The sequence below is a fragment of the Pseudomonas sp. Lb2C2 genome (assembly GCF_052112205.1).
GTDB lineage: Bacteria > Pseudomonadota > Gammaproteobacteria > Pseudomonadales > Pseudomonadaceae > Aquipseudomonas > Aquipseudomonas kilonensis.
The window spans coordinates 517,174-574,844 of the sequence record NZ_JAUTYW010000001.1 but is presented as its reverse complement, the minus strand read 5'-3'; the positions used below and the strand labels follow the sequence as shown (position 1 = coordinate 574,844).

Genomic DNA, 57,671 nt, shown 5'->3' with positions numbered 1-57,671 from the left:
GGGCCAGCCACATCGACCTCAAGACCGGTCGTCCGGTGGAGAACCCCGGCCAGCGTCCGGCCAAGCCATTGCCCGGTGAAACCAAGGGCAAACCGGTGGAAGTCTCGCCACCCTTCCTCGGCGGCAAGAACTGGAACCCCATGGCCTACAGCCAGGACACCGGCCTGTTCTACGTCCCCGGCAACCAGTGGAAAGAGGAATACTGGACCGAGGAAGTGAACTACAAGAAAGGCTCGGCCTACCTGGGCATGGGCTTTCGCATCAAGCGCATGTACGACGATCACGTCGGCAGCCTGCGGGCGATGAACCCCACCACCGGCAAGGTGGTCTGGGAGCACAAGGAACCGCTGCCACTGTGGGCCGGTGTGCTGGCGACCAAGGGCAACCTGGTGTTCACCGGCACCGGCGACGGTTTCTTCAAGGCGTTCGATGCGAAAACCGGCAAGGAGCTGTGGAAATTCCAGACCGGCAGCGGCATCGTCTCCCCACCCATCACGTGGGAGCAGGACGGCGAGCAATTCATCGGCGTGACCGTCGGCTACGGCGGCGCCGTACCGTTATGGGGTGGCGACATGGCCGAACTGACCAAGCCGGTGGCCCAGGGTGGGTCGTTCTGGGTGTTCAAGATTCCGAGTTGGGATAAGGCAACGGCGCAGAAATAACCCCTGACCTGTACCCCATCCCCTGTGGGAGCGAGCTTGCTCGCGATAGCGCAGTATCAGTCAACATGAATGCCGGCTGAACCACCGCCATCGCGAGCAAGCTCGCTCCCACACTTGCCTGAGTTCATGTCATGAAATCATTGCCATTGCTGCTTCTGTTCATCGGCGCCTTTGCCCATGCCGATGACCCCGACACCCCACTGACAATCAACGGCTGCCTCATCGCCGAATCCAGCCAATGCCCCGGCGCCAACCTGCGCGGTGCAAAACTGGCGAACCAGGACTTGCGCAAGATGAACCTCAGCGGCGCCGATCTGCGCGATGCCGACCTGCGGCACGCGCGGCTGGACCTGGCCAACCTTGAGAAGGCCCAGCTACAGGGCGCCAACCTGACCCGTGCCAGCCTGCAACAAAGCAACCTGCGCCTGGCGGACTTCAGCGGCGCCACGCTCAAGGCAATCCAGGGTTGGGGCCTGTTCGCCCAGGGCGCGCAATTCCAGCGCGCCGACCTGACGGCGGCCTACCTGCAATTCGCCCGTTTGTCCGGCGCCCGTCTGCACGAGGCGAACCTGCAGGCGGCGGACCTGGAAATGGCCTGGCTGAGCAAGGCAGACCTCAAGGGCGCCGACCTGCGCGACGCCAACCTGCAGGAAGCCAAGCTCGGCGAAAGCAACCTGGAACAGGCCAACCTGAGCGGTTCTCGCCAGCATTACGGGAATTTCCAGGATGCGAACATGCAGGGCTGTACCGGGTGCCCGATGTCCTGGGATCAGTGAAGACTCTGGATCACACAAAACCCTGTGGCGAGGGAGCTTGCTCCCGCTGGGATGCGGAGCAGCCCAATAGGGCCAACTCAATGAGCCTGACACACCGAGGTGCTGGGTTTTGGGGGCGCTTCGCCCCCCAGCGGGAGCAAGCTCCCTCGCCACAAGTGGTCGGCATTTCAAATCAGATCTTCACCCCGCCACCCGCACCACCCCCATATCGATCCCCAGGTGCACCAGCTCAGCATGGGGGCTGACCTGCAACTTGCTCTTGAGCAGCGTCAGGTGGTTGGACACGGTCTTGGCGCTGATGCACAGCTGTTCGGCAATGGTCCGGGCCGGGGTGCCCTTGGCGAGCATGACGAAGATCTCCAACTCCCGTTGGGTCATGCATTGCAGGCGCGGGTCGACATCCTGGCGCGAGCTGGCGCAGGCCAGTTGCGTGGCCAGGGATTGCTCGATGTAGACATGCCCGGCCAACACTCGCCGCACCGCCTCCACAAGCACCTGGGGTGCCGAATTCTTGGTCAGGTAGCCCGCAGCGCCGGCGTCCAATGCCTGGCGCACCAAGGGCAATTCATCGTGCATGCTGAAGAACAACACCCGCAGTTGTGGCAGGCGCTGGCGTAGCCGGCGGGTGGTTTCCAAGCCACTGATACCGGGCAGGCCGAAGTCCATGATCACCAGATGAGGCACCTGCTCCTGCACCTGGCTCAGCGCCTCCTCACCGGTGGCTGCTTCGCGGACCTGCAGGTCCGGCATCAACACCCGCAAAAGGCTGGCATAGCCCTGCCGAACCACCGCATGGTCGTCTACCAACAAAATGTTCATCACGCCTCCAGGGCAATATTCAAGGCCAGCGCCCAACCGGCGCCAGGCTGGCTGATGATGCGCAGCTCACCGCCCAGGCTGCGCGCCCGCTCGGACATCGAGTGCAAGCCAACACCGGCGCGCGATGGTTGCCTCGCTCCGCAACCGTTGTCGCGCACCAGCAACCGCAGGTGCCCGGCGCGGTGTTGCAGGCGAATCCGCACCTGCGTGGCGCCGGCATGCCGGGCAACGTTGGTCAACGCTTCCTGCAACAAGCGATACAAGTGGGTCTTGTCCGGACCGGACAAGGGCGGCAGTGTTTTGTCGATCCACACCTGACAGGTGATGCCCTGGTTGGCCTGCCATTGCCCGGCCAACAGCCTGATGGCCTCGCACAACGGCAGGTGTTGCAACACCACTGGGTACAAGTCATGCACCAGTGCCCGGAAACCCAATTGCAAATGCTCGCAATGCTCTTCGAGTTGGCTGACGGTCTGCTCCAGCGCCGGCGGTTGATCCATCACCAACCGCAGCAGGCAGGCGCGGGCACGAATGCCGGCCACGTATTGGCCCAGATCGTCGTGCAGGGTCTGGGCCAGCCGGGTGCGCTCTTGTTCCTGCACGGCCAGCAAGGCCTGGGTAAGCCGGGCGTTATCGGCCTGGGCCTCGGCCAGGGCGGCGGTCATGCGATTGAAATGTCCCGCCAGATACTGCGCCTCCGGGACACCCTCAGTGCCCAGGCGCACCTGCAGGTTCCCGGCTGACACCTGACGCAATGCATGCAGCAACTCATCGAGCAAACGCATGCCCCGGCGTACTCCCCAGCGAATCACCAACAGGCTGAGCGACAGCGCCAAGGCGCAGACGTACAACAGTTGCACCAAGGAATCGAGAATCTCATCGATTTCATCGCGAGGGTCAACGGCAATCCAGGCCCGCCCACCGTCCGGCAAATCCACTACCTGGGCCGCAGGGCCGTCATCCAGTAACCGGCGACCGAGCCAGGCCTTCATCCCGTCTTCATCCGCCGGGAACAGTTCCCCAGGGGCCAGCCAACGGACCCGCACATGCCGCAGGCTGCCGGTCAATCGCGGCTGAAGGCTGGCCGGATCGCGCTCGGCAGTTTCACGCAGGTAATGCACCACCGACTCGGCCGATTGCAGCTCTCGTCTCACATCGGCCGTGGCCTGGTGCAACAACAGGACTGCACAGGCCAGGTTGACCAGGGCGAAAAAGGCACAAACCCAGAGGTTGATGCGCCAGAGGGCTGACATGGTTAGCGCTCCAACCTTGAATTGACATTGACACCCACCCCCTGTGGGAGCGAGCTTGCTCGCGATGACGGCGGCACATCCGGTACTGAAGTTGACTGAACCACCGCTATCGCGAGCAAGCTCGCTCCCACAGAGGGGCTTGGAGGTTTCCAGGTTTTGGGACGATCAACCCCGATCAAACTCAGAATCAGCAGAAACGGCAGCAGCAGCGCTTTGAGAATCCGCATGGTCTGTCCCCTCCTGGTCAATGACGATGCCTTGCATGCTAAAACCCCGGCCGCCAAGGTGAGTTACTACCTTGGTACTGCACCGGCGGTACTTTCTGCATATTTCCCCATGGCCGCAGGCTTCCTATGCTGGCGCTACCTGCAATGGAGGACGTCATGCGCCGGCTCGTCAGTTACGCCCTGGTTTCTCTGCTGGCAGCGGCAACCGCTCACGCGGACGATGCCACGCCGCTGCAAGTGCGCATCGGCTACCTGGGTTATCGTCCCGATCCGGGCCCGTTGCTGTCCAACGTCATTGCCGAACCGGCCGATGCCGGGTTGCGCGGCGCTGAACTGGCTATCGTCGACAGCAACAGCACCGGGCGTTTTCTCAAGCACGACTACCGCCTGGAAAGCGCCAGCGTCGACACGCCCGAAGCGCTGCTCCAGGCCGCCCGGGCCCAACATGACCAGGGCCTGCGGTTGTTCGTGGTCAACGCACCGGCCGCCAGCCTGCGCCAGCTCAGCGCCGCCCTGCCCGACAGCCTGCTGTTCAACGCCGGTAGCGCCGACGACAGCCTGCGCACCACCGACTGCCTGGGCAACGTGCTGCACAGCCTGCCCGACCGCGCCATGCTCGCCGATGCCCTGGTGCAGTTCAGCGTGGTGCGCAAATGGCAACGGGCCTTGTTGATCGTCGGCCAGACGCCCGAGGACCAGGCCTATGCCGCCGCATTGCGCCGGGCCATGAAACGCTTCGGCATGAAGATCGTCGCCGAGAAGGCCTGGCAGTTCGACAACGACCAGCGCCGCAGCGCCCAGGCCGACATGCCGCTGTTTACCCAGACCGCCGAGTACGACGTGGTGCTGGTGGCCGACGAGCGCGGTGATTTCGGTGAATACCTGCCCTACCAGACCTGGTACCCACGCCCGGTAGCCGGCACCCAAGGGCTGACCCCCACCGGTTGGCACAAGACCGTGGAAACCTACGGCGCGGCGCAACTGCAAAAACGCTTCGAAGCCCTGGCCGGACGCTGGATGAACGACCGCGACTTCGCCGCCTGGATCGCCGTGCGCAGCATCGCCAGCGCCGTGAGCAAGTTGCGTCAGGACGACCCACTCGCCATCCACCAACTGGCCCTCAGCGACCAGTTGCCCCTGGACGGGTTCAAGGGTCGCAAGCTCAGCTACCGGCCCTGGAACGGCCAGTTGCGCCAACCGATTCCCCTGGTCCAACCCCGGGCGCTGGTGAGCACCTCGCCCCAGGACGGTTTTCTGCACCCTTCCAATGAAATGGACAGCCTGGGCTATGACCAGCCCGAAGTGAGCTGCCGTTACCCCTGATCGATAACAACAATAAGGAAAACCGCCATGCGCCGCTCCCTGATTTACCCGGCCCGGCTCTGCCCGACCCGGTTATGCAAAGCCCTCGCCCTGGGCGCGGCGTTGCTCGCCGCTGGCCCCTGCGCCGCCGCCAGCATCGCCTGGGTCTCCAACGAGAAAGACAACAGCCTGAGCCTGATCGACATGCAGAGCCTGGAAGTCATCGAGACCCTGCCGGTGGGCCAACGCCCCCGAGGCCTGCTGCTGTCCCACGACAATCGCCTGCTGTACATCTGCGCCAGCGACTCGGACCGGGTCCAGGTGATGGACGTCGCCACCCGCAAGATCATCAAGGAACTGCCCTCCGGCAAGGACCCCGAGCAGTTCGCCCTGCACCCCAACGACCGCTGGCTGTATGTCTCCAACGAAGACGATGCCCTGGTCACAGTGATCGACACCCAGACCTCCGAAGTACTGGGCCAGATCGGCGTGGGTGTCGAGCCCGAAGGCATGGCCGTCAGCCCCGACGGCAAGTGGGCGGTCAACACCAGTGAAACCACGAACATGCTGCACTGGATCGACACCAGCACCCAGACCCTGGCCGACAACACCCTGGTGGACCAGCGGCCACGTTTCGTCGAGTTCAATCGCGACGGTACACAGCTCTGGGCCTCGGCGGAGATCGGCGGCACGTTGACCGTACTCGACGTGGCGACGCGCAAGATCCTCAAGACCCTGACGTTCCAGATCAAGGGCGTGCACCCGGACAAGGTCCAACCGGTGGGCATCAAGCTCAGTGCCGACGGCAAGCTGGCGTTCGTCGCCCTGGGCCCGGCCAACCATGTGGCGGTGATCGACGCCAAGACATTCGAAGTGCTGGATTACCTGCTGGTGGGCCGACGGGTCTGGCAACTGGCGTTCACCCCGGACCAGAAGCAGCTGCTGGCGACCAACGGTGTCAGCGGCGATGTCTCAGTGATCGATGTAGACAGCCATAAGGTCCTGAAGTCGGTGAAAGTCGGACGCTACCCTTGGGGCGTGGTGGTCACGCCATGAACGCCCTGGAGGTCAGCGACCTGAGCTTTGCCTATGGCGCGCGCGAAGCCCTCAAGCAGATGAGTTTCAGCTTGCCGGCCGGACGTTTCGCCGCGCTGCTGGGACCCAACGGCGCCGGCAAGTCGACGCTGATCGCCCTGCTCACACGCCTGTACGACCTGCAACGTGGCGAGATCCGCATCGGTGGTCATTCCCTGCAGAAATCACCAAGACCGGCCTTGCGCCAATTGGGCGTGGTGTTCCAACAGAGCACCCTGGACCTGGACCTGAGCATTGAACAGAACCTGCGCTATCACCTGGCGTTGCACGGATTTTCGCGGCGCCAGGGCAGCGCCCGCATCGACGCCGAACTGACCCGCCAGCACCTGACCGAGCGGCGCCATGAACGGGTGCGCGACCTCAACGGTGGCCATCGACGCCGGGTTGAGATCGCCCGCGCGCTGCTCCACGAACCACGCCTATTGCTGCTCGACGAACCCAGCGTCGGCCTTGATCCGGCCAGCCGCCTCGCCCTGGGCCTGCACATCCGGCAACTGTGCAGCGAGCAAGGCATCAGCGTGCTCTGGACCACTCACCTGCTGGACGAAGTGCAGCCCAGCGACGACCTGTTGATCGTGCATCAGGGCCGCCTGGTTGCCAGCGGACAGGCCGACGCGGTGAGCCTGGAACACGGCGGCAGCCTCGGCTCGGCCTTCACCCGCTTGACCACCTCGGGAGCCCGGCCATGAACGCGTACTGGCATTGTTTCAGCGGTATCGTAACGCGCGAATGGCTGCGCTTCGTGCTGCAACGCACACGGTTGCTCAGCGCACTGGTCCGGCCCCTGCTGTGGCTGCTGGTGTTCGCCGCCGGTTTTCGCGCGGCACTGGGCATCGCCATCATCGCGCCCTACGACACCTACATCCCCTATGAGGTGTACATCGTGCCCGGGCTGGCCTGCATGATCCTGTTGTTCAACGGCATGCAGGGCTCGCTGTCGATGGTCTACGACCGGGAAATGGGCAGCATGCGCGTATTGCTCACCAGCCCCCTGCCCCGGGCGTTCCTGCTGGCGAGCAAGTTGCTGGCGACCTCGCTGATCTCGCTGTTGCAGGTCTATGCCTTTCTCGCCATCGCCTGGCTGTACGGCATCCAGCCACCGACTCTTGGTCTGCTGCTGGCCCTGCCGGCCTTGCTGCTGGTGGCCCTGATGCTCAGCGCCCTGGGCCTGTTGTTGTCCAATGCCATCCGGCAACTGGAGAACTTCGCCGGCGTAATGAATTTCGTGATCTTCCCGATGTTCTTCCTGTCTTCGGCGCTGTACCCACTGTGGAAAATGCAGGAAGCCAGCCCTTGGCTGTACTGGCTCTGCGCGGTCAGCCCGTTCACCCATGGTGTGGAGTTGGTGCGTTTTGCGCTGTACGAGCAGTTCAACCTGCTGGCGATGACGGTGTGCGCGGGGTTGACCCTGGTGTTCGCGCTGTTGGCGGTGTGGACGTTCAATCCGCAGCATGCGGCGTTGCGCAAGGCAGGTAGCTAACGCCTCATTGCACAGACAATCTGTGGGAGCAAAGCTTGCTCGCGATGGCGGCGGTTTATCCAGAATTGATGCTGCCTGGCACACCGTTATCGCGAGCAAGCTTTGCTCCCACAGGGTTCGGTGCATGTTCTCCATGTCACGCGGGTCTTTAGCACTCAAATTACTACTTTAGTACTGGTTTTCCTGTCTATGGTCGCATTCACAAGACCTCGACCCTGGCATGTAATGGGCGCATAACAAAAAGGATAAATCCTATGCCCCGTTTACTGGCAATCCTATTGCTGGGCCTGGCGCTGAATGTCGCGCAGGCCGATACCACGCTGTTTTCAGCACAGGGCTATCGCATCGCCCAATACCGCAGCCCGACGCCCGCCACCGTCGACGGCGCCCAGACCCTCGACACCCAGGCCCTGCAACGTCTGCTCGGTCAAGCCCAGCCTCCGGTGCTGATCGACGTTTATCGTCGGCCGTGGCTCCAGGGGCGTTTCATCGACAACGAACCCCATGCCAACCTCCCCGGCAGCCTGTGGCTGGCCAATACCGGTGACGGCGATCTCGACCCAAGCTGGCAGGACTATTTCAGCCGTCACCTGCACGCTGCCACCGGCGGCCGGCTGGATCTACCGCTGGTCTTTTATTGCCGCGCCGATTGCTGGCTGAGCTGGAACGCGGTAAAACGCGCCGCCGCCATGGGCTATAACCATGTGTACTGGTATCGCGATGGCCTCGATGCCTGGGAGGCGGCCAACCTGCCCCTGCAAGCGGCCCGGCCCGAACCCTTTCCCTGATCTTGCAAGAAGTGCGTGCAACTGCCCTGCCCTACACGACAATAACGAGGTGAATGGCCATGTACAAAATCCTGATAGCCGACGATCACCCACTGTTTCGCGAAGCCATCCACAACGTCATCAGCGACGGTTTTCCTGGCAGCGAGGTCATGGAGACCGCCGACCTGGACAGTGCCCTGGCCTTGACCGCCGAGCATGACGACCTGGACCTGATCCTGCTGGACCTGAACATGCCCGGCATGCACGGGCTCAATGGCCTGATCAACCTGCGCAACGAGGCACCGACCATCCCCGTGGTGATTGTCTCCGCCGAGCAGGACAAGCAAGTGGTGCTGCAGGCGATCACCTATGGCGCGGTGGGTTTCATCACCAAATCCTCGCCACGCTCGCAGATGACCGACGCCATCGAGCAGATCCTCAACGGCAACGTGTATCTGCCGCCCGACATCATTCGCACGCAAAAAAGCCCGATGGGCCGGCGCCTGAACGAAAACCCGAGCTTCCCGCCGGAGCTGCTCCAGGCCTTGACCCGCAAGCAACTGCTGGTGCTCGAACGCATGACCAAGGGCGAGTCGAACAAGCAGATCGCCTACACCCTGGACATCGCCGAAACCACGGTCAAGGCCCACGTCTCGGCGATCCTGCGCAAACTCAATGTGCACAACCGGGTGCAGGCGATTCTCAGTGCCGGGGATATTGATTTCGGGGCTTACCTGCGGCGTTGAACGGCTGAACGCTACAGGGACAGGGTGAACAACTCTGTGGCGAGGGAGCTTGCTCCCGCTGGGCTGCGAAGCAGCCCCATCCTGCTAACTGAGTAAACCGGATACACCGAGGTGCCTGGGTTTGGGGTCGCTTCGCGCCCCAGCGGGAGCAAGCTCCCTCGCCACAAAATGGGTCGGGGTCAATGGCTCTTGGTCTGGCCCAACAAATGACTCATCGCAATCTTGAGCTTCATCGGCCGCACCGGCTTGTGCATCAGGGTGTGCCCGCGTTCGCGGATCTGCTGCTTGAGCTCGTTGCTGTAGTTGGCGGTGATCATCATGGCCGGGATCGGTGAGGCCCGGCGGGCGTTGATCCGGGCCACCGCATCGACGCCGTTCTGATCGTTGTCCAGGTGATAATCGGCGATCAGCAGGTCGGCCTCGGCGTGGTAGTTGTCCACCTGGCGGGCCAGGTCCTGCTCCGACAACGCCGTCACCACCTGGCAACCCCAGCCCTCCAGCAAAGTACGCATGCCAGCGCAGATCGCCGCATCGTTATCCAGCACCCAGACCCGCGCCCCACGCAGGCGTTCGAGCATCGGTTCGCTCATGTCCAGGCACGGCAGCGGTTTGGGCGCGGTGGCGCTCAGCGGCACGTCGATAGAGAACATCGAGCCCTTGCCCGGCCAGGAGCGCACCTGGATCCGATGCCCGAGGATCCCGGCGATTTTTTCGACAATCGCCAGGCCCAGGCCCAACCCACGGTCCTGGTTCGGGCGTTGCACGTCGCCGCGTTTGAACTCCTGGAATATTTCCTCCAGGCGGTTCTCGGCAATGCCGATGCCGCTGTCCCAGACCTGGATCGACACGCGCTGACGGTGTCGCCGGCAGCCCAGCACCACCCGGCCGCTGGGGGTGTAGCGAATAGCGTTGCTCAGCAGATTGCGCAGGATTCGCGCGAGCAATTGCATGTCGCTGCGCACCAGCACCGAACAACCGACAAAGTGCAGCGCCAGCCCTTCGCTGCGGGCGATCTGGGCGTATTCGGCGGCCAGGTTGTCGAGCAGCTCGCTGAGGCCGAACGGCGCGACATCGGCCTTGATCACCCCGGCGTCCAACTTGGAGATGTCCACCAGGGTGCCCAGCAGGTTCTCCACGTCCTGCAGCGAATTGCTGACGTTGCGCACCAGTTGCGCGTTGGCGACCGGCTCGCGGCGCTCAAGCAAGGCACTGGTGAACAGCCGGGCGGCGTTGAGTGGTTGCAGCAGGTCATGGCTGACCGCTGCGAGAAATTTGGTCTTCGACAGGTTGGCCTGCTCGGCCTCGCGCTTGGCCTCCCGCAGACGCAACTCCACCCGGCTGCGCTCGTCGATCTCGCGCAGCAACTGCTCGTTGAGGGTGGTCAGTTCGGCCGTGCGCTCCTGGACCCGCTGTTCCAGGTTCTGGTAGGCCTGGTGCAGCGCTTCAGCGGTGCGTCGGCGTTCGGTGATGTCGCGGATCAGCACGAAAATCCCCACCACTTCGCCGTTGGCCAGGCGGTTGGGTACATAGGAGCGCAGCATGTAGCGTTCCTGGTTGTTGATGTTGGTCTCGGCGAATTCGAAGGTGACGCTCTCACCCGCCAACGCCCGCGCCACGTAGGCTTCCAGGCGCTGGTAATGCTGCTCGCTATGGGCTTCGCGCAGGCTCTGGCCGAGCATCACGCCACGGGGCCAGCAATACCATTGCTCGTAGACCTTGTTGGTGAATTCGTAGACCAGGTCGGCGTTGAGGTAGGCGATCAGCGCCGGAACATGGTCGGTGATCAGGCGAATCCAGCGTTCGCTTTCGCTCAGCGCCTCGGCGTGCTGGTAGCGTTCGGTGATGTCGGTGAAGGTGTTGACGTAGCCGCCAGTGGGCAATGGATGTGTACGGATCTCCAGGACCCGGCCATCGGACAGGCGCTGCTCGGATTCGTGGATCAGCCGGCCGTTGCTGTCGCGACTGGCCGGGGTCAGCAGTTGCAGTTCACTGTCGGCAATCACTTCATTGAACGGCCGGTGGGCCGCTACCGGTGCCAGGCCACTGAGTTCGAGGAAACGTCGGTTCCACAGCTCCAGCACGCCTTGGGCGTTGACCATCGCCACACCCTGGGACAGGTTGTCCACCGCCCGCTGCAACAGGTGGGATTTCTGCGCGATGGCCTGCTCGCGGCGTACGGTTTCGCTGAGTTTGACGTCGGTGATGTCGGTAAACAGAATTACCCGGCCGCCCTCCTGGGTCGGCCGCTCGCTGACTTGCAACCAGCGCCCGTTCTGCAACCGATACAGCACGTGCTCGTCGGCCTGGCCCCGGGGTTCTTCGCTGAACAGCCCGTTGGCGGTCATCAAGCGTTTGACCTCGGAAAGACGCATGCCGGCGATGATGCGCACCCGGCTGTTGGCCCAGAAGGCCTTGAAGCGGCTGTTGAACAGAACAATGCGCTGCTGCTCGTCGAACAGCACAAACGCATCGGAGATGCTTTCGATGGCGTCGATCAGGTGCCGGTGGGCGGTTTCCGCCCGCAGCCGCGCCTCGCCCAGCAAGTGATTGCCGGCCTTGAGTTCAGCCATGGCCTGGTTCAACGCATCGGTGCGCTCGCGAACCTGCTCGGCCAGCACCACCGAGTGCTGGAACGCCGCATACGGGTCGTTGCCCCGGGTTACGCCGGACTCCACCCGTTCGATCAGCGCCTCGTTGATGCGCCGCAACTTGCGATTTTCATGCTGCAGGGCAGCGAGCTGGGCCTGCAGCTCAACGATGGCCGGGGACGCGATGGCGGGCAATGGCAACTCCGGTGAACGTCTGGTTGATGTGCATGCCATTGAACTGTTCTCCATAGGTGTTGAACCCCATCACCCGTTGTTCGCGCAGGAACTGGCCGATCTGCTCCAGGCCGCCGCGATCTTCCAGCTCCAGGCGTCGGAGAAAGCAATCGCAGCCGATGGTCAGCAGCAAATCGCCGAGGCGTGCCTGCAAACCGTCGAACAGCGTTTGCAGGTTGTGCAGCAAGGGCCCGGGGGTCATCGCAGTGAGAACGATGCCGTTCTCCACCGCACAGTAGAAACTCAGGCTCAGGTCCGAGTGCACCTGCTGAATGGCCCGCACGTAGTACTGGTCGTTGATGCGCACCGCCAGTGGATGAGCGGCGAATACTCGATAGTCGAGGGCGCTCACCGGCACGCCGATGTGCCGGGCGTATTCTTCGGCGGCGGGTTCGGCGTTGAGTTCGTAGACCCGTCGCGAGGCGCTGTCGGCGCCGGTCACCACCAGTTTCTCCTCCCGGGGCAGGATGTGATGGGTGGTGAAGACTTCGAATTCCAGCCAGGTATTGATCAACACCACCACCGCCGCGCCACTGTGGAACTGGCCTTCGAAATACACGTGGGTGTGGGTCAGGTAGTTGTCATCGCCGGCCGACCCGCCGAAATGGGGGATGTCCCCCAGCGCGGCGCTCAAGGCCGCCAGCACCATTTCCTCGCGGCTGGACAAGCCATCGAGCAGGGTCAAGGCGAAACTGTGGCCCTTGATCGGCGCCAGGGCGTTGCTGCGACAGCCGCTGGCCAGGCGCTCGACCATTTGCTGGGCGTCGATCAGGCTGAAGTGCTCCATTTCGCCGATCAGTTCGGCGGCGATGGAAAAGTGCCGGTGATCGAACCCCACCGCCGTCACACAGTTGCGGCCGTAGCCCTGGGAGGTGATTTCACCGGCGCTGGTACAGCCCACCAGGCGAATCCCGCCGAAACTCTGGGACAACGCCTGGCCCAAGGCCGGCAGGTCGTATTCGGCGGAACAGAAAAACAGCACGAAGCCCAGGTGCGGGTGCAACAACTGCCGCGCCAACTCCTGGGCTACCTGCTGGACGTCCGTCGCCTGGGACATGGCGCTCACCACACCTTCGCTCTGGGCCTGCTGCATCTTCGCCTCCGACGGGTGCGTGATAGGAGCCCTGAGTGTACGAAGCCGCGGCGGGTCGACGAATGCTACTTGGGTAGCGGGTGGACGCTTCCATGGGATGAGAAGGTGATGCGCATGGCCCTCCCTGACATGAAATACCTTTGTGGCGAGGGGATTTATCCCCGCTGGGCTGCGAAGCAGCCCCAGAACGGCCCGCGCGGTGTGCCAGGTTGATCCAGTCAGCTTGGTTTAGGGGCGCTTCGCACCCCAGCGGGGATAAATCCCCTCGCCACAAAAAGCGGTTCGGTGCTGGCAATAGAGCGGTTCGGTACGCGGGCAATATCAGTGGTTCATCGGCGCCATCGCGCTCACCTGCCCCAACAGTTTCTGGTCGATGTCTTCCAGGCGCAGCACCCGGCCGCCGCTATCGCTCGCCAGTTTTTCTGCCGCCTGGGGATCGGAGAACGAAGCCAATACCACGCCCATGGCGCCTTTAAGCCCGCTGCCGATGACGAAGTAGGCGGTCCGGGCGTCGATCAGGTGGGCGTCATCCGGTGTGTCCCAATGGCTGCGGCCCATGTCGTGGACATATAGCTTGACATCGGCTCGATGGTTTTCCGGCTGCAACCACCAGCCCAGCATCTCCGCCGGCGAGCAGAATTTCTTCACGCCCCCTGCCCCGACCGCCGCGCCCTTGGGCCCGGGGAAGTCAGTGATGACCATGCCGCACACATGGCACTCGTCACTGGGATGAAACGCCAGCGCCGCCTCGCTGGCCGCAGGTGGTTCGACCTTGCCGCACGCCGCCAGCGCCAGCGCCAGGCACACCAACACCCCGGCCAAGAGGCGGCCCCCCTTGAGGTACACCTTGTTCATCGTTGCATGCTCCCTTATCAAGATTGAAATTCACGGGCACCGGCGATTGAACAGCCGATAGGCCAGCCACAACGGCACCGCCATCCACAGGCCCAGGCACAGCCAGAGCAAAGGCGCCGACACCGGCAGGTCGCTGCCCAAGGTCAGCACCGCGGCGCCGCTGGACGCCGCATCGAATCCGGACAGGTTGATCAGCCGATACACGTCAGTAGGGTTGAACAGCAGCAGCCAGGGCAACAGTTCCGGGCTGAAGCGCCCCTCGCTCAGCACCAGCAACGCCAGCAAGGCCAGGTCGAACACCAACACGAAGAAAAACCACCCCCCCAGCGCCAATCCGGCCGCGGTGGATTTCTCTGCCGACAAGCTGCTCAGCACATAGGCCAGCCCGAGGAACACCCAGCCCAGCAGCGTGCTCGATACCATGAACCGACCGAAGGCCCAGAGCAGCAGGCTCAACTGGACATCGTCCACCCACAGAGCGATGGCAAGCATCGCGCAGCCAAAACCGATGAAAGTGGCCAGGGCCAGGATCAAGCCGTGCCCGACAAACTTGCCCAGCAGCAATTGGCCGCGGCCCAACGGGTAGGTCAGCAACAGCAACAAGGTGCCGCTCTCGTCCTCGCCGACAATCGCGTCATAGGCCAGCAGCAAGGCAATCAGCGGCATCAGGAAGGTCGCCAGGCTGGACAGGCTCGCCACCGTGGCTGGCACCGAGGTGAACCCCAGTTGACCGGACGCCGCCGCGCCGAGCCAGGCGATGCCGATCGCCAGCACCGCGAACAACAGGCTGATCGCCAACAACCAGCGATTGCGCAGGCCATCGCTGAATTCCTTGCGGGCCATGTTCCAGACCGGATTCATAGGCTGGTCTCCTCGGCCGCGGCACGGACCATGTAATGACGGTACAAATCCTCCAGCGACGGCGGCTTGATCTCGACATCCGACGGGTCATCCTGGGCCAGTAACTGGCGCAGCAATTTAAGCTTGCTGCCATCCGGCGCGGACACTTGCACCCCCTCGGCGCCCCAACCTTGGGTGGCGTGCCCTTCACTGCGCCAATGCTGGCGAAGCCAGTCGGCCCGCGACAGGCCCGAGGCGCGGATCAGCGTCGGCAACCCGGCGTCCTCGCGCAGCCGGGCCAGGCTGCCCAGGGCCAACAGGCGCCCCCGGGTGAGAATCGCGGCGCGGTTGATGTGAGCTTCCACGCCAGGCAAGACGTGAGAACAGAGAATGATGCTGGTGCCCTGCCAACGCAGGCGGTCGAGCAACTGATAGAGGTCCTGGGTGGCGATGGGGTCCAGGCCCACGGTCGGCTCATCCAGCAATAACAGGCGCGGTTGGCCGAGCAGCGCCTGGGCCAGACCGAGACGCTGGCGCATGCCCTTGGAATACGTCTTCACGCGCCGTGTCGCGGCACCCGCCAGCCCGACCTCTTCCAGCAAACGCTGCACTTGCTCCGGTGCAGCACCTTTGAGCCGGGCAAAATGGCGCAAGGTTTCCAGTCCGCTCAGCTGCGGATAGAACATCACGTTCTCGGGCAGATAACCGAGCATCTGCCGCACGCTCGGGTCACTGGGCGCGCGGCCGAAGACACGCACCTGCCCCTCGCTGGCCCGCAGCAAACCGAGGATCAGCTTCATCGTGGTGGTCTTGCCCGCACCGTTATGCCCGAACAGGCCGAGCACTTCGCCCTGGGCCAGATTCAAGTCCAGCCCGCGCAGCACAGCGACATCGCCATAGTACTGGCTGACGCCTTCGATCTCGACGACGTTCAAGACGCGTCCTCCTGGGCACTGTTGCGTGGCGGGGGTTGGACAGGCGTTTCCATCAGCGGATGACTGTCCATCACCCCGGGGGATTTCATCACCGGGAAGGCTCGCTGCACCCAACGCAGCAGTTCGATCCCCGGGCTGTTCATCAACAAGCGCACCTGGGGATACAGCCACAGCAGGCGATCGACGTTGTCGTTGGGTTCATAGGCGACATCGCCCAAGCCGTTGCCGTTGCGATCCCAGCCCAGGTAGTCGCTCCAGTAATTGCCGCGCCCGTCCACCGACCATTCCTGCAACCGCGTGGCAACGTATTTGACCTGGCGCTGGTTATGGACGAAGGCATTGCCGGCGATGCGGTTATCCTCCGAGCCAGCCGTCAGGTGAATACCCACGGCGCTGCGCTCGAAATGGTTGCCTTCGATGCGGTTGAACAATGAGTTGTAGATGAACAGGGCCTTGCCCTCGGCGCCGGTGATCATGGTGTCGCCGGTGGACCCGTCGCGCACATCGGTGACGAAGTTGTCGCGCAGGGTCGAATAGGTGATGTAGTTCATCAGGATCCCGTAGTTCTGATCCTGTTCGGAGCGATTGCCGATGACCGTCAACTGGCGGCTTTGCATCAAGGCATAACCGGTGCGGGTACGCCGGGTGACGTTATCCAGCAGGCGGTTATCGTTGGCGAACATGTAATGCACGCCGTAGCGCAGGTCCTCCAGGACATTGCCCTGGAGCAGGTTGCCGCTGGAGGTGTCGATGTAGATGCCGTCGCGGGTTTCGCGCACCTGGTTACCGATGACCCGGGCGCCGTGTACGGCATACAAATGGATGCCATTGCCACGGTCCTGGGAGCGCAGGCTGGGGTCGCCCTGGATACGGTTGTCGATCAGGCTGACGTCCCGTGTGCCATCGACCCAGATACCGAAGCCCTGGCCCTGCATCCGGTTGCCACGCACCACAGCCCCTTGGGCGACCGGTTGGATGAACACGGCGGCATTCATGGCCGTCAGGTCGTGGCCCCAATCCAGGAACGTACAGCCCTGGATCCGCACGTTCGGGGCGCGAATGATCACGCCATTGCCCTCGCCCTGGCCCTGGAATACCGCATCCGGCGCACAGGTAAGGGTCATGGGCTGGTCGATGCTGAACGAGCCCCGGTACTGGCCCGCAGGCAGGCGCCATTGCTGGTCGCCCTCGGCCTGCAAAGGCAAATCGGTGATCGGCTGCGGCGCGCCGAGCGCGCCGCCCGACAGCAGGCAGAACACCAGGGCAATGACCGATCGACGAACGTTTGGATGCTGCATATTCCCGGTCATTGCGCCTGTCTCCCTAATGAATGACTCAGGCCTTTTCAACCAGCATGCGTCCGACCATTTCCATGTGCAGGGCGTGGCAGAACCAGCTGCAGTAGTACCAGTGCAAACCGGCCTTATCAGCGATGAAGGTGATCGATGAGGTCTGTTGCGGGCTGATCTCCATGCTCGCGCCGTGGTTGGTCATGACAAAGCCGTGGGACACGTCTTCGATCTGGTCGATGTTGGTGATGGTCACCGTCACCTCGTTGCCTTGCTTGACGGTGAACTCCGTCAGGCCATAGGCCGGCGCCATCGACGTCATGTACACCCGCACCTTGTTGCCGTCGCGGATGACCTTGTTGTCGGTTTCCAGGTTGATGCCGTCCTTCTTCGCCAGCTCCACGGTGCCGGCGAAGAACGGATCGTTGCGGTTCCAGATTTTCTGGGTCTTGATCTGGTCGCGCCGGGCGAGAATGCAGTCATGGGGTTCGGCGAACGCCGGGCCGTCGTGCACCAGCTTCATTTCTTCACCGGAAATGTCGATCAACTGATCGTTCTCCGGGTGCAATGGGCCGGTGGGCAGGAAGCGGTCCTTGGAGAATTTGCACAACACCACCAGCCACTTGCCGTCCGCCTCGCTGGTTTCGGTGAGGGACGCATGGTTGTGGCCGGGCTGGTACTGGACGTCGAGCTTCTGCTTGATGTAGTTGACCTTCTCACCCTTGTAGGCACGGATGGCCTCGTCCATGTTCCACTTCACCACCTGGCTGTCGATGAACAAGGTCGTATAGGCATTGCCGCGCCCGTCGAACGTGGTGTGCAGCGGCCCAAGCCCCAGTTCCGGCTCGGCGACGATCACTTCGCGTGGGTCCTTGAAGCGGTCGGCGAACAAATCGTCCAGGCGATCGATGGCGATCATCGAGACCGTGGGCGACAGCTTGCCGTTGGCGATGAAGTATTTGCCGTCCGACGAAGTATTGAGCCCGTGGGGGTTCTTCGGCACGGGAATGTAGCGGGTGAATTCGGAGTCCTTGCCATCGGTCTTGCGGCCATCGACCACCGGCACCTTGGAGCCGTCCAGGTTGATGAACTTGCCGGCCTTGATCGCCGCCTCGATACGCGGGATGTTGAACACCACCACCCAGTCGCGCTCGTTGCGCATCATGCCGCCCAGGTCGTAGGCCTTCTCGGAGTTGTAGCAGGTGCTGGCGGCGTATTTGCCGGTGTAGTCAGCGTCGGAGTTGTCCAGGTTGCCGTCGACGATCACCTGGAACGCCATTTCCATTTTCTCGGCATCGATGGCGTTGAACATCGTGAAGCTGTTTTTGTCCTGCAGGTCGAAGGTATGGCCGTCGTTGGGGTGCGGGATCACGAACTCAGCGTTGGCGAACACGTACTTGGTGTACGGCACCTTTTGCAGGCGCAAGCCGTGGATGGCTTGCACGTTGGGCACGGTGAGGATCTTGTCGCACTTCATGATGTCCAGGCGAATGCGCGCGACCCGAGAGTTGGCCTTGTCGTTGATGAACAGGTATTTGCCGTCGTACTTGCCGTCGGTCATGGAGATGTGCGGGTGGTGGCAATCGCCGTTCTGGTACTTGGCGCTGTCGCCCAGAATGCGCTTGCTTTCGTTGGTCAGGCCCCAACCGGTGGCCGAGTCGACGTTGAACACCGGGATGCGCATCAGCTCACGCATCGACGGCACCCCCAGCACCCGCACCTCGCCCTGATGGCCGCCGCTCCAGAAACCGTAGTATTCGTCCAGCTCCCCAGGCCCGACGTGGACCTTGGACTTGGCCTCCTTGGCCGCCGCCGCCCAGGACTCACGGGTGAACGTCCCGGCCCCCAGCGCCGTCGCGCCGGCCAGTACCGCACCCGTTACCGCGCCGGTGCCGAGAAAGCTGCGCCGGCTGACACCCCTGGGTTCTTCCACCGAGCCTGGGGTTTGGTTTTCTTTATCGCTCATGCTGTGTGCTCCATGAAGAATGAAACGGTCAAGGGACAGGCCATTGGGGTGCCTCAAGGCGCCGGGTTCACCTGCACCACGGGAATCAGTTGCGGATCGGTCGCGGTCGCCTTGCCGCGCTTCTTGCGCTTGTTGATCAGCGGCGGGCATTTGTTTTCGTTGTGCCAGGTCATCTGGCAGTCGAGGCAGTAATGGCATTCGTTGGCATTGATCCGGCCATCGGGATGAATCGCCTGGATCTCGCATTCCTTGGCGCACAGTTGGCAGGGGTTGCCACATTCCTTGCGGCGCTTGAGCCAATCGAACAGCCGCAGCCGGGTCGGCATCGCCAGGGCCGCGCCCAGCGGGCAGACGTAGCGGCAATAGACCTTGCGGGTAAACAGGTTGATCACCAGCAGGCCCACGGCGTAGGCCACGAACCACCACTGGCGGTCGAACCTGAGGGTGATGGCGGTCTTGAAGGGTTCCACTTCGGCCAGCCGTTCGGCGGTGGCCATCGACTCCAGCGAGACGCCGAACAGCACCAGCAAAATGATGTATTTGATCGCCCAGAGCCGCTCATGCACGGCGAACGGCAACTCGTATTGGGGCACCTTGAGCTTGCGCGCCAGTTCGTTGATCAACTCCTGCAACGCGCCGAACGGACACAGCCAGCCGCAGAACACCCCGCGCCCCCACAGCAGGATGCTGCCAGCGGTGAACACCCAGAGGATGAAGATCAGTGGATCGGTGAGGAACAGCTCCCAGCGAAAGCCTTCGAACAAGGCGTGGACGAAGGTCAGCACGTTGACCACCGACAACTGGGCCAAGGCGTAGCCGCCGAGAAACACCACGGTGAAGACCAGGTAACCGCGGCGCAGCCAATGCAACAGCGTCGGCCGCCGGGCCAGTGAGTCCTGGAAAAACAGGATCGCCGTCAGCACCAGCAACGCGGCCCCAAGCACGCTGATTTCGACACTCTTCTGATACCAGAGCGTCAGCCACATCGGCCGGCTGGCTTCTTCGGCCGCCGCCAGTTGCTCGGCGGTCGGCAATGGCCGCTCCAGGTAGGGCTCCGGCAACTGATAGGCCAGCTCGAAGCTGCTGAAGGTGCCGCTGACCGGTCCGGTCTGACGGCGCACCAGCAGCTCCAGGTTCCAGGGCGAACCGGGGTCGAAACGGTGGGAGGCGCGGATGATGAAAATCGCCATTTCATCGAAGTCCGGCATGTCGTCGAGGGCCACATCATTCAGGCGCTGAAAATCCAGGTCGCGAAAGCTGATGGTGTCGCCGGACTGACGCAACTGCACCCGGTCGAAGATGCCGCCACGCACGTATCCCGAGCCCTTGAAGGAATAACGACCGCTGCCCATCACCGCGATGGCCTGCTCGCCCGGCTTGAGCTCGGCCATCAGTGTGTGGTATTGCGCCTCACCCAGCAGGTTGCGGCCGATGGTGGGCGGATTAAGGTGGGTGGCATAGAGGTCGATGAAGGTGTCGTTCACCTGCTCGCCGCTGGCGGTTTCGACCTGTTCGGCCTCGGTGCCCTTGAAGGACGCGTCGACCTGGCCACGGGTCAGGAGCAGACGGCGGATAGCGCCGTTGCCGGTCAGAGTCTTCCAGTCGGCGGGCTGGTAGATGTCCTCACGCACACGCGCTGGCGCCACGGCCAACCCCGCATCGCCCTTGACCAGGCCCAGGGACACCGCGACATCGTGGGCGGCACGCATGATGACCTCGTTGACCACCATCGCCGTCACGGTAGCCCCGGCGATGGCATCCACGGTCACGGCATTCGGGTCGCTGGAATGCCCCACCACCACTCGCTGATTGACCTTGATGCCGCTGTAGCGTGCGCTGAACGCGTGGAGTTTTTCTTCGGCGATGCCGATCAGCAGAATCGGCTCATGGTGTTCGAGCACATAGGCATCGAGGATCACCCCGGCAGGATCGAGAATGACCTGGACGTTGATCGGCTTGCCTGAATAAGCGGGAATGTCCACCACGTCCAGGCTCTGGAACACATAGCCGACGACCTTGCCTGCGATGGACAGCTTGCGAACCTTGAAGGGCCCATCGGGCTCGGAGATCGCGTCGGTCTGGTTCAGGACGTGATGGATGCGCTGTTGTTGGATGTCACCGTAGTCCCTGGCCTGGGCCAAGCCCGTGAACAACAGCAGGAGAACGAACAGCCCAAGGGGCCAGAAGCGGGATAGGTGCAGCATCACAAAGGGAGGGGTCATGGACGCCAGGGCTTAAAGACAGGATCTTGGCGCTCATGGTAGGGGCCGGCACTCTGCTGGGCCCTTGATTGAAATCAACTTGGAAAAACTTAAGCCCGTATCCGTGAACAGGTGCTCTTTTACCCAGAGTAAATTTTTATCGCACGCGAACGGTTGAACCCGGTCGCATAATTGTCAGCGCTGTGATCCAGTCCATTCTCCATTGCCATAATGCCCCGATGCATTACACCAACGTCCACAAGGAATGCCCGATGCCGCCACGCTCCGCCCCTGCTTCAACCGCCGACCTGCCGCAAGGCACCGGTTTCGTCCGGGTGCGTGGTGCCCGCGAACACAACCTCAAGAACGTCGACGTGGACATCCCCCGCGATGCGCTGGTGGTGTTTACCGGTGTGTCAGGCTCCGGCAAGTCGTCGCTGGCCTTCTCCACGCTCTACGCCGAAGCCCAGCGTCGCTACTTCGAGTCCGTCGCACCCTATGCGCGGCGCCTGATCGACCAGGTCGGCGTGCCGGACGTGGACAGCATCGAGGGCCTGCCGCCGGCAGTCGCCTTGCAGCAACAGCGCGGCACACCCAGCGCACGCTCATCGGTGGGCAGCGTCACCACCCTGTCGAGCTTGATTCGCATGCTCTACTCCCGCGCCGGCAGCTACCCGGCCGACCAACCGATGCTCTATGCCGAAGACTTCTCGCCCAACACGCCACAGGGTGCCTGCCAGCAATGCCATGGCCTGGGCCGGGTCTATGAGGTGACCGAAGCGTCCATGGTGCCGGACCCGTCGCTGACCATCCGCGAGCGCGCCCTAGCCGCCTGGCCCATGGCTTGGCAGGGCCAGAACCTGCGGGACATCCTGGTGACCCTGGGCTATGACGTCGACATCCCCTGGCGCGACCTGCCGAAAAAGCAAAGGGACTGGATTCTCTTCACCGAAGAAACCCCGACCGTTCCCGTCTACGCGGGACTGACGCCGGCCCAGACCCGCGCCGCTCTCAAACGCAAGCTCGAACCGAGTTACCAGGGCACGTTCAGCGGCGCCCGACGCTACCTGCTGCACACATTCATGCATTCGCAAAGCGCGCAGATGCGCAAACGCGTGGCGCAATACATGCGCGCCAGCCCCTGCCCGGTGTGCGAGGGCAAGCGCCTCAAACGCCAGGCGCTGACCGTGACCTTTGCCGGCCTGGACATCGCCGAGCTGTCGCACCTGCCGTTGCTTGAACTGGCCGAGGTGCTCAAGCGTGTCCTGGCGCCCAACTACCTTGCACAGGCCGAAGAAACAGGGGATGTCCTCAGCCACCAGCAAACCCGAGAGGCCCGTGAGCAACGCGCCGCCAGGGGCGATAATCCCCATGCGGGCGGGCCCGACGCCCGCCACACGCCCAACCTCTCCCTGGAGAAACGCCTGGCCGCCCAGCGCATCGCCGCCGAGCTGCTGGAACGAATCACCACCCTCATCGACCTGGGCCTCGGCTACCTCGCCCTGGAGCGCAGCACACCGACGCTTTCGTCCGGCGAACTGCAACGCCTGCGCCTGGCGACACAGCTCAATTCCCAGTTGTTCGGCGTGATCTACGTGCTGGACGAACCCTCCGCCGGCCTACACCCGGCCGACAGCGAAGCGCTGTTTGGCGCCCTGCAACGCCTCAAGGCAGCGGGCAACTCGGTGTTTGTGGTCGAACATGACCTCGATACCATGCGCCGCGCCGACTGGCTCATCGACGTCGGCCCGGACGCCGGCGAACAAGGTGGAAAAGTCCTCTACAGCGGGCCGCCGGCAGGCCTTGGCCAAGTGCCTGAATCACGCACCCGTGGCTACCTCTTTGGTGAAGAACACATTGCGGCACGCAGTTCCCGAGTGCCCGGGGATTGGCTGCGCCTGGAAGGCATCACCCGCAACAACCTCGACAACCTGAGCGCGGCCTTCCCCTTGGGCTGCTTCACCGCCGTGACCGGCATCTCCGGCTCGGGCAAATCCAGCCTCGTCAGCCAGGCCCTGCTGGATCTGGTCGGCGCCCACCTGGGCCAGGCCAGCCCCAACGCCGAACCCGATGAGCAAAACCTGGAAGACGAACCCGTGCAAACCAGCGGCGGGCGCGTTACCGCTGGGCTTGAAGCGGTCAAGCGGCTGGTGCAGGTGGACCAGAAACCCATCGGTCGCACCCCGCGCTCCAACCTCGCCACCTACACCGGGTTGTTCGACCACGTGCGCAAGCTGTTCGCCGCGACAGAGCAGGCGCAAGCACTGGGATTCGATGCCGGACGGTTTTCCTTCAACGTCGCCAAGGGACGTTGCGAAACCTGCGAAGGTGAAGGTTTCGTCAGCGTGGAGTTGTTGTTCATGCCCAGCGTGTACGCGCCCTGCCCCACCTGCCATGGCGCGCGCTACAACCCGCAGACCCTGGCGGTGAGCTGGCAAGGCCTGGACATTTCCCAGGTGCTGCAACTGACCGTGAATCAGGCACTCGAGGTGTTTGCCGAGCAAGCGGCGGCCCGGCGCTCATTGCAAGTGCTACAGGATATCGGACTGGGCTACCTGCGCCTGGGCCAACCGGCCACGGAACTGTCCGGCGGCGAAGCCCAGCGGATCAAGCTGGCGACAGAACTGCAGCGCAAAGCCCGGGGGGCGACGTTGTATGTGTTGGATGAACCCACCAACGGGCTGCACCCCCAGGACGTCGACCGCTTGTTGGTACAGCTGAATCGCCTGGTGGAGGAAGGTCACACGGTGGTTGTGGTGGAACATGACATGCGCGTCGTGGCACAGAGTGACTGGGTCATCGATATCGGCCCGGGCGCGGGCTCCCAGGGCGGGAACGTCGTGGCCTGCGGGGCTCCGGAGGAAGTCGCGGCCTGCCGGGAAAGCCGGACGGCGGAGTTTCTGAAAAGGGCTTTGCAGCCTGGGGAGTCGAAACGAAACCGCTCTCGATAGGGGAAACGAATCATCTGTGGCGAGGGGATTTATCCCCGCTGGGCTGCGAGGCAGCCCCAAAAAAAGCTGATTACATGAACCTGACACACCGCGACGTCAGGTTTCAGGGCCGCTACGCAGCCCAACGGGGATAAATCCCCTCGCCACAGGTATATCAGTTGGTCACCTCACCTCAGACCGTACGCGAATACTGAACCGTCTGGTCCGCCCCCAGGTACGCGTCGAAGGCCATGGCCACGTTGCGCATCATCAATTGCCCCTGGGGCAACAACACCAGCTCGTCGTCGCGAATCTCCAGCAACCCGTCGCCCACCAGCTCCTGGAGCCGCTCCAGGGCATCGGCGAAATACTCGCTGAACCGAATGCCGTAGGCGTTCTCGATTCGGCCAAAATCGATGCGCCCATGACACATCAGTTCGCTGATGACCTCGCGCCGCAGGCGATCGTCGTCGCTCAGCCGATAACCACGCTGCACCGCCAGCAAGCCTTGATCCAACCGGGCGTAATACTGGGAAAGCTCCTTGACGTTCTGGTTGTAGCTGTCGCCCACCTTGCCGATCGAGGACACCCCCAGGCCAATCAGGTCGCAGTCGGCGTGGGTGGAATATCCCTGGAAATTGCGCTGCAGGCTGCCCTGGGCTCGGGCGCGTACCAGTTCGTCATCCGGCAAGGCAAAGTGGTCCATGCCGATGTAGACGTAGCCTGCTTCAGTCAGGCGATTGATGGTCAGCTCCAGCAATTCCAGCTTGCGCTCTGGCGGCGGCATGTCTTCTGGCCGGATCATCCGTTGCGCCCGCACCCGTTGCGGCAGGTGGGCGTAGCTGTAGGCCGCGATCCGGTCCGGACGCAGGGCGATGATCTTGCTCAAGGTGACATCGAAACTGGCGATGGTCTGCAAGGGCAAGCCATAGATCAGATCGACGCTGACCGACTTGAAGCGCGCCAGGCGCGCGGCTTCCACCAGCTCGACGACCTGGGCTTCGCTTTGCACGCGATTGACGGCGATCTGCACCTGGGCATCGAAATCCTGGACGCCAAAGCTCAGGCGGTTGAACCCCAACTGGCGCAGGCCTTGGATCTGTTGCGCATCGATGGTCCGCGGATCGACCTCGATGGAAAACTCATGGGCGTCGCTGTCGTCCATGTCGAACGACTGGTGCAGGCAGTCCATCAAGTCGGCCAGTTGCTCATGGGTCAGGTAGGTCGGCGTGCCCCCACCCAGGTGCAGTTGGGTCAGTTTGCGCGAGCGGTCGAACAAGGCCGCCTGCAGGGCAATTTCGCGCTTGAGGTAGGTCAGGTATTCGACGGCACGATGGGTCTTGCGCGTGATGATCTTGTTGCACGCGCAGTAATAGCAGAGGCTCTGGCAGAACGGGATATGGATGTACACCGATAACGACTTGGGCAGCGGCGCCTGGTTACTGCGCTGGGCAGCCTGCTGGTATTCGTCCATGGCAAAGGCCTGGTGGAACTGCGGCGCCGTCGGATAGGAGGTGTAGCGCGGCCCCGGGCGGTCGTATTTCTCCACCAGGGCACGATTGAAACCGGATGCAGCATTCATGATGGGTTCAACTTTTCAAAAGGGTGTGGACCTGCGTCATCCAGTCCTGGGTCGAACAGATTGCAGATCGCATCGACGTTCAAGCGCCCGGCGGGCAGGATGCCGATAAACCGGCTCGACAGTTCGATCAATCCCTGGTCATGCAACACTTCCAGCGACGGCCAGACGGACGCGAAATGCTCGCGAAACACCAGGCCGAAACGCGCCTCGATGGCCACGATATCCAGCTCCAGGTCACAGGAAAGCTGCTCGGTCACACTCGCTTTGACCTGATCCTGCGCCTCACAGCGCCAGCCGCGACACACCGGCAATTGTCCGGCGTCCAACTGCTGGCAGTATTGATGCAGGTCGTCGGTGTTCTGCACGTACAGGTGCTCGATCTGCGTGATGGCCGACAAACCGAAGCCCACGTGATCACAGCAACCGTGACGGGTAAAACCCTGGCAATTGCGATGCAGGCGTCCGTGCTCCTGGGCCACCGCCAGGTCATCGTCGGCCCTGACGAACTGGCCCAGGCCGATGTAGTGATAACCGGCGCCAATCAGCTGTTCACAGCAGATCTGCCGCATGGCGTCCTTGTCGGCCGGGCTGCAAAACGCGCCGGCCATCCCGGCGTTTTTCGAGCGATAACGATACGGCGCGCGGGCATAGTCGAAAACGTGCAACCGGTCCGGTTCCAGTTCGATCAGCGTCGCCAGTTTCAGGGCGAAACTGCTCGGCGTCTGCCAGGCGTGGCCGTAGCCCAGGTCAATGTTGATGGAGCGAAAACCAAAGGTGCGCGCCGCATCGATCAACGAATGGATCGGTGCCGGGTTCTGGTAGCAATCGACCGACAGATCGCTGTCGACACCAATGTCGGGCACGCCGATGCTGACATGGGTGAAACCCTGGTCACGGATCAGGCCCATGGTCGACCAATCGGTGTGGTGCAGGTCCACCTCGATGCTGTGGTCGCCGCCGTCGTATTCACTGAAGTCGAAGCGCTTGCGCAGGTCACTCATCAGCTTCTGCAGGTGAGCGATCACCGGTGTACCACCGGTCAGGCAAAACTGCTCGACGCGCCGCCCTGCTCCCAGGTGACAACCGACCAACCCCAACTCATAGGTCAGGCGTTGCAGGTAGCCTTCGATCTCGCCGCAGCGGCAGTCACTGGCCAGGGGCGAACACGACGCCAGCCGCAAGCGCGAAGGCAGGTGCACCGCCACGGATAGGGGCCGTCGTTTCTGACGGCTGCTGCGCAACCCTCGAAGCAGGTCGAGCGAGCCGATGCCTGCGTGGAATCTACGTGTACCGACCGGACAATCGAAATCAACCACCACAGGGGCACGTCCCGAGGGTCGCTCACCGAGGGTATGGAACGGGTCGAACATGACAATCTCCGAGTGGCTGTGCGGGAGCAGTTTGTGGGGTAACCCGCCGGGTCACCTTGACCTGTATCAAGCGCCTTGGAACCACGCGCCAGCGCTTACCAGGTGATGTAGAACATGGCCTTGGCCAGCAGCACGATCGCGACCATGTGCAGGAACACGCTGGTATGGATGATGTGCACATAGCGGGCGTTCATGCGTCCGCTCCTGAACAGCCACATGGCCCAGAGGAAATGCCCCAGCACACTGCCCGCCAACAGGATCTTGAGCCCCAGCAGCAAACCGAAGGATGACTGCAACGGCTGCGACAGCACCGGCCAATAGCGCAGCCAGACCATGCCAATGCCCGCGCCGAACAGCACCAGCAGCACCCACGGCATCAACTGCCGGGCGCGTTGGCTGATGCCTTGCTCCAGCAGCACCATGACCTTGGCGGGCAATTGCTTGCGAATGCTCTCCAGGAACAGGACTTCGAAGAAAACCGTGCCGATGAACACCAGCGCGGCAAACAGGTGCAAGGTCAGAAACAGCGGATAACTCATGAGCTTCCTCGGTCGCCCTCTTCAACGGGGCGATGGTTTATTCGAGGTTATCGCGCCATCCCAAAAGTGGGGTTGATGCCAATCAAGGAAAGCGCAATGCCTGCCACACCACCAAACCCTGTGGGAGCGAGCTTGCTCGCGAAAGCGTCGGATCAGTTGCATCGAGGTTGACTGGCGCACCGCTATCGCGAGCAAGCTCGCTCCCACAGGAAAGGGCATCGTCGGCGTTGAGAAAGCGTCAACAGAACGTTACTCCTGCGCAATCCCCACACAACCGCTGATCAGTTAGTCCGGCTTTTTGACACTTTCCCCGATATGCGGTCACAACTTTTGCGTTCCGTTGGGTCATAACTCCGAGGTCGTCGATGGAATATTGGCGTCTACCGAGGTTTAAGCCTGATACGGAGATAAGCTCATGATTTTCAACGTACAAGATTTTGGCGCCAAAGGAGATGGCATCACCGACGACACGGCAGCCATCCAGAGTGCGATTGATGCGGCGGCCGCAGCCGGCGGTGGGCAGGTGTACATGCCGACCGGTACGTACATCGTTTCGGGGGGAGAGGAACCTTCCGATGGCTGCCTGATGCTCAAGAGCAACGTCTACCTGTACGGCGACGGCATGGGCGAAACCACGGTCAAGCTGGCCGATGGCTCCGACACCAAGATCACCGGCATTATCCGCTCGGCCTACGGTGAAGAAACCCACGATTTCGGCGTCAGCAACCTCACCATCGACGGCAACCGCGACAGCACCACCGGCAAGGTCGACGGTTGGTTCAACGGCTACATTCCCGGCGAAGAAGGCTACGACTCCAACGTCACCCTCGACAGCGTCGAGATCAAGAATTGCTCCGGGTACGGTTTCGACCCCCACGAGCAGACCGTCAACATGGTCATCAAGAACAGCGTGTCCCACGGCAACGGCCTGGACGGCTTCGTCGCCGACTTCCTCAGCGACAGCACCTTCGAAAACAACATCGCCTACAACAACGACCGCCACGGTTTCAACGTCGTCACCAGCACCCACGATTTCACCATGACCAATAACGTCGCCTACGACAACGGCGGCAATGGCATCGTGGTCCAGCGCGGCAGCGAAGACATCCCCTCGCCCAGCAACATCACCATCACCGGCGGCGAGGTGTATGGCAACGGCGCCGAAGGCGTGCTGATCAAGCTCTCCAGCGAAGTGACCGTCACCGGCGTCGACATCCACGACAACGCCAGCGCCGGGATCCGCATCTACGGCAGCAACCATGTCGAGGTCCTCGACAACACCCTCAACAACAACTCCCTGGGCGGTGCCGTACCGGAAATCATCATCCAGTCCTACGACGACACCCTGGGCGTGTCCGGCAAGTACTTCAACGGCAGCGACAACCTCATCCAGGGCAACATCATCAGCGGCAGCGACCTGTCGACCTACGGTGTCGCAGAGCGCAACGAAGACGGCACCGACCGCAACGCCATCATCGCCAACACCATCAGCCACACGAGCAAGGGCGCCACATTGGTGTATGGCGACGGCAGCTACGTCAGCGCCACGGTGCCGATGACCACCGTGCAAGGCACGGCGGGCAACGACACCCTGCTCGGCAGCGCCTCCAACGAGATTTTCTACGGCGGCGCCGGCAACGATACGATCAATGGCGCGGCCGGTAGTGACATCCTCGTCGGCGGCGCCGGCATCGACAAACTCACTGGCGGCACCGGTGCCGATACGTTCCGGTTCGTCGCCCAGTCGGACAGTTACCGCAATGCGACCACCAGTTTCGATGACACCATCACCGACTTCGACGTCACCCAGGACAAAATCGACCTCGCCGGCCTCGGTTTCACCGGCCTGGGCAATGGCCGTGGCGGCACCTTGCAAGTCAGCTACAACGCCACCAGCGACCGCACCTACATCAAGGACTTCGACGCCGATGCCAACGGCAATCGCTTCGAGCTGATTCTCTCGGGCAACCTGGTCAGCACCCTGACCGCCAGCAACTTCATCTTCAACCGAGTGGTCACAGGCACCAGCGGCAGCGACTCGCTGCTGGGTAGCGATGCAGCCGACACCCTGCTCGGCCTGGCGGGCAACGACAGCCTCAGTGGCGGCGCCGGCGACGACAAGCTCGACGGCGGCGCAGGCATGGACACCCTCACCGGCGGCACCGGGGCAGACACCTTCGTGTTTTCAAGCCGCCTGGACAGCTACCGCAACTACAACACCGGCGGCGTCAACCTCGGCGACCTGATCACCGACTTCGACATCAGCGCCGACAAGATCGACCTCTCCGCCATGGGTTTCACCGGCCTGGGGGACGGCAGGAACAACACCGTGTACCTGGTGCTCAACAGTGCCGGCACCAAGACCTACATCAAGTCCCTGGAGGCCGACGCCAATGGCAACCGCTTCGAAGTGGCGCTGGACGGCAATTACCTCAATACCCTGAGCAGCGCCAACTTCGTCTTTGCCACCACCTCGCCGACCAACCAGGCGCCGGTGCTGGCCACGCCTTTGCTGGACCAGAACGCCACCGAAAACACCCCGTTCAGCTACGTGGTGCCGGCCACCAGTTTCACTGATCCGGATAACGACAGCCTGAGCTACACCGCCAAGCTCGCCGATGGCAGCGCCCTGCCCAACTGGCTGGTCTTCGATGCCGCCACCCGCACTTTCAGTGGCACGCCACCTGACACCGCGTCGGGCACCTACGCCATCCAGGTCACCGCGAGCGACGGCAGTAACGCCACCGTGAGCGACAGCTTTACCCTTGCCGTGCAGGACGTGCCTGCCGCCATTGTGATCAATGGCACGCCGAACAACGACACGCTGACCGGCACCGCGGCCAATGAGCAACTGTTCGGTGGCGCGGGCAACGACACCCTCAACGGCGGCGCCGGCAACGACATCCTGGTCGGCGGCACCGGGGTGGACAAGCTCACCGGTGGCACGGGAGCCGATGTGTTCCGCTACACCTCCAAACTCGACAGCTACCGCACCAGCTCCACCAGCGCCAGTGACCAGATCCTCGACTTCGACGTGACGGCGGACAAGATCGATGTGTCAGCGCTCGGCTATACCGGCCTGGGCAACGGACTCAACGGCACCCTGCAGATCACTTACAGTTCGTCGACCAACCGCACCTACCTCAAGGACCTGACGGTCGACGCCAATGGCAACCGCTTCGAGGTGTCGCTGGCAGGCAACCTGGTCAGCAGCCTGACGGCCAGTCACTTTGTCTTCGCCGACCAGAACACCCCCAGCAACGTGGCGCCGGTCATAGCCATCCCACTGCTGGACCAGAACGCCAGTGAAAGCACGCCGTTCAGCTACACCGTGGCCAGCAACAGTTTCACCGACGCCAACCAGGATGTACTGACCTACACCGCGACCCTCGCCAACGGCAGCGCCCTGCCCGCCTGGCTGAGTTTCAATGCCACCAGCCTGACCTTCAGCGGCACCCCGACCAGCACCGCGGCAGGCAACTACGACCTGCTGGTCAAGGCCACCGATCCCTCGGGCGCATCGGTCAGTGACAGCTTCGCCCTGGTGGTGGCCGATGCGCCCGCCAACACCATCACCGGCACCAACAACGCCGAAACCCTCAACGGCACGACCGGCGCGGACCTGATCCTTGGCCTGGGCGGCAACGACACGATCAAGGCTGGCACCGGTGCGGACATCGTCGACGGCGGTGCCGGACGCGATTCGCTGTACGGCGGCGACGGTGCCGACACCTTCCGCTACAGCAACCTCTCCGACAGCTACCGCGACTACGACACCGGGGGCGTCACGGCCACCGATACGATTTATGACTTCACCGTCGGCGTCGACAAAATCGATGTCTCGGGGCTGGGTTTTCTCGGCCTTGGCGATGGCAGCAACGGCACGCTGTACATGACCTTGAACGCGGCCGGCGACAAGACCTACATCAAGTCCGCCGAAGCCGATGCCGACGGTAATCGCTTCGAAATCGCCCTCAACGGCAACTACCTCAACACCCTCACCGCCAGCGACTTCGTCTTCGGCGAGCGCGCCCAGCAGGACATCCTCTACCTGCCGACTCTCGGCCAATCCAATGCGCGCCTGCTGCGCATGACCGAGGACGACGACCAGTCCGGTACCTCGATGCTGGTCAATGACCTGGACCGCTACACCACCTACGACGTGCGCAGCCAGTTCACCGATGCCGACGGCAACGGCATCGACATCGCGGTGGGCGGCAGCACGGTCAACGGCCTCTCCACACTCAGCGCCGAGGAGCTACAGCTGTGCTGGTGGCTGACCGACACCAACCAACCCGGGCCGGCACTGTTGCGCGCGGTGACGTTGCTGCGCGACCAGCTCACCGAACTGCAGTCGATCGACAACGTCACCATGGGCATCATCTGGGGCCAGGGCGAGGAAGCCGCCCAGGAAATCGCCCGCGCCACCGACAAGGCAGCGGCAGCAGCGGCCTACAAGGCCGCGACCCTGAAGGTGTTCGACTACTTGCACGCCCAGTTCGGCAATTTCAGCGTGTACCTGATGGAAACCGGTCATTACTCGGAGGACGCGGCCCGGGCCCGGGGTTATTCGGAAGAGAAAATCGCCTCCATCGTCGAGGGTGTCGGTTATGTGCGGGCAGCCCAGGAAGCCATCGCCGCCGAGCGCGCCGACGTCAAGCTGGCGTTGGACTACACCGACCTGCCCTTGCGCTACGAAGTCGACCCGCTGGTGTACCCCGATGATGTCTGGCACCTGCACGAGGAGTCGGCGGAAATCGTCGGCCAACGCCTGGCGGACTACATCGCCGATGACCTGGGCTTCCAGGGCAATCCTAACGACAACAACAGCGTGCAGGACATCTTCGACAACGCCCAGAACCAGGGCGGGATGATCGCCGGTACCGACCAGGACGACACCCTGGTGGGCAGTTCGGGCAACGACACGCTGGACGGTGACCTGGGCGCCGACACCCTCACCGGTGGCGACGGCAACGACATCTACGTGGTCGACAACGCCTTCGACAGCGTGGTGGAAACCAACACCTCGACCGCGCAGATCGACACGGTGCAAGCCTCGGTCAGTTGGACACTGGGGGCCAATCTGGAGAACCTGGTGCTCACCGGTGTGTCGGACATCGACGGCACCGGCAATGAACGACGCAACTTCATCACCGGCAATACCGCCAACAACATACTCAACGGCGCCGCCGGGGCAGACAGCATGAGCGGTGCCGACGGGGACGACACTTACTTTGTCGACAATGCCGATGACAGCGTGATCGAGACCAGCACCAACGCGGTGACGGGCGGGATCGACAGCGTGCACAGCAGTCTGGCGGCCTACACCTTGGGCAATAACGTCGAGAACTTGTATGTCGACAGCACCGGCGCTGCCAATGGCACCGGCAACGCCCTGGACAATACGCTGTTCGCCGGCGCCGGCAACAATGTACTGGATGGACGCGATGGCATTGATACGGCGAGCTATGAACGTGCGCTGTCTGGCGTGACCGTCAACCTCTCGACGTCGGCGCAACAGAACACCGTGGGGTCCGGGCTCGACACCTTGAAGTTCATCGAGAACCTGAAGGGAAGCGCCTACGCCGACACGCTGTCGGGGAACAGCGCGGCGAACGTCCTGGATGGAGGGGCCGGCAACGATACGCTGGTGGGTGGTTCGGGCGATGACCGGCTGATCGGCGGCGCGGGCACCGACAACCTCAGCGGTGGCACGGGTGCGGACACCTACGCATTTGGTGCGCTGTCGGACATGGGCGTCGGGGCTTTGCGCGATGTGATCAGCGGCTTCAAGAGCGCGGAGTTCGACAAGTTGGACCTCACCGACCTGGACGCCAACCCGCTGACCGCCACAGTCGATGCCTTCACGTTCATCGGCAGCAGCGCCTTCGATCCCAGCAACGCCACCGGCCAACTGCGCTTCGTCGATGGCATCCTCTCCGGCAGTACCAACGCCGACGCCACCCCCGAGTTCGAATTCGAACTGGTCGGTGTCAAGGAGCTGCACGCCAGCGACTTCACCGCCTGATTGCCCCCTGCGCAGGCTTGCCCGCAATAGCGGCGGCACATTCAGCATGGATGCTGACTGACCCACTGCTATCGCGAGCAAGCCCGCACACAGGGATAAGTTGCAAACTTGAACCCTGGACTGTCTAGAACAAACTCTGCACCTGTTCCAATACCGCGCGGTTCATCTGGCCGGTGTGGGTGTGCAGGCTCACATAGCTTTGCAGCATGTCGAGCTTGGTGTTGAGCAGGTCCCGACGGGCCTGGAACAGCCGCTGCTGCGCGTCAAGAATATCCACCGTGGAACGCACGCCGCCCTGGAAGCCTTTTTCCGTCGAGGTCAGTGCTCGCTGATTGGACTCCACCGCCCGTTGCATGGCCTTGCTCTTGGCAAACCCGGCGACGACGCCCAGGTAATCAGCCTCGATATCCTCGGCCAGTTGCTGGCGTTGCACGTCGTAGTCGGACTGGGCGCCGGCCAGTTGCGCTTCGGCCTTGGCCACCGACGCCCGTACCGCCCCGCCGCGATACAACGGAATATCCAACTGCACACCCACGTAGTAAGTGTCCTGGCGCGGGTCGAGTTCCTGGTATTGACGGGTTTCCCGGCGGGTCAACTGGGTGGTCAGCGACAAGGTTGGATAATGCCCGGCGCGCTGGCTGTCGGCCTGGGCCTCGGCCACTTTCACCGCCGCCAGTCGGGCGGCCAGCTCGGGGCTCGCCTCGCGGGCAATCGCCGTCCAGTACGGCAAGTCCTGTTCCGGCGGGATCGGGCTACCGGCGGCCAATTCTTCGCGCATCGGCAGGATGTCATCGATCGGCACGCTGGCACGCCCGGACAAGGCCCGCAAGGCCGCCACTCGGCGCGCCTGGGCTTCAGCCTCCTGGGCTTGCACCAGGTCGAGCCGCGCCTGGGCTTCGTCGATATCGGTGATCGCACCCTGGCCGCCCTCATAGAGTTTTTTACTCTGGATGACCAAGCCATGGATGGCCGCCTTTTGCTGCTGGATCAGCTTGATCTCATTCTCGGCCCGGGCGACGTCGAAATACCCCTTCGCCACCCGGTCATACAGAGTCTGGCCGGCCACATCGAACACCTGGGTGCCCAGTTGACCGCGCGCCTTGCCCTCCTGATACGCCGCCCAGCGTGCCTTGTCGTAGAGCGGCTGTTGCGCCGCCAAGGTGACGTTGTTCGCCTGGTAATCGTTGCTGTTGACGTAACTGCTGTCGTCACCACCGTCGGTCCGCCCGCCGTAGCCGTAGCGCGAGCTCAGCGACACTTGCGGGTAAAGGCCGCCACGCCCGATGTCCTCTTCATGCCGCGAAGCTTCAAAGGCGTGGGCCGCCGACTGCACGGTCGGATCGTTGAGGCGCGAAGCATCGTAGGCGGAGGTCAGGCTCAGCCCCCCCTCAGCGGCCCACAGCGGATTGAGCGCCGCCCAACCCGCACACAGGCTCAGCAATACATGCAAACGGTAGCGGCAACGATCGACCATGCTCATTCCTCCTTGAAGGCTGCAAGCAAACGTTCACGCAAAGGCTTCATCAGGTAATTCATCAAGGTGCGCTCGCCCGTCACCACCGTGACGTCGGCGAGCATGCCCGGGCGCACCAGCAGGCCGGCGCTCTGCAACGCAACCACGGTGTCGGCAGGAATCTCGACCTTGGCGGAGAAGTACGGTTGGTGTGTCTGCTCATTGATCAACTGGTCCGCCGACACTGTGGTCACCGTGCCGGTAACCGTCGGCGTATCCACCCGTTGCAGTGCGGTGAAATGCACGTGCACCGGCAGGCCCGGGCGCAGTTTGTTGGCCATCAGCGGCTCGAAACGCGCGGTGATCGCCATCGGCGCATCCAGCGGCACGACCTGCATCAGGGTCTGGCCGGCCTGTGCCACACCGCCGACGGTATGAATGCTCACGTCCATGACCTGCCCGGCCACCGGCGCTCGGATCGCACCGTTGTCGACTTCAAACTGCAAGGCACGAATCTGATCGGCGTAACCGGCGGCCTCGGCCGAGACTTCGCTGAGCTGGGTTTCGGCATCGCGACGGAACTCCTGCTGCGCCTGCAAGGCCTTGAGCCGGCTTTCGTTGATCGCCTGGCGAGTCCTGCCGACATCACCCACCCCAGAGGCGATCTGCCCCGCCAACTGGGCCGCGTTGCGCTCGGCCTCGAAGAGTTTGTTGCGCGGAACGTAGCCTTCCCGGGCCAGATCGCGCAGGCCTTCGAGCTCCTGCTGCTGGAAGCGCATCTGCGCGTCGTAGTTGCGCTTGACGCCTTCGTAACCAAGCAATTGCTGCTGCAAGGCCGCGGCTTCGTGCTCTATGATCTGCAAGCGGCTGCCCAGCTCCGCGCGGCGGGTGATGAACAACTGGCTCTGCAAGGCCATGGCCGCCTTGACCCGCGGTTCGTCGGCGTGGGCCAGCAGTTCCGCGGGCCATTGGATCTCGGTACTGCCCAGGCGCTCGGCAATCAAGCGCGCCTCGATGCTGCGATCGTTGAGGAGTTTGCCCAGGGTCACGTCCAGTTGCGACTGCGCCTGCACCGTATTGAGCTGCACGAGCAATTGCCCCTGGGTGACGCGGTCGCCATCGCTGACCAACAGTTTTTCCACCACCCCGCCGACCAACGACTGCACCGCCTTGCGCTCCCCCGCCACCACCACAGTGCCGCTGCCTACCACCCCTTGGTCGAGCGGCGCGAGGCAGGCCCAGAGCAGGAAACCGCCCAGCGTCAGGACCAGGAATCCCATACCATAACGCGCCGCGCTCCCGGCATCGGTACTGGCGCTGGGCAGCGTCGTGGTGCTGCGCACGCTCAGCCCTTGCTCGCTGTACGCTTGTGCCCCTGGAGTCAGATCACGCATCGCCGCCCGCCTCCCTGACTGCGGCCGGTCTCGGCCCCGGCATCAATGCCTTGAGCACCCGGTCCCGTGGCCCGAACGCTTGTTGAGTACCGTCCTTGAGCACCAGGATGTGATCGACCACCGCCAGCACACTGGGCCGGTGAGTAATCAACACCACGGTGCTGCCGGCCGCCTTGAGCGCACTGATAGCCTGCACCAGCGCCAGCTCACCGGCGTCATCGAGATTGGAGTTGGGCTCATCGAGCACGATCAGCGATGGTCGTCCGTAGAGCGCGCGGGCCAGGCCCAGGCGTTGTTTCTGCCCACCGGACAAGCCAAGTCCGCCGGGACCCAGCGGCGTGTCGTAGCCCTTGGGAAAGCGCAGGATCATTTCGTGGATACCAGCATGACGCCCGGCGGCGATGATCTTGTCGGCGTCCTGCTCACCGAAACGGGCGATGTTGTCGGCGACCGTGCCATCGAACAACTCGATGTCCTGTGGCAGGTATCCAAGGTAAGGCCCCAAGGCGTCGTGGGACCACTGGCTGATCTCGGCATCGTCCAGGCGCACCGACCCGCCCATGGCCGGCCAGACCCCGACCAAGGCGCGCGCCAGTGTCGATTTACCGCTGGCGCTGGGCCCGACCACCGCCAGCACATCGCCTTTGGCGAGGCTGAAATTGATCCCGCGCAGGATCGGCTGCGAAGCACCTGGCGGACCGACATACAACTGCTCCAGGCGCACCGCACCGGTCGGTGGCGGCAACGGCATGCGCAGACGCTCGCGCGGATGCTGGGCCAGCAATTGGCTCAGGCGCTGGTAGCTCTGGCGTCCGGCGTTGAATTGCTTCCACGAGCCGATGGCGATTTCCACGGGGGCCAGGGCTCGCCCCAGCAACAGCGACATCGCAATCATCATGCCCGCCGACAGTTGGCCTTCGAGCACCAGCAAGGCCCCCAGGCCCAAGGCCAGGGACTGCCCGGAGATACGCACGAAACGGGTCATCGAGGTGATACGCGCGCTGCGGTCGCTGGCATGGGCCTGGGCGGCAATGATCCGTTGCTGCAACAGGCTCCAGCGCTGACGCAGCGGCCCGAGCATGCCCAGGGCCTGAATGACTTCGGCATTGTGCAGCGTGCTGTTCACATAGATCGACGACTGCACCCCCAGCCGATTGGCCTCCCCCAGGCGCGCTCGCGTCGCCAGTTCTCCCCACAGCGCCAGGCCGATCAGCACCAAGGCCAACACCAGTGTCAGCACGCCGAACCAGGGGTGAAAGATGAACGCCACCAGCAGGAAGATCGGCAGCCAGGGTGCATCGAGCAAGGCGATCAGGCCCTGCCCGGTAATCAACTGGCGCAGCGTCGCCAGATCGGTGAGCACTTGCGCCGGGTTGGCGTTGTGCTCGCGCAGGCTGCGGGCAAAGGCAGCGTCGAAAATCCGCTCACCCAAGGCTTCGTCCAGCCCCGCGCTCATGCGAATCATCACCTCGCCACGGACCCACTCGATCAAGGCGCTGAACATGAATAGCCCCAAGGCCATCAAGGTGAGCATGAACAAGGTGGTTTCGTTGCGGCTGGTCAGGACCCGGTCGTAGACCTGCATCATGTAGAGCGACGGCACCAGCACCAACAGATTGATCACGCCACTGAACAATGCCAGGGCCCAGAACACCCGGCGGTAGCTCAATAAGGCAGCATCAATGTCATGACGCGGATCGAGTAGAAAGCGCATAAAAAGTCAACCCGCAATAGGAATAGTCGGTCCTGGCGCAATCCATCGCGAGTTACTTGCCCTAAGGCGTCAAAAAAAAGAGCGTCATGTTGCTGACGTGCAGCTATCTGAGCCGATCGTCGCCGCTACGGACGCCAACTACTGACAACGCATCCACTGGTTAGTGCCGGTTCGACGGGCTGGGTTTTTGAGGGGAGTGACAGACGGAAATACCACACGTCAAGACTGAGGTTTTTCAGTCTTGAACAGGCGCTGGGAATAGACCCTTCGGCTTATGGTTGCAAGTACGCCCCCAACAGGACCTGTCGGGGGCGTACGTTTGACTTCGGCACCTGAACGACTCGGTGCAATCTTTCATCAGGCCGCCTTGCTCAGGGGCGCCTCGCGAGCCTGGCTTCTATCTCCAACCAGACACAGCAACAGCGACAAGACGATCGCACCGATGCTGATATTCATCCACGGCGTAATTTCTTCATCGAGCAGTAACGCCGACCATGCGATGCCTGCTACCAGCGCAGCGAAACTGGCGAATGACACATAAATCCCACCGGCCCGGCGTACCAATTCGAAGAAGGACCAGACCTCCACCGCCGTGACCAGAACCAGCAACGTCACCTCCGGCCCATGCTGGACCAGCCCTTGATACCCCGCCTCCGACGTCGACGTCATGAACAATGGCAATGCCAACAACGCCGCAATCACCGATTCATAGGCCGCCATGGTGAACACGCCTAACCCCTTGGGCCAGGCTGCGGCGACATACAGGTTGTACAGCGCGTAGCTCACCGGAACGCCAATGGCTGCGGCCAGCCAAAGCCTTGACGAGCCCTCGGGAAGCGCCGCGCTGGGCAGCAGTAACATCATGGCAGCGCTGATTCCCAAGGCAGCACATGACAAATGCCAGACAGTTACCGTTGCCAAGCGCAGGATAAACCCCAGCAAGATGCAAAAAACCGGAGTACTGGTGACGATCAGCGTGAGCAGCGTCGAATCGATGTACGGTGCCACGATCAGCTCAAGCCATATTGGAAAGGCATACCCCAAGACGCTGCAAATGATGAGGAACACCCACCAGGACGCATTGATGCGCCACGAACTGCGGCTGACTGCCATGAGCGCCATGAATGCCATGGCAACGCCGAACAGCGTCGGAAACAGAATAAGATCGGCTTGAACCCCTGTGCTGGTAATTTTCTTTACCAGCACGAAATGCAGCCCCCAGGTACTTCCCATCAGCGCGAGCAAAAGAAAGTTGATGTAACGGGTCATGCGTTAACTCCTTGTCTAAACGCTTCCAGCTCTACGATATCAATGCGCGAAAGCTTGAGCATGGGAAGATACCCGGGCAGATCCGGCCAACACGGCCTCAATCATTTGCTCAGGGGTAAGGCCGAAAGGTTGACCATGTTCCCAGCACTCACGTGAAGCGATAGCCTCGGTGATTGCCAGGTCATCGATGCAACCGGACAACGATAACGATTTCACTACCGCGAATACCCTCAAGGCTTCAGCATCTTCCGGCACCCTGACAATGCGAGCATTCAACGCAGCAAGCCACGTTGACGAATTAACCAGCGAGAAATCTTTCAACCGGTGACGCATGGCAGCGTAGATTTCATCCATCGTGTAGCTTTTGTTGGAGCACAAGTGATAAATCCTTGCACCTGACACGGATTGGCGTAACCCGCTCACGACAGACGAAGCGATTTGCTCAGCGATACGGTCCACCGGACAAATTTCCAACTGCATCGGCATGATCGGGAACTGGCCTATCCGCTGGCAAACGCTCAGGAACTGGTAGACATAATCGTTACGAGCTTCTTCAAGGTTCATGCTGCTTCCCCAAAGTCGTCCACATCGATAGATCGTCGCCTTCAGTCCGGAGGTCGCACAGTGTTCCAATAACATCTCGGTCATCCACTTACTTTGCAGATAGCCGGAAGCCACGTTATCGACTTCCATGATTTTGGTTTCCGGCGTAGCCAGGAGAGATGGTTTTGTATCGAACAAGGCCAGGGATGAAATGAAATGAAAACTGGCTTTACTCGCAAGCGCCAGATTTATGAGATTCAGGCTCCCTTGGACATTGGTCGTCACCAACTTCGAATAGGGCGACAACATGTTGGTATCGGCGGCGCAATGAACAATATCGCTGACGCTGCGTTGCAAGGCATACAAACCCTTTTCGTCGAGACCGACGTCATTCTGATCCAGATCGCCAACGATAATGTGCAGTCTCCGCAGCGCTTCATTTCTCACGCCGAGCAATTGTGTGAGCTTTTTATGCGGGGATTCGGTGCTGCCCATGGGAGAACGCACCAAGCAATAAATGGGACGCTGCGTGCTCTTGAGCAATGCGCGGACCACATGACGCCCAAGCAGTCCCGTTGCCCCCGTCACCAATATACCGTCCTTGGCGCAACTGACTCGTGGCGCACCGTGGCGAATCAAGCCACTGAGTCGTTCAAGCTCAGCGTAGCGCCAGTCCTTGAAGTCTCGTGGGCGTTTTTTTGCGATTTCAGGGCCGCCAACATCGTTCAAGATGGCCCCCATGCTGGGGTATTCATAGAGTGTGGAAAGCGGCCACTCGTGCCCGCTGTGTTTCTGTAACAGCATCGCCAAGCGTACAATTTCCAACGAATCCGCCCCATTTTCAACAAGGCTGGCATCCCAATTCAGTTCACGACCGCCCAACGTCGACTGTATTTCCCGGGCAATTTCGCTTCCCGCAAAAGGGCACGACAGATCTTTGCTCGTTGCGTCTACAACCGCCATTGCGAGCCCTCTTACTGCGTTGTAATCGATCTTTCCAGCCAGATTACGCGGTATTTCGTCGAGCAGGATGAAGCTGTTCGGAACCATGTAGGATGGCAGGTCCAACATCAATTGTTGACGTAACGCCAGTTGCGACACCTTCATGCCGGGCATCAGTTGAACGACACAAAGAAGCTTGCTATCACTGCCGGCGTCCGTCATGAAAACGCAGCAGTCAGACACTTCCGGTAGTGTTCGAACAATGGACTCGATTTCACCCAGGCTGATCCTGAAGCCTTGCCGCTTCACCACGTTATCCATGCGTCCGTGATATTCCAACGCTCCATCGCGGCCAATGCGTCCCAAGTCTCCGCTTTTGTAGTAGCGGCGCAGGCTCCGATCGTTTTCCACCCGCACAAAGAATTTTTCCGCCGTCATGTCCGGATTGTGCAAATACCCCTCGGCCACACCTGGGCTGGATATGCATATCTGCCCCATTGCGCCGAGCGGCGCAGGTTTATCAAAACGGTCCAGCAAGACAATTCGGCTACCGGCGATGGGCCGACCAATAGAAATGTCGTTTCTTGAATCGTCATCCGTATCAGGACGTCGTACTCGCTGGAGAGCGGTAACGACGGTCGTCTCGGTCGGGCCATAGGAATTGATCAACGTCGGGCGCGGCGCGGGGAGACGGTACCAGTTGTGTATGTCTGATTTGTAAAGGGCTTCTCCCCCAATCACGACCAGATTAACGCAAGAAGGAAATCGCAGGTGTTGGGAAGTACAAGCCAGGCTGAGTTCTCGCCAATACCCGGTCGGCAAGTCAAGAAAAGTAATCTGCTGTTCGTCGAGGAACTGCAGAAAGCTGGCAGGCTGCAAATCGACGGATGAATCACGGATAACCATTGTTCCACCAGCCATCAGGCAACAATAGATTTCTTCGACAGAGGCGTCGAACGAGACCGTCGCAAACTGCAGGACCTTGTCCTGGCTCGTAAGGCCGAACGAGTGCCTGGCCACGCTGGCGTAATACGAGAGCGAGGCGCGAGAGATCAATACACCCTTTGGCCGCCCCGTGGTCCCGGAGGTAAACAGTACATATCCGCACCGTGGCTCGTCGTCCGGTTGAGCTGCGCTCAGGGAGAGTCCCTGCGCCACGACAGCATCGCCTTCTACAACCCAGCCTACCCGCGCATCTTCAAGCATCAGCTTGCTTCGCTCAGGAGGAAGCTGCGGGTCTATCGGAATGTAGATAGCGTCCAGCGAGAGAACCGCCAAGGCCGCAACGACGAAGTCGCCGGACCGGGACATTCGCAACGCGACTCGACTGCCCGGCCTCACGCCTTGACCTGCCAGTTTGGCGGCCAGCTTGCGGATGTCAGCCGACAACTGGCCATAACTGATCACCCGGCCAGCGTCGCAAATCGCCACTTTGTCCGGGTCGCGGCAGACGTGGCCATCGAAAGCCTCCAGTACATCCTGCTGATCGACGCCATGCAGTTTTCCCAGCAACTCGGAATTCGAATGTTCCGGGCGGGCACGTTCCACGAGGTCCGCTACAACGAAACTATTTTCGTGCTGCAATGCAGAGGCGACGCCATGCAATGTATCGAGCATCTCATGGGCCAGGCTTCGCTCGAGAAGCTGTCCATCAAAGACCAATTCGACGTCGGTCTCGCTGACGCACATCTGCAGTCGAGCGGCGCCAAATACGCCTGGGCACTGTTCGGTGTCGGACCAGGCGCGGACCTGCCACGAAGTATGCTGCGCGCCAGGGATAGCCCCCAGCGATACCTTGCAGCAATCGAGAAGTTTACGGGCCGGCGCCTGCAAGTCGATGTTCGGGCAGTCAACCTGCCCTCGGCGCGATACGACTGTGCAGTTCAAGTTTTCGACCCAATTGGCGTACCAGCTAGCCGTGATGAGCCAGGCCGCCAGTAGCCGGGCATCCAGGTCAGAGTCCGAAGTAGCCCGTTCAAGCCTGATCGACGCCTCGGTCACGGCGCATTCCCCGGCATGGGTTTGTGGACTTCGCGCCGGACCTGTGTGTTCGATTTCATCGAAGGTCATCTCTAATAATCCTTTATAGGTGAGTCGCAACGACAATCAGCCTAAGGCGGCGACAATCACTCGGCAGAGATGGTCGATCTGCTCTCGATTGATGCAGAGCGGCGGGGCAATTTCTATCGTGGGATCGTTTCGGGTGTAATACAAAGAGGTGATGATCCCGTTGTTCAACAAACGCTCTCGAATCACTTTCACTTCCTCGGCTGTGGCAGGTGCCGAAGAGTTGCTTGACCGCAGGTGGATCGCCTGAAGCAAACCAGTACCGGTGAGCCCGGAGACTTTCGGGTGGTTCCCAAACAAGTCTTGAAGCACACCTTTCAAGTAAATGCCCATGGACGAGGCGTTTTCAAGCAACCGCTCGCGCTCGAGAATCCCGATATTTTCAAGGGCGGCGGCGGCCGCAGCCGGACGACCGCCAAACGTAGCGCCATGGGCGAACATGCTGTCCTCGCCCTGGGCAAAAACCGACGCGACCCGCTCGCTGACAATCGTCGCGCCGAGCGAGTCGTATCCGCTGGTAAGCCCTTTCGCGCAAATAATAATATCGGCCTCAAGTCCATACTGCTCGGCGCTGAACCAACTGCCCAGGCGCCCGAACCCGGTAATGACTTCATCGACGATCAGCAACGCGCCGGTTTCCTCGCGCAAGCGCTTCAAGCCATCAAGATATTCAGCAGTAGGGGTTACCATGCCATTGCTGGTTTCAACCGTTTCAATCAATACGCCTGCAACATCCTTACCCAGGCCTGGCGTAGCGTGGAGCACGTCGCTGAGAGGGTCTGTACTGTCCTGCATCGAAGCAATGGTGGCAGTCATGGGCAAGAGCGGGCCAAACTCTTCCTTAAGCGCCGCGAATCCACATACGGACAGCGCGCCCAGCGTGACACCGTGGTAAGCATGGTCGCGAGACACCAGCCATTTCCGCTCGGGTTCGCCATTCCTGACCGCGAATGCCCGAGCGATTTTCAATGCAGTCTCTACTGCCTCCGAACCGCTATTGGTAAAGAACACCCGAGCATTGGCGCCGACAACAGGTGATGCCAGGCCGGCGAGCGTCTGGGCTAATCGGGAAGAATAGGGGTTTGAAAAACTGAACGGGGAGCAGAACGCCAGCTTCTTGGCTGCTTCACTGGCCGCATCAATAATCGAATCACGCCCATAACCCACATTCACGCAATACGCCCCGCTGATGGCGTCCATATACCGACGGCCTTCCGAGTCTGTTACATAGATCCCTTGCGCTTCGATTATGGATGAAGGGAACGCATCGGTTTTACCAATCTGGTCGGAGGGGAAAAAATGAAGCCAGGTATTGTTATTATCAGATGAAACGTTTTCTTTAGACATGCAAGGTCCTTACGCTTCAGAAACTGAGCGCTTTAATCATCAGGTATCGGCTGATAAACGACTGATCCATGACCAGTCGCATTATTGATATTAGTTATAACGCGCGCCATCGCTCCCGGCCTTTAAATGGGCAGCGGTAAACGGTGGAAGACGAATGAGTCCGGACTCGGCTGACAGACTCGCGGCCAGAGGATCGGTGAGATAAATCTTACTATCACCTTGAAGGTCGATAATGAGTTCCTGGGCCGAAAAAAGATGCTCCGTCGCGCCGGGAGCCACTCGATTGGAAAGGGACAGGCTTGAATTCGACGCGGCGGCAGGCTCCGCAACAGTGCCATTAAGTATCTGATGATCAAGTTCAAGGCCGAAGATATCCTGGTAGATCATCAACTCCACAAATCCACGCAAGATATGAGGGGCGGCGGCATCACCGAAGCGATCCAGCGCATGACCGATCAGATTATCAAGCACCCAGCGACCATGGGCTTGGTCGACCGAGGTGTGAACATCGAAATAATGACAATCCACCCTCCCTCGGTATATCTCGCGAACCGATTCCCCCAGCTGTTTTTGCCACACGATAAAACAGGCTTCGTTACGGAAAAAAGCGCCGAGGTAACGCAAGAACTTACTCTTGTCGTGGCAGATTTGGTACGTGTAGGCCGAAACCAACATATTGCTGGTGAGGAAATGATCCTGATACGCATCCGGCGTATCGCTCAGGCCCAGATCAAGCATGGTTTTTTCGTACAGGTGGCTGTGCTTGTCTTCCGGCACACCATTACCCATTTCATCTTGATAGATGCGCAGCAGATGGGACTGCAGGGTGCCGAACGCGCCAGTCGCGTACAGGCCCATCGGAGCCCCTTCAATAAGAAACTCAATCGAGAACTGTGTCAGTAAGCTCCTCATCAGCCCTTGGGAATTAGGGTCGTTGAGAATATAGGAGAGCGTCGGATCGAAGTCGCCATTCTTCAGGCGAGCGAACTCTTCATCCAAGTGAATGCCAAAAAAAGTCTTCAACTGTTCGGCCGAGACGGAGAAATCCACTTTATCCAACTGTGCACTGACCGGCGCAAACACAACAGCCTCAAGGGTTCGCAACTCATCCAGCGCTTTCTTACTTTTGTCCCGACCGTATCGCTCGTCAAGATGCTGTTGGATATCCCCATCAATTTCTTTATTCAGAAAAAGCATGTCTTGTTCATAACAACCGATCAGGCGCTTCACATTTTTATTCATGCGAACACCCAGCAACTCCTCCGTGGCCAGGTCAAGTTCGACCAACTGCCCATTGGGAAGTTGGTAATCAAGGCGAATGGAGCCATCCAAATATTTCATAGAATCCCTTTCACTGAGGTGTTATTACCCCTGCACCAAGAGGCTGGCACAAGCATTATTTAGGCGACTGTTTTATTTCATTTGGGTGAAATATTTTTATCGAGTCAGGAACCAAGCCTCGATAGAAATGAGGGCGTGAAGCAGCAAAAGCCTGCTGCCTCGCGAGGAAACAAGGTACGGAAGTACAAAGTCGGGAGCAGCAGGACGCCGCGCAGATAGTTAAGAACAACAGGAAAGATCGAGACGTGCGGAGAGGAACAGAAGTGCATTTAATTCATTCCTTGAATAACTTTTCCTGGATCCAATCTTATAGTCGCAAAAATGTCGCTGTCAACGTCAAAAGATGCAAACAGATGTTCAATATTATTCTCACCGCTTTTAAGCTTCCACGAAACTCAGGGCATGACTATTTAAAAAAAACCAGCACTTTCAAGGCTTAGTAAAATGTTACTGACACCTGGCACAGTAAAAAATAATTTACAGCCGACAAGGCCTAAGTTTTTTTGTACACGCCCGTCGGATTCAGGCTTGTTCAATCTCGAGTAGACAGCAAAGGCCGGCCCTGTTGGCGCAACCTGGATTGCCTGCCGACAGGCCAAAGAAGATGGAGGCAGGCTGGCTCACCCCAGGGAAGCCACCTGCTCAGGACGCGGCTGTCGGGATGTCATCAAACCAATAAAGGAAATGATCAGCGCCAGCCCCAGGGTGGTACTGACCTCGCTGCGGTGCTCGGGCGTGATCATCATGACCGCCAGCGCCGCCGAAATGAACACGATGACCAACCAGGTCAGCCAGGGGAACAGCCACATGCGAAAAGTCAGCTCGACATTCTGGCGAAGCAACATACGGCGCATGCGCAGTTGCGAGATGGCGATCACCAGGTACACCAGCAAGGCGATGGCGCCGGAGCTGGCGAGCAGGAACTGGAACAGGCCGGCGGGCATGAAGTAACTGAACAAGGTGACGCCCGCGCCCAACACGGTACTGGCAATCACCGCAGACCTTGGAACACCGGCCGAAGACGTTACCTTCAGCGCCTTTGGCGCATCGCCACGACGCCCCAGCGAGTACAACATCCGCGAGGCGATATAGATCGAGGAGTTCATGCAACTGGCCACCGCGATCAGCACCACCATATCCACCAGGAATTTGGCGTGGGGAATGTTCATCAGCTCCAGGGCCCGCTGGTAGGAACCGACTGAAGCCAAGAGCGGATCGTTCCACGGCACCACGGAAATGACCACGAAGATCGACAGCAGGTAGAACACACCGATACGCCAGATCACCGAACGGGTGGCCTTGGCAATGTTCTGCGCGGGGTTATCGGATTCAGCCGCCGCGATGGTCACCGCCTCCGTACCGATGAAGCTGAACATGATGGTGATAAACGCGCCCACCACCGCCGACAGGCCGTTGGGTGCGAACCCGCCGTGCTCCTCCATCAACCGACTCAGGCCGCTGGCTTCACGCTCGGGAATCCAGCCCATCAGCACCGCGAAACCCAGGGAGATGAAGCCGATGATCGCCACGACCTTGGCCATGGCGAACCAGAACTCGAACTCGCCGTATTTGGACACGCTGAACAGATTCGTCACGGCCAGCAGCACGATCGACACCGAGGCGAACAGCCAGGCATCGACGGCGGGAAACCATTGGTTCAACACATGGCCGGCGGCCAACGCTTCGATGGGAATCACCAGCACCCAGAACCACCAGTAGAGCCAACCGATGGTGAAGCCTGCCCAGCGTCCGATGGACTGGTCGGCATAGGTGGAGAATGAGCCGGTGTCCGGATTGGCAACCGCCATCTCACCCAGCATGCGCATGACCAAAACCACCAACAGCCCGGAGAACAGATAGGCCAGCATGACGGCCGGGCCGGCGGCGGCAATGGCATGTCCCGATCCCACGAACAGACCCGCACCGATGATCCCGGCAATGGACAGCATGGTGACGTGACGAGGCTTGAAGCCCTGTGCCAAATGGCCGTTCGAATCCTTGAAGCTGGGGCTGGTCATTTTTTTATTCTCTTGTGATCGAACATTGAGACGCGCGCAGGGGCAGTCGGTGCTTCTGGTATTCCCGCCCCTCCTGGAAGCGGTACCTCTTGGTCGGGTTGATCCACCCTGGGCGAACGTGCGCACTTGCGATGAAAAGTCGCGCCACGTTACCTGCCTTCCCTCCCGAGTTAGTTACCTGAACGCGCCATCCCTGTGCCTGATTTCGCCAAGTAGGGCATGGCATTTGGCCGCTTGCCAGGTGTCTGGATCGCGGTATTGAGCCACCTCCTTGAGGGGGGGCATGAAATAAACCCTTTAAAAACTTTACTGGGTTAAGTATTTTGCATGCCTATGCCCGGTCTGTTGTTAACCAGGAACCCTGTGGGAGCGAGCTTGCTGGCGATGGCGGTATTTCAGTCGACTTCAATGCGGCTGATCCAACGCTATCGCGAGCAAGCTCGCTCCCACAGGGCTGGTGTACCAAGGCCTTTAATCGCTGCTTTCCAACAAGGACCTCCCGTGAGCGGACTGCGTGAACGTCAAAAAGCCGAACGCCGCCAAGCCATCAGCAAGGCGGCGGTCGAACTGTTCGAGCGCCAGGGTTTCCAGAACACCACCATCGAGCAGATCGCCAGCCAGGCCGGCGTATCGGCGCCTACCGTCTTCAAGTATTTCGGCAACAAGCAGGAGATCATCCTGGAGATCCTGCACGACGCCGACCAGCGCGCACTCACGGACACCCGCAACCAGATCCCTGAAATCGAAGACCCGGTCGAAGCGCTGTGTTATCTGGAGCGGCTGTTGACAGGCTACGCACTGGAGGTCATGCATCCGAGCCTGTGGCGCGAGTTGCTGCCGCTGATCCTGTTTGGTGGCAACAACGGGCTGCCCGAGGGGTATCGCGCCATGAACGATGCGCTCAGGGCCGAAATCAGTGGGTTGATCAGGGAATTGCAACAAGCTGGCAAGCTGCGCGCCGACCTCGATGTCGACCTCGCCGCCTTCCTGTTGAACGACTATTCGCACTTGCAGCTGTTCAGGTTGGTCAACCAGGAGCAACCGGACATCGAGGCACACTCCACCCAGGTCCGGCGTATCACCGAATTGCTCTTCCTGGGCATGCGCGCCTGAGTGAACACCCCACCGATACGGACCCGGCGCCGCAACACCGGGTCACACTGATCAGCGATGGGTCTTGATGCTGGTCCAGGTGCGGGTGCGGATCCGCTCCACCGCCGCCGGCACCGGCTCCAAGGCGAACAGGGTCTTGCGCGCCTCGTCCGGTATATACATGGCGGGGTTGTTGCGAATTTCAGCATTGACCAGCGCCGTAGCTTCCTTGTTCGGGTTGGGGTAACCGATCTTGTTGCTGATCCGAGCAATGACGTCGGGACGCAAGATGTAGTTGATGAACGCGTAGGCCTCTTGGGCATGAGGGGCGTTGGTGGGCACCATCATGACGTCCGACCACATCGGCGCGCCCTCCTTGGGCAGCGCCATTTCCACCTTGACCCCCTTCCCTGCGTCTTCGGCCAGTCGTTTGGCCAGGGCCACCCCACCGGACCAACCCACCCCTACGCAGATCTCGCCGTTGGCCAGGTCCATGCCATAACGCGACGAATTGAAGTAGGTGATGTAGGGGCGAACCTTGAGCATGGCCGCCTGCGCCTTTGCGTAGTCTTCACGTTTCTGGCTGTTGGGGTCCAGCCCTTCGTAGTGCAAGGCGATGGGCACGATCTCGTTGGCGGCGTCGAGCAGGCCGACGCCGCAACTGGCCAGCTTGGCCATGTTCTCTTCCTTGAAAAGGATGTCCCAGGTGTTCATTTGCACATCGGCACCCAGCACCTGCCGCACCTTGTCGACGTTGTAGCCGATCAGGGTCGTGCCCCACAGGTACGGCGCCGCATAGCGGTTACCCGGATCGCCCACCGTCTCCAGGGACTTCATGAACTCGGGGTCCAGATGCTGCCAGTTCGGTAATTGGCTGCGGTCCAGGGGTTGGACGGCACCGGCGGCAATCAGGTGACTGACGTTGGAACTGCTCGGGTAGACCACGTCATACCCGGAGTTGCCGGTCAGCAGCTTGGACTCCAAAGTCTCGACGCTGTCGAACACGTCATAGATGGGGCGGATGCCGGTTTCCTCCTGGAAACTCTTGAGGATTTCAGGCGGCAGGTACTCGATCCAGTTATAGATCCGCACCGTCCGCTCTTCGGCCAGGCTCGCGCCACTGACCAGCATCGAAACGACAGCGCCCAGCAAGGTGTTACGCAAAAACAGGTTCATGATCAAACACTCCAGCGCGGCCGCGAAGGCTCGCGGCACTTAATAGCGGTAGGTGAAGTAGAGTTCCAGCGCGCTGAATTTCCGGTCGTCGCCGAAGATTTGTTTGGCCGCTGCCATGGGCTTGACCCAGTTATAGGACAGCGAGGTGGACAACGACTTCGACGGCGCCCAATCCAGGAAGACTACACTCTCGTCGGCAAACCGTTTGTCGCTGACAGCGGTGCCCATATAGTTTTTTTCGTCGAGCCAGAACTGGTAGTGGATCGCACCGAGCGTAAGGGTTTCGTTGAGGTGGGTCTTGAGTGAGAACTGCTGGACGTTTTCGTTGCTGTTGAACAGCAGGTAGTTGCCGACGACATCGCCGATCAGCCAGGTGCCCCAGTCGACGAAACCCTTGCTCAGCGGGTCCCAGGCTTTCTGTCGGTTGTCCGTGAGGTTGTCGTCGCCGGAAAAGCTCGCGTAGCGGTAGCCGATCACCGGGGTCAACGGCAGCGTGCCAAAGGTGTAATCCGCCTGGCCGTACCAGGCCTTGGCATCGTAATCCACGCCTTCGCCACTGCCTCGCTCCAGGGCGTATTCGGCATTGAGGGTCAGGTCCGGGATGCCCGGGAGCTTAGCGTTCAAGGCCCTGACGTTGTACACCAGCATGCCATCGCGGCGGCGCGGCAATGTGCTGCCCTTGGGGCCCAGGGCCTTGACCTTCAACGCGGTGGCGCCCAGCGTCACCTGGTCGTCGAGGTTGTAGTCCAGGTTCACGCCGCTCATGCGAAAGTCACCCAGGTCGCTGTCGGTTGCCAGGCTGAAACCCTGGACCTTCAACGCGCCATGGTCCCAGGCGACCACCGCCGAATCCTTGAAGGCAGTGCGTGGGGCGAGCCAGTAGGCACCGTCATTCAATTGGTCGAGGTTGCCATCCATCACGATGAAACCGTTGCCGATCATGTAGTTCTGGCGACCGCCCGTGACCGTCCACTCCCCGGCCCGGAAACCGCCATAGAACTCTTCGGTCGACACCTTGCCGTCGGAACTGCGGGTGAAGCCACCGGCATCGCCATCACCGAAGGTGGTCGCCCCCACCAGGGAGCCGCCGGCCAGCAGGCTGAAATCCGGCTGCACGGCGTATTCCAACTTGATGCCCGGCTTGACGTAGAACTCCTGCCAGTCGATTTTCGTGCCGCCATTCTTGCCGCTGCGCATGTCCACCACGCCGCCGCCAAAGTTGACGTTGCGGGTGGACAGGACTGCACCACCGGCCGTTAAGTTGACCTCGCCCTTGAGGTTGCCCTCCTCGAAGGTGTAGCCCGCCCAGGCAACCTGGGCGGTCAAGGGTAACCCGAGCACGAGGAACGTTCGGGACAAACGCATCATGGAAACCATATGGAGCTCCTGTGTGATTATTGTTGTTACAGGGCAGTGAATGGCGGCGCAAACCCGCGCCAACACCTGGCGGGGCCAGGTGAGCGGAACGAAATTCTTGTGTTTATCGGATGAAGTCAGGGCGTCAGTTGCGCCGCGATGGCACGCAACATGCACACGCTATCGCCGTCGAATGGGCTGACGGCTTCGCCCAGGGACGACTGCTTGACGATCACCACGCCGGACGGTTTGTCGATGAACAGGTATTGACCGTGGATGCCACCGGCCATGAGCGCCTGGCTGTGGTCGTTGAACACATACCATTGGCTGCGGTAGGACGCCCCTGGAGTCCAGCTCGAAAAGTCAGGGGATGCAGCGTAGATCGCCGGGTCGGCTCCGGCAGCGATACCGGCCAGCGCCTCGGCCGAGAGCAGTTGTGCCCCACCCTGGCGGCCATCGTTGGCCAGCAGGCGACCGAAGCGCGCCATGTCACGCAGGGTCGCACTGAAGCCGGCACCGGCGACGCTGCGCCCCCAGGGATCCGCCAGGAAGTAGCCGTCACGCTCACAACCCAACTGGCTCCAGACCTCCTGCAGCAACTGATGACAGGCCTTGCCTGACGCCCGCTCCATGACCCAGGCCAACGCCTCGGTGGTGGCCGTCACGTAATGGAAAAAGCCGCCGTGACTGCCGCGCTTCCTCAGTGAGGGCAAGTACTGGTACAGGGATTCGAAGGTCGCGTACTGCGCGGGCGCCGGCTGGAAACCGCAGGCGTAACCATATTGGGAACTCTCTGAATCCGGATCCTCATAGACCTCGCTGTAATCGACGGCCACCGCCATGTCGAACAACTGGCGCACGGTCGCATCGGCAAACGCGCTGCCCGCCAGTTCCGGTACGTAATGCGTGGCCGTCAACGTAGGGTCCAGCAAGCCTTCGCAGACCAGTTGCTCGCCCAGGGCACCGATCAGCGACTTGGTCACCGAAAACATGATGTGTCGGTCCTGGGGACGCTGGCCGTTGAAGTAGCGCTCAAACAGTACGGTGTCGCCCTGCAGGACCAGGAAAGCATCGGTCTGGCTGGCGACCAGGTGATCGATCACGCTGATGCTCAAGCCACACTCGCTGTCGAAATGCAGCTCATCCAGCGGTTGGAGCGCCTGCTTGAACGCGCTGACCGGCCCGCTGCCGGCCTGCACGTCGATGGAAGGACGCAAGCGCGCCAGGTTGCGGAAACCCCATTGGTTGAACGGCGGGCTCATCCAGTTGTGCCAGGTGACGCGGCGGTGGGGTTCGGCGGGAAAGCCTTGCATGAGTGAAGGTGCCAGGCGTGCGTCAAATGGCGATTCGTGAGTCTCGACGTAAAGACTGGCCAGTGAAGGCACGGTGTTCTGATTCATCGGGTTGCCCCTGCAAAATGACTCTGCGTGAAAGCAGATGCAGGGAAATAATTACCCGATGTTATTTTTTAGTCAATAAAACTTTTTATCGTCACTTCAATTAATTTCGTTAACGGCGACATGACCAATAGATCTGTGCTGAATTCTGGGACGAAAGCCCTAAGCAAATAACTAAAGGTTATTTGTTGTCTATTTTTTAGATCATTTAGATTAAGTCTCAAGCCCAATGGCTTCGCGGTACTGCCTCAAGAACGTTGGCATTTACCCCTCCTCAGTCACGGCAAATCTCATTAACGGGCCACCGTCATGCAGCTTCTAACGCTTCCCCCCTCTCCCGGCCTGGCCACCTCGATTCGTGCCACGGCCCAGGTCTTCGAAGACCCCACCTCCCGCGCTTTGCTGGCTCACCTGCAGCAAGTCGCGCCCAGTGACGCCAGCGTGCTGATCATCGGCCAGACCGGGACCGGCAAGGAACTGGTGGCGCGCCACGTACACAACCTAAGCGCCCGTCGCCACAAACCATTTGTTGCGGTCAACTGCGGGGCGTTTTCCGAAACCCTGGTGGAGGCCGAGTTGTTCGGCCATGAAAAAGGCGCGTTCACCGGCGCACTGACGGCCAAGGCCGGTTGGTTTGAGGAAGCGGACGGCGGGACGTTGTTCCTGGATGAAATCGGTGATTTGCCGTTGCCGATCCAGGTCAAGTTGCTCCGGGTGCTACAGGAGCGCGAGGTGGTCCGGCTGGGTTCGCGCAAGAGCATCAAGATCAATGTGCGCGTGTTGGCGGCCACCAACGTGCAGTTGGAAAAAGCCATTAATGCCGGGCACTTTCGCGAAGACCTCTATTACCGCCTGAATGTGGTGAGCCTGGTGCTCAAGCCGCTGCGCGAACGCCCCGGTGACATCCTGCCACTGATCCGCCACTTCATTGCCGAATACAGCCGCAGGCTCGGGCACGGAGAGGTGACGCTGGATGCCCAGGCGCAGCGCAAATTGCTCGACTATTCCTGGCCGGGAAACATCCGCGAGCTGGAAAATGTCATCCACCACACCCTGTTGATTTGCCGTAACAACGTGATCGGCGTGCAGGACCTGCACCTGTCTAACTTGCGTATCGAACGCCAGGACAACCCGCCGCAGGCGCCCCCTCAAAGCGCAGAGGCGCTCTTGCACAAAGCCTTCGAGAAACTGCTCGAGCAAGAGCATGGCGACTTGTATGAAAAGGTCGAGGCCGAGTTGTTGCGCACCGCCTACCGCTACGCCAATTGCAATCAGGTCCACACCGCCAGCCTCCTGGGCCTGAGCCGCAATGTCACCCGCACGTTGCTGATCAGGATTGGCGAACTGGTGGTCAATCGACGTCGCCCGGCGCTGGACACGCGCGATGGTCGGGTGATCAACCTGTCGACCTGAGCCCACACCTCTGTGGCGAGGGAGCTTGCTCCCGCTGGGGTGCGCAGCGCCCCCATGAAGCGGTTGACATCCACCTGACACGCCTCGGTGACTGGCTTTAGGGCTGCTGCGCAGCCCAGCGGGAGCAAGCTCCCTCGCCACAAAAGCGGTTCCACGGCGGCCCATTCAGGGGGAGCGCTGCGCTTCAATTCCGGCACATTGCTCGCCTCTCGTTCGCGCTCCCAGGTAGAAATCCTGGAGATCACCACGGGCCGCCAGTTGTTCGGCACTGCCTTCACTGACCACGCGGCCGCTTTCCAACACGTAACCATAGTGGGCGTAGCGCAGGGCGACGTTGATGTTCTGTTCGGCAATCAGGAAACTGACGCCATCGCGCTGATTGAGTTGGCGCACGATCTCGAAGATTTCCTCGACGATCTGCGGCGCCAGGCCCATCGACGGCTCGTCGAGCAAGACCAGTTGCGGCTTGGCCATCAGAGCACGGCCTATCGCGATCATCTGTTGCTCGCCGCCCGAGGTGTAGCCAGCCAGGCTTCTGCGCCGCTGTTTCAGGCGCGGAAAATGGTCATAGACCGACTCCAGGTCAGCCAATAACTGGCGCCGCGGCACCTGGCGCGCCAAGGCGCCGGCCAAGAGGTTCTCCTCCACGGTCAACTGGGCAAAACAATGCCGCCCTTCGAGTACTTGCACCAGGCCGTTCGCCGCCAAGGTGTGCGGGGCGCTGTGGGTCACCTCCCGTCCCTGATAGACGATCCGCCCCCGCACCACTTCGCCCCGTTCGGCGCGCACCAGGTTGGAGGCTGCTTTCAACGTGGTGCTTTTACCCGCGCCGTTGGCGCCCAGCAGCACCACGACCTGCCCTTTTGCCACCTCCAGCGACACGCTGCGCACGGCCAGGATGGTCTGTTCGTAGAGGACTTCAATATCGTCGATCTGCAGAATCGGCACGTTCGTCGTCATGCTGTTTCACCTTTTCCGGTAACGGCCGGACGCGTGTGCCCGACCGCCGCGATGCCTCAGGATTCCTTGCTGCAATCGCGCGGGGTAATGCCTTTTTCCCGGGCGTACTGATGCGAAGACGCTTCGATGATCGGTCGCAGCAAAGCGCGGTCAGCCTGTACCCAGTCACTGATCAGCTTCCACTGCGCACCGTCCCATTGCTGGAAGCGCACCGCACCACCGCCTTCATGGTCCGAGCACGACAACTGCAACGGCTGCACCAGGCCCAACGCCCCCAGTTCCTTGAGCCGAGCGTCGTCGAGCTTGAGGTTCTCGAAGCCCCAACGCACTTGCTCACCCGTCAGGGGTTGCTTGCCGAATTTCTGCTGGGCAATGCGCAGCGCTTCTACGTTGAGAATGCCGTTGACCACGCCGAGGTTGTAATACACCGTGCCGAAACGCTTCGGATCGGCCAGGTCGCCATGGCCGGCGTCGACCACTTGTTTCTTGATGCCCTGCAACACCGGGAAATCGGTGCCCGAAGGGTGCGTGGTGATGGCGATGAAACCCTTGGCCGCGGCACCGGCCGGCGCGGCGTCATCCTCGGAATTGCTCCAGATGTTGCCGATGATGTGGTCGGCCGGGAAACCGACTTTCTGCGCGGTTTTCAGCGCCACCGGGTTCATCACACCCCAACCGCGCAGGATCACCCAATCAGGTTTTTCCCGACGGATATTCAGCCATTGCGATTGTTGCTCGTTGCCCGGGTGCGGCACCTCCAGCAAGGTCAGCGCAAAGCCGTACTTGTCGGCCAGGGTTTGCAGCACTTCGTTGGTTTCCTTGCCGTAGGGCGAGCCGTGATACAGGGTGACGATCTTCAGGCCCTTGAGTTTGTCCAGCCCCCCGGCCCTTTGGCCGATGTAGTTGATGATCGCCGACACTTCGGAATACGGGTTCAACTGCAACGGGAAGACGTAGGGAAACACGCTGCCGTCGGTGGAGTCCGTACGACCGTGGTTGATGGTGATCAGCGGCAGTTTGTCGGCCGTCGAGCGCTCCAGGGTGGCGTAGGCAATACCCACCGACAATGGGTTGGTGGCCGCCGCCGGCGCGCCGTTCAAGCCTTTCTTCAGGCGCTCGTAGCACTCGACGCCTTTTTCGACCACGTATTCGGTTTCGCACTCGCTCCAGGTCAGCTTGACGCCATTCACGCCGCCATTGGCGTTGACGTACTTGAGGTAGTCGATGAATCCGCCGAAAAAACCGGTGCCGCCGGCCGCATAAGGGCCGACGCGATAGCTTTGCAGCGGGAAGTATTGTTCGTTGTCCGCCTGGACGGTGAAGGCCGTGGCGGTGAGGCTCAGGGCCAGTGCCAGGCTGCTGGCGAATGATCGTTTGAACATCGGATTTTCCTTGTTATGAAGCCATAGGTAAGCCAACAAAATGGAACTGCAAACCCGCGCTGTGCGCATCGCTCAGTAGCGCAATGGCCACAGCCGTGCGCGCTGGCGAAATCTCTGCCAGAGGCGCGCAAGGCCCTCTGGCTCCTTGATCAGGAACAAAATGATCAGGGCGCCGAATATCATCTTCTGCAGGTTCTCCACCTGGCCGGCGTCAATCAGCCCGCCGGGCAGCAGCGACACCAGGTTCGAGAGCAACACCGGAAACAGCACGATGAAGGCGGCGCCGAGGAAGTTGCCCAGCAGGCTGCCGAGGCCGCCGATAATGATGATGAACAGAATCTGGAACGACCGATTGAGGTCGAACCCGTGGGGCTCCACCGTGCCCAGGTAAGCGAAGGCCCAGAGCGCGCCAGCCACCCCGAGGAAAAAACCGCTGATGGCGAACGCCAGCAGCTTGGTTTTTGCCAACGCAATGCCGATGACCGCGGCGGCGGTGTCCATGTCGCGCACCGCCATCCAGTTGCGCCCCAACTCGCTGCGCACCAGGTTCTTGCCCAGCCAGAACAGCGCCACCACCACCGTCAGGGTCAGCAGATAGCGGCCGGCCGGCGCGTCGAGGTTTACCCCGAATACCTCCAGGCGCGGCGCGCTGATCACCCCCGAGGCGCTGTTATTGGAAAACCAACTGAACCGGGTCAGCGCCCAGGTCACGAAGAACTGCGCCGCCAGGGTCGAGACCAGCAGATAGAAGCCCTTGATGCGTAAACTCGGCAGGCCGAACAGCACCGCCACCAGGGCCGCCGTCAACCCGCCCAGGACGATACTGACCAACAGCGGCAAACCGGCGACCCGTACTTCGAGGTTGTAAGTGGCAAAGGCGCCCACCGCCATGAACGCCGCTGAACCGAGGGACAGTTGCCCGGCATAACCAGTGAGCAAATTGAGCCCCAACCCGGCCAGGGACAGCACCAGGAATGGAATCAGGATCGCGCTGAACCAATAGTCATTGCCCAGCCAGGGCACCACGACGAAGGCAAACAGCAGCAACGCGACGAGTCCGTGACGGTCCTGGCGCAGCGCGAAGACCCGACGGTCCTGGGCATAGCGGGTGTTGAACTGGCCTGCTTCTCGATAAAACATCATGCGTTCCCCTAAACCCGTTCGATGGCCCGTTCGCCAAACAACCCCGCCGGACGCACCAGCAGAAACAGCAGCGCCAGCACGTAGGGA

At 61.3% G+C, this 57,671-nt stretch carries 40 protein-coding genes (2 of these 40 only partly in view); 12 read left to right on the top strand and 28 right to left on the bottom strand.

Annotation, left to right across the window (positions count from 1 at the left end):
• A protein-coding gene (gene exaA, locus Q7F16_RS02440; protein ID WP_409555552.1) for a quinoprotein ethanol dehydrogenase crosses the window boundary here: on the top strand, positions 1–662 show its final stretch. The gene continues 1,204 nt to the left of window position 1, outside the view; 662 of the gene's 1,866 nt are visible here — the last part of the coding sequence; its start codon lies off the left edge, out of view; it ends in the stop codon at positions 660–662.
• Positions 663–793: 131 nt separating this feature from the next.
• Complete coding sequence (locus tag Q7F16_RS02435; RefSeq protein ID WP_409555551.1) at positions 794–1,438, top strand: pentapeptide repeat-containing protein; 645 nt, start codon at positions 794–796, stop codon at positions 1,436–1,438.
• Between the two features lie 180 nt (positions 1,439–1,618).
• Here the strand turns inward: Q7F16_RS02435 and Q7F16_RS02430 are convergent, their stop codons facing one another.
• Entirely contained in the window at positions 1,619–2,257 is a 639-nt protein-coding gene (locus Q7F16_RS02430; protein ID WP_412007483.1) for a response regulator, read from the bottom strand.
• Entirely contained in the window at positions 2,257–3,510 is a 1,254-nt protein-coding gene (locus Q7F16_RS02425) for a HAMP domain-containing sensor histidine kinase (protein ID WP_409555550.1), read from the bottom strand. Before Q7F16_RS02425 ends, Q7F16_RS02430 begins: the two co-directional genes overlap by 1 nt.
• 383 nt (positions 3,511–3,893) lie before the next feature.
• Between Q7F16_RS02425 and Q7F16_RS02420 the strand changes: the two genes are divergently transcribed.
• The 6 genes from Q7F16_RS02420 (at position 3,894) to Q7F16_RS02395 (ending at position 9,127) form a co-directional block, all read left to right on the top strand.
• Positions 3,894–5,060, top strand: coding sequence for an ABC transporter substrate-binding protein (locus tag Q7F16_RS02420; protein WP_409555549.1), 1,167 nt, complete (start codon positions 3,894–3,896; stop codon positions 5,058–5,060).
• A 27-nt stretch (positions 5,061–5,087) separates the two neighbouring features.
• Positions 5,088–6,095, top strand: coding sequence for a YVTN family beta-propeller repeat protein (locus Q7F16_RS02415; RefSeq protein ID WP_079304629.1), 1,008 nt, complete (start codon positions 5,088–5,090; stop codon positions 6,093–6,095).
• Positions 6,092–6,823 (top strand): ABC transporter ATP-binding protein, encoded by a 732-nt coding sequence (locus Q7F16_RS02410; protein WP_079304631.1) that lies wholly within the window; start codon positions 6,092–6,094, stop codon positions 6,821–6,823. Before Q7F16_RS02415 ends, Q7F16_RS02410 begins: the two co-directional genes overlap by 4 nt.
• Positions 6,820–7,614 carry an ABC transporter permease gene (locus Q7F16_RS02405; protein WP_409555548.1) on the top strand — a complete coding sequence of 265 codons (795 nt, stop codon included), beginning with the start codon at positions 6,820–6,822 and terminating at the stop codon, positions 7,612–7,614. The genes Q7F16_RS02410 and Q7F16_RS02405 overlap by 4 nt, the downstream gene beginning before the upstream one ends.
• Before the next feature lie 254 nt (positions 7,615–7,868).
• Positions 7,869–8,402, top strand: a complete 534-nt coding sequence (locus tag Q7F16_RS02400; protein ID WP_095963603.1) for a PQQ-dependent catabolism-associated CXXCW motif protein — start codon at positions 7,869–7,871, stop codon at positions 8,400–8,402.
• 59 nt (positions 8,403–8,461) lie between these two features.
• Positions 8,462–9,127: a response regulator transcription factor gene (locus Q7F16_RS02395; protein WP_014338437.1), complete on the top strand. Its 666-nt coding sequence runs from the start codon at positions 8,462–8,464 to the stop codon at positions 9,125–9,127.
• Between the two features lie 179 nt (positions 9,128–9,306).
• Here Q7F16_RS02395 and nahK read toward each other — a convergent pair whose 3' ends face one another.
• From nahK to nosR, 8 genes are all read right to left on the bottom strand, one after another.
• A complete protein-coding gene (nahK, locus tag Q7F16_RS02390) occupies positions 9,307–11,949 on the bottom strand; it encodes a hybrid sensor histidine kinase/response regulator NahK/ErcS' (RefSeq protein ID WP_409555547.1) in 2,643 nt (880 codons plus the stop codon).
• Entirely contained in the window at positions 11,879–13,042 is a 1,164-nt protein-coding gene (gene nosP / locus Q7F16_RS02385; RefSeq protein WP_095962150.1) for a nitric oxide-sensing protein NosP, read from the bottom strand. Before nosP ends, nahK begins: the two co-directional genes overlap by 71 nt.
• A gap of 321 nt (positions 13,043–13,363) precedes the next feature.
• Positions 13,364–13,897: a nitrous oxide reductase accessory protein NosL gene (locus Q7F16_RS02380; protein WP_409555546.1), complete on the bottom strand. Its 534-nt coding sequence runs from the start codon at positions 13,895–13,897 to the stop codon at positions 13,364–13,366.
• 30 nt (positions 13,898–13,927) lie between these two features.
• Positions 13,928–14,758, bottom strand: a complete 831-nt coding sequence (locus Q7F16_RS02375; RefSeq protein ID WP_409555545.1) for an ABC transporter permease — start codon at positions 14,756–14,758, stop codon at positions 13,928–13,930.
• On the bottom strand, positions 14,755–15,672 hold the full coding sequence (locus Q7F16_RS02370; RefSeq protein ID WP_013693248.1) for an ABC transporter ATP-binding protein: 918 nt from the start codon (positions 15,670–15,672) through the stop codon (positions 14,755–14,757). The genes Q7F16_RS02375 and Q7F16_RS02370 overlap by 4 nt, the downstream gene beginning before the upstream one ends.
• Complete coding sequence (locus Q7F16_RS02365; protein WP_409555544.1) at positions 15,669–16,982, bottom strand: nitrous oxide reductase family maturation protein NosD; 1,314 nt, start codon at positions 16,980–16,982, stop codon at positions 15,669–15,671. The genes Q7F16_RS02370 and Q7F16_RS02365 overlap by 4 nt, the downstream gene beginning before the upstream one ends.
• Before the next feature lie 25 nt (positions 16,983–17,007).
• The gene (nosZ, locus tag Q7F16_RS02360; RefSeq protein ID WP_046062339.1) at positions 17,008–18,927 is read right to left on the bottom strand and encodes a TAT-dependent nitrous-oxide reductase; all 1,920 of its coding nucleotides are present in this window, start codon (positions 18,925–18,927) and stop codon (positions 17,008–17,010) included.
• A gap of 53 nt (positions 18,928–18,980) precedes the next feature.
• A complete protein-coding gene (nosR, locus tag Q7F16_RS02355) occupies positions 18,981–21,131 on the bottom strand; it encodes a transcriptional regulator NosR (protein WP_413211827.1) in 2,151 nt (716 codons plus the stop codon).
• Between the two features lie 269 nt (positions 21,132–21,400).
• Here nosR and Q7F16_RS02350 point away from each other — a divergent pair, with 269 nt between their 5' ends.
• Entirely contained in the window at positions 21,401–24,079 is a 2,679-nt protein-coding gene (locus tag Q7F16_RS02350) for an excinuclease ABC subunit A (RefSeq protein ID WP_409555542.1), read from the top strand.
• A gap of 172 nt (positions 24,080–24,251) precedes the next feature.
• Here the strand turns inward: Q7F16_RS02350 and hemN are convergent, their stop codons facing one another.
• The 3 genes from hemN to Q7F16_RS02335 all read right to left on the bottom strand — a co-directional run bounded on the left by hemN (position 24,252) and on the right by Q7F16_RS02335 (position 27,549).
• A complete protein-coding gene (gene hemN / locus Q7F16_RS02345; RefSeq protein WP_409555541.1) occupies positions 24,252–25,640 on the bottom strand; it encodes an oxygen-independent coproporphyrinogen III oxidase in 1,389 nt (462 codons plus the stop codon).
• Entirely contained in the window at positions 25,637–27,010 is a 1,374-nt protein-coding gene (locus Q7F16_RS02340) for a coproporphyrinogen III oxidase (protein ID WP_046062336.1), read from the bottom strand. Before Q7F16_RS02340 ends, hemN begins: the two co-directional genes overlap by 4 nt.
• A 95-nt stretch (positions 27,011–27,105) precedes the next feature.
• On the bottom strand, positions 27,106–27,549 hold the full coding sequence (locus Q7F16_RS02335; RefSeq protein WP_046062335.1) for a CopD family copper resistance protein: 444 nt from the start codon (positions 27,547–27,549) through the stop codon (positions 27,106–27,108).
• A 415-nt stretch (positions 27,550–27,964) separates the two neighbouring features.
• Between Q7F16_RS02335 and Q7F16_RS02330 the strand changes: the two genes are divergently transcribed.
• Positions 27,965–33,577, top strand: a complete 5,613-nt coding sequence (locus Q7F16_RS02330) for a putative Ig domain-containing protein (protein ID WP_409555540.1) — start codon at positions 27,965–27,967, stop codon at positions 33,575–33,577.
• Between the two features lie 124 nt (positions 33,578–33,701).
• Here Q7F16_RS02330 and Q7F16_RS02325 read toward each other — a convergent pair whose 3' ends face one another.
• The 8 genes from Q7F16_RS02325 to gabP all read right to left on the bottom strand — a co-directional run bounded on the left by Q7F16_RS02325 (position 33,702) and on the right by gabP (position 47,665).
• Positions 33,702–35,051 carry a TolC family outer membrane protein gene (locus Q7F16_RS02325; RefSeq protein ID WP_409555539.1) on the bottom strand — a complete coding sequence of 450 codons (1,350 nt, stop codon included), beginning with the start codon at positions 35,049–35,051 and terminating at the stop codon, positions 33,702–33,704.
• Positions 35,052–35,053: 2 nt separating this feature from the next.
• On the bottom strand, positions 35,054–36,424 hold the full coding sequence (locus tag Q7F16_RS02320) for an HlyD family type I secretion periplasmic adaptor subunit (protein WP_046062332.1): 1,371 nt from the start codon (positions 36,422–36,424) through the stop codon (positions 35,054–35,056).
• Complete coding sequence (locus Q7F16_RS02315; RefSeq protein WP_409555538.1) at positions 36,417–38,138, bottom strand: type I secretion system permease/ATPase; 1,722 nt, start codon at positions 38,136–38,138, stop codon at positions 36,417–36,419. The genes Q7F16_RS02320 and Q7F16_RS02315 overlap by 8 nt, the downstream gene beginning before the upstream one ends.
• A 357-nt stretch (positions 38,139–38,495) precedes the next feature.
• Positions 38,496–39,407 (bottom strand): DMT family transporter, encoded by a 912-nt coding sequence (locus tag Q7F16_RS02310; protein ID WP_409555537.1) that lies wholly within the window; start codon positions 39,405–39,407, stop codon positions 38,496–38,498.
• 39 nt (positions 39,408–39,446) lie between these two features.
• Positions 39,447–42,962, bottom strand: a complete 3,516-nt coding sequence (locus tag Q7F16_RS02305) for a non-ribosomal peptide synthetase (protein WP_409555536.1) — start codon at positions 42,960–42,962, stop codon at positions 39,447–39,449.
• 36 nt (positions 42,963–42,998) lie between these two features.
• Positions 42,999–44,306 (bottom strand): aminotransferase family protein, encoded by a 1,308-nt coding sequence (locus tag Q7F16_RS02300; RefSeq protein WP_046062328.1) that lies wholly within the window; start codon positions 44,304–44,306, stop codon positions 42,999–43,001.
• 90 nt (positions 44,307–44,396) lie between these two features.
• On the bottom strand, positions 44,397–45,647 hold the full coding sequence (locus Q7F16_RS02295; RefSeq protein ID WP_046062327.1) for an iron-containing redox enzyme family protein: 1,251 nt from the start codon (positions 45,645–45,647) through the stop codon (positions 44,397–44,399).
• Between the two features lie 620 nt (positions 45,648–46,267).
• On the bottom strand, positions 46,268–47,665 hold the full coding sequence (gabP, locus tag Q7F16_RS02290; protein WP_046062326.1) for a GABA permease: 1,398 nt from the start codon (positions 47,663–47,665) through the stop codon (positions 46,268–46,270).
• A gap of 501 nt (positions 47,666–48,166) precedes the next feature.
• Between gabP and Q7F16_RS02285 the strand changes: the two genes are divergently transcribed.
• Positions 48,167–48,778, top strand: a complete 612-nt coding sequence (locus tag Q7F16_RS02285; RefSeq protein WP_046062325.1) for a TetR/AcrR family transcriptional regulator — start codon at positions 48,167–48,169, stop codon at positions 48,776–48,778.
• 51 nt (positions 48,779–48,829) lie between these two features.
• Here the strand turns inward: Q7F16_RS02285 and Q7F16_RS02280 are convergent, their stop codons facing one another.
• The 3 genes from Q7F16_RS02280 to Q7F16_RS02270 all read right to left on the bottom strand — a co-directional run bounded on the left by Q7F16_RS02280 (position 48,830) and on the right by Q7F16_RS02270 (position 52,689).
• Positions 48,830–49,933: a polyamine ABC transporter substrate-binding protein gene (locus Q7F16_RS02280; RefSeq protein ID WP_046062324.1), complete on the bottom strand. Its 1,104-nt coding sequence runs from the start codon at positions 49,931–49,933 to the stop codon at positions 48,830–48,832.
• A 39-nt stretch (positions 49,934–49,972) separates the two neighbouring features.
• Complete coding sequence (locus Q7F16_RS02275) at positions 49,973–51,310, bottom strand: alginate export family protein (RefSeq protein WP_409555535.1); 1,338 nt, start codon at positions 51,308–51,310, stop codon at positions 49,973–49,975.
• A 116-nt stretch (positions 51,311–51,426) separates the two neighbouring features.
• Complete coding sequence (locus tag Q7F16_RS02270) at positions 51,427–52,689, bottom strand: serine hydrolase domain-containing protein (protein WP_409555534.1); 1,263 nt, start codon at positions 52,687–52,689, stop codon at positions 51,427–51,429.
• A gap of 306 nt (positions 52,690–52,995) precedes the next feature.
• Between Q7F16_RS02270 and Q7F16_RS02265 the strand changes: the two genes are divergently transcribed.
• Positions 52,996–54,099: a sigma-54 interaction domain-containing protein gene (locus Q7F16_RS02265; RefSeq protein WP_046062321.1), complete on the top strand. Its 1,104-nt coding sequence runs from the start codon at positions 52,996–52,998 to the stop codon at positions 54,097–54,099.
• Between the two features lie 165 nt (positions 54,100–54,264).
• Here the strand turns inward: Q7F16_RS02265 and Q7F16_RS02260 are convergent, their stop codons facing one another.
• The 4 genes from Q7F16_RS02260 to Q7F16_RS02245 all read right to left on the bottom strand — a co-directional run.
• On the bottom strand, positions 54,265–55,059 hold the full coding sequence (locus Q7F16_RS02260; protein ID WP_409555533.1) for an ABC transporter ATP-binding protein: 795 nt from the start codon (positions 55,057–55,059) through the stop codon (positions 54,265–54,267).
• Between the two features lie 56 nt (positions 55,060–55,115).
• Positions 55,116–56,441 (bottom strand): ABC transporter substrate-binding protein, encoded by a 1,326-nt coding sequence (locus tag Q7F16_RS02255; RefSeq protein ID WP_014338467.1) that lies wholly within the window; start codon positions 56,439–56,441, stop codon positions 55,116–55,118.
• Positions 56,442–56,513: 72 nt separating this feature from the next.
• On the bottom strand, positions 56,514–57,581 hold the full coding sequence (locus Q7F16_RS02250) for a branched-chain amino acid ABC transporter permease (RefSeq protein WP_409555613.1): 1,068 nt from the start codon (positions 57,579–57,581) through the stop codon (positions 56,514–56,516).
• 11 nt (positions 57,582–57,592) lie between these two features.
• Positions 57,593–57,671, bottom strand: the 3' end of a protein-coding gene (locus Q7F16_RS02245; RefSeq protein ID WP_046062317.1) for a branched-chain amino acid ABC transporter permease. Its footprint extends 803 nt past the window's final position; the window shows 79 of its 882 coding nt (coding positions 804–882); its start codon lies off the right edge, out of view — the gene reads right to left on this strand; its stop codon occupies positions 57,593–57,595.

Excerpts from the sequence above, each read along its gene's own strand:
- Q7F16_RS02255 (WP_014338467.1), bottom strand. The coding sequence starts at position 56,441 with ATGTTCAAACGATCATTCGCCAGCAGCCTGGCACTGGCCCTGAGCCTC.
- Q7F16_RS02300 (WP_046062328.1), bottom strand. The coding sequence starts at position 44,306 with ATGTCTAAAGAAAACGTTTCATCTGATAATAACAATACCTGGCTTCAT.
- Q7F16_RS02350 (WP_409555542.1), top strand. The coding sequence starts at position 21,401 with ATGCCGCCACGCTCCGCCCCTGCTTCAACCGCCGACCTGCCGCAAGGC.
- Q7F16_RS02260 (WP_409555533.1), bottom strand. The coding sequence starts at position 55,059 with ATGACGACGAACGTGCCGATTCTGCAGATCGACGATATTGAAGTCCTC.
- Q7F16_RS02420 (WP_409555549.1), top strand. The coding sequence starts at position 3,894 with ATGCGCCGGCTCGTCAGTTACGCCCTGGTTTCTCTGCTGGCAGCGGCA.
- Q7F16_RS02405 (WP_409555548.1), top strand. The coding sequence starts at position 6,820 with ATGAACGCGTACTGGCATTGTTTCAGCGGTATCGTAACGCGCGAATGG.
- Q7F16_RS02395 (WP_014338437.1), top strand. The coding sequence starts at position 8,462 with ATGTACAAAATCCTGATAGCCGACGATCACCCACTGTTTCGCGAAGCC.
- nosZ (WP_046062339.1), bottom strand. The coding sequence starts at position 18,927 with ATGAGCGATAAAGAAAACCAAACCCCAGGCTCGGTGGAAGAACCCAGG.
- Q7F16_RS02400 (WP_095963603.1), top strand. The coding sequence starts at position 7,869 with ATGCCCCGTTTACTGGCAATCCTATTGCTGGGCCTGGCGCTGAATGTC.
- Q7F16_RS02320 (WP_046062332.1), bottom strand. The coding sequence starts at position 36,424 with ATGCGTGATCTGACTCCAGGGGCACAAGCGTACAGCGAGCAAGGGCTG.
- Q7F16_RS02425 (WP_409555550.1), bottom strand. The coding sequence starts at position 3,510 with ATGTCAGCCCTCTGGCGCATCAACCTCTGGGTTTGTGCCTTTTTCGCC.
- hemN (WP_409555541.1), bottom strand. The coding sequence starts at position 25,640 with ATGAATGCTGCATCCGGTTTCAATCGTGCCCTGGTGGAGAAATACGAC.
- Q7F16_RS02340 (WP_046062336.1), bottom strand. The coding sequence starts at position 27,010 with ATGTTCGACCCGTTCCATACCCTCGGTGAGCGACCCTCGGGACGTGCC.
- Q7F16_RS02295 (WP_046062327.1), bottom strand. The coding sequence starts at position 45,647 with ATGAAATATTTGGATGGCTCCATTCGCCTTGATTACCAACTTCCCAAT.
- Q7F16_RS02315 (WP_409555538.1), bottom strand. The coding sequence starts at position 38,138 with ATGCGCTTTCTACTCGATCCGCGTCATGACATTGATGCTGCCTTATTG.
- Q7F16_RS02250 (WP_409555613.1), bottom strand. The coding sequence starts at position 57,581 with ATGTTTTATCGAGAAGCAGGCCAGTTCAACACCCGCTATGCCCAGGAC.
- Q7F16_RS02365 (WP_409555544.1), bottom strand. The coding sequence starts at position 16,982 with ATGACCGGGAATATGCAGCATCCAAACGTTCGTCGATCGGTCATTGCC.
- Q7F16_RS02430 (WP_412007483.1), bottom strand. The coding sequence starts at position 2,257 with ATGAACATTTTGTTGGTAGACGACCATGCGGTGGTTCGGCAGGGCTAT.
- Q7F16_RS02335 (WP_046062335.1), bottom strand. The coding sequence starts at position 27,549 with ATGAGTTATCCGCTGTTTCTGACCTTGCACCTGTTTGCCGCGCTGGTG.
- Q7F16_RS02275 (WP_409555535.1), bottom strand. The coding sequence starts at position 51,310 with ATGGTTTCCATGATGCGTTTGTCCCGAACGTTCCTCGTGCTCGGGTTA.
- Q7F16_RS02310 (WP_409555537.1), bottom strand. The coding sequence starts at position 39,407 with ATGACCCGTTACATCAACTTTCTTTTGCTCGCGCTGATGGGAAGTACC.
- Q7F16_RS02265 (WP_046062321.1), top strand. The coding sequence starts at position 52,996 with ATGCAGCTTCTAACGCTTCCCCCCTCTCCCGGCCTGGCCACCTCGATT.
- Q7F16_RS02435 (WP_409555551.1), top strand. The coding sequence starts at position 794 with ATGAAATCATTGCCATTGCTGCTTCTGTTCATCGGCGCCTTTGCCCAT.
- nahK (WP_409555547.1), bottom strand. The coding sequence starts at position 11,949 with ATGGCATGCACATCAACCAGACGTTCACCGGAGTTGCCATTGCCCGCC.
- gabP (WP_046062326.1), bottom strand. The coding sequence starts at position 47,665 with ATGACCAGCCCCAGCTTCAAGGATTCGAACGGCCATTTGGCACAGGGC.
- Q7F16_RS02330 (WP_409555540.1), top strand. The coding sequence starts at position 27,965 with ATGATTTTCAACGTACAAGATTTTGGCGCCAAAGGAGATGGCATCACC.
- Q7F16_RS02325 (WP_409555539.1), bottom strand. The coding sequence starts at position 35,051 with ATGGTCGATCGTTGCCGCTACCGTTTGCATGTATTGCTGAGCCTGTGT.
- Q7F16_RS02415 (WP_079304629.1), top strand. The coding sequence starts at position 5,088 with ATGCGCCGCTCCCTGATTTACCCGGCCCGGCTCTGCCCGACCCGGTTA.
- Q7F16_RS02280 (WP_046062324.1), bottom strand. The coding sequence starts at position 49,933 with ATGAACCTGTTTTTGCGTAACACCTTGCTGGGCGCTGTCGTTTCGATG.
- nosP (WP_095962150.1), bottom strand. The coding sequence starts at position 13,042 with ATGCAGCAGGCCCAGAGCGAAGGTGTGGTGAGCGCCATGTCCCAGGCG.
- Q7F16_RS02305 (WP_409555536.1), bottom strand. The coding sequence starts at position 42,962 with ATGACCTTCGATGAAATCGAACACACAGGTCCGGCGCGAAGTCCACAA.
- Q7F16_RS02270 (WP_409555534.1), bottom strand. The coding sequence starts at position 52,689 with ATGAATCAGAACACCGTGCCTTCACTGGCCAGTCTTTACGTCGAGACT.
- Q7F16_RS02375 (WP_409555545.1), bottom strand. The coding sequence starts at position 14,758 with ATGAATCCGGTCTGGAACATGGCCCGCAAGGAATTCAGCGATGGCCTG.
- Q7F16_RS02410 (WP_079304631.1), top strand. The coding sequence starts at position 6,092 with ATGAACGCCCTGGAGGTCAGCGACCTGAGCTTTGCCTATGGCGCGCGC.
- Q7F16_RS02380 (WP_409555546.1), bottom strand. The coding sequence starts at position 13,897 with ATGAACAAGGTGTACCTCAAGGGGGGCCGCCTCTTGGCCGGGGTGTTG.
- nosR (WP_413211827.1), bottom strand. The coding sequence starts at position 21,131 with ATGCTGCACCTATCCCGCTTCTGGCCCCTTGGGCTGTTCGTTCTCCTG.